General features: G+C 48.3%; 48 protein-coding genes, 1 tRNA gene, 2 rRNA genes and 1 CRISPR repeat array (1 of these 52 only partly in view). Of the genes, 12 read left to right on the forward strand and 39 right to left on the reverse strand.

The genetic code is table 11. The features are described 5' to 3' along the window. Positions 1-32 precede the first annotated feature (32 nt). Positions 33-422 carry a hypothetical protein gene (locus BN8_RS26945; protein WP_040006565.1) on the forward strand — a complete coding sequence of 130 codons (390 nt, stop codon included), beginning with the start codon at positions 33-35 and terminating at the stop codon, positions 420-422. 48 nt (positions 423-470) lie between these two features. On the opposite strand, the gene BN8_RS26950 is transcribed toward BN8_RS26945, so the two are convergent. From BN8_RS26950 to BN8_RS26985, 7 genes are all read right to left on the reverse strand, one after another. Then, positions 471-1,640, reverse strand: coding sequence for a tyrosine-type recombinase/integrase (locus BN8_RS26950; protein ID WP_202806402.1), 1,170 nt, complete (start codon positions 1,638-1,640; stop codon positions 471-473). An 881-nt stretch (positions 1,641-2,521) separates the two neighbouring features. Next, positions 2,522-2,764, reverse strand: a complete 243-nt coding sequence (locus tag BN8_RS26960) for a hypothetical protein (protein ID WP_040006569.1) — start codon at positions 2,762-2,764, stop codon at positions 2,522-2,524. 101 nt (positions 2,765-2,865) lie between these two features. Continuing rightward, positions 2,866-3,348: a hypothetical protein gene (locus BN8_RS26965; protein WP_009285114.1), complete on the reverse strand. Its 483-nt coding sequence runs from the start codon at positions 3,346-3,348 to the stop codon at positions 2,866-2,868. A gap of 111 nt (positions 3,349-3,459) precedes the next feature. Next, the gene (locus BN8_RS26970) at positions 3,460-4,437 is read right to left on the reverse strand and encodes a nucleotidyl transferase AbiEii/AbiGii toxin family protein (RefSeq protein WP_009285115.1); all 978 of its coding nucleotides are present in this window, start codon (positions 4,435-4,437) and stop codon (positions 3,460-3,462) included. Next, the gene (locus BN8_RS26975; protein WP_009285116.1) at positions 4,434-5,162 is read right to left on the reverse strand and encodes a DUF6088 family protein; all 729 of its coding nucleotides are present in this window, start codon (positions 5,160-5,162) and stop codon (positions 4,434-4,436) included. Before BN8_RS26975 ends, BN8_RS26970 begins: the two co-directional genes overlap by 4 nt. Positions 5,163-5,305: 143 nt before the next feature. Further along, positions 5,306-5,773 (reverse strand): hypothetical protein, encoded by a 468-nt coding sequence (locus BN8_RS26980; RefSeq protein ID WP_229368338.1) that lies wholly within the window; start codon positions 5,771-5,773, stop codon positions 5,306-5,308. Between the two features lie 77 nt (positions 5,774-5,850). Then, positions 5,851-7,191: a radical SAM/SPASM domain-containing protein gene (locus tag BN8_RS26985; protein ID WP_009285118.1), complete on the reverse strand. Its 1,341-nt coding sequence runs from the start codon at positions 7,189-7,191 to the stop codon at positions 5,851-5,853. Between the two features lie 277 nt (positions 7,192-7,468). Here BN8_RS26985 and BN8_RS26990 point away from each other — a divergent pair, with 277 nt between their 5' ends. Then, positions 7,469-7,852, forward strand: a complete 384-nt coding sequence (locus BN8_RS26990) for a helix-turn-helix domain-containing protein (protein ID WP_229368340.1) — start codon at positions 7,469-7,471, stop codon at positions 7,850-7,852. 210 nt (positions 7,853-8,062) lie between these two features. Here the strand turns inward: BN8_RS26990 and BN8_RS26995 are convergent, their stop codons facing one another. The 5 genes from BN8_RS26995 to BN8_RS27015 all read right to left on the reverse strand — a co-directional run bounded on the left by BN8_RS26995 (position 8,063) and on the right by BN8_RS27015 (position 11,969). After that, complete coding sequence (locus BN8_RS26995) at positions 8,063-8,473, reverse strand: response regulator (protein ID WP_009285120.1); 411 nt, start codon at positions 8,471-8,473, stop codon at positions 8,063-8,065. 93 nt (positions 8,474-8,566) lie between these two features. After that, positions 8,567-8,998 carry a response regulator gene (locus BN8_RS27000; RefSeq protein ID WP_009285121.1) on the reverse strand — a complete coding sequence of 144 codons (432 nt, stop codon included), beginning with the start codon at positions 8,996-8,998 and terminating at the stop codon, positions 8,567-8,569. Positions 8,999-9,234: 236 nt separating this feature from the next. Beyond that, positions 9,235-10,146 carry a carboxypeptidase-like regulatory domain-containing protein gene (locus BN8_RS27005; protein ID WP_009285122.1) on the reverse strand — a complete coding sequence of 304 codons (912 nt, stop codon included), beginning with the start codon at positions 10,144-10,146 and terminating at the stop codon, positions 9,235-9,237. Positions 10,147-10,206: 60 nt separating this feature from the next. Next, complete coding sequence (locus tag BN8_RS27010) at positions 10,207-11,274, reverse strand: endonuclease/exonuclease/phosphatase family protein (protein ID WP_009285123.1); 1,068 nt, start codon at positions 11,272-11,274, stop codon at positions 10,207-10,209. A 392-nt stretch (positions 11,275-11,666) separates the two neighbouring features. Continuing rightward, on the reverse strand, positions 11,667-11,969 hold the full coding sequence (locus BN8_RS27015) for an ArsR/SmtB family transcription factor (RefSeq protein WP_040006571.1): 303 nt from the start codon (positions 11,967-11,969) through the stop codon (positions 11,667-11,669). A gap of 323 nt (positions 11,970-12,292) precedes the next feature. Here BN8_RS27015 and BN8_RS27020 point away from each other — a divergent pair, with 323 nt between their 5' ends. From BN8_RS27020 to BN8_RS27035, 4 genes are all read left to right on the forward strand, one after another. Beyond that, on the forward strand, positions 12,293-12,691 hold the full coding sequence (locus tag BN8_RS27020) for a response regulator (RefSeq protein WP_040006573.1): 399 nt from the start codon (positions 12,293-12,295) through the stop codon (positions 12,689-12,691). A gap of 229 nt (positions 12,692-12,920) precedes the next feature. Next, positions 12,921-13,349 carry a response regulator gene (locus BN8_RS27025; protein ID WP_009285127.1) on the forward strand — a complete coding sequence of 143 codons (429 nt, stop codon included), beginning with the start codon at positions 12,921-12,923 and terminating at the stop codon, positions 13,347-13,349. A 473-nt stretch (positions 13,350-13,822) separates the two neighbouring features. Beyond that, the gene (locus tag BN8_RS27030; protein ID WP_009285129.1) at positions 13,823-14,389 is read left to right on the forward strand and encodes a hypothetical protein; all 567 of its coding nucleotides are present in this window, start codon (positions 13,823-13,825) and stop codon (positions 14,387-14,389) included. An 83-nt stretch (positions 14,390-14,472) separates the two neighbouring features. Further along, positions 14,473-14,955 (forward strand): hypothetical protein, encoded by a 483-nt coding sequence (locus BN8_RS27035; RefSeq protein ID WP_040006575.1) that lies wholly within the window; start codon positions 14,473-14,475, stop codon positions 14,953-14,955. A 13-nt stretch (positions 14,956-14,968) separates the two neighbouring features. Further along, a CRISPR array of direct repeats spans positions 14,969-24,699; the repeat unit is 29 nt; unit sequence ATTTCAATACCCGAAGGTGCGATTGATAC. Positions 24,700-24,926: 227 nt separating this feature from the next. On the opposite strand, the gene cas2 is transcribed toward BN8_RS27035, so the two are convergent. The 13 genes from cas2 to BN8_RS27100 all read right to left on the reverse strand — a co-directional run bounded on the left by cas2 (position 24,927) and on the right by BN8_RS27100 (position 36,328). Continuing rightward, positions 24,927-25,190 (reverse strand): CRISPR-associated endonuclease Cas2, encoded by a 264-nt coding sequence (cas2, locus tag BN8_RS27040; RefSeq protein WP_040006576.1) that lies wholly within the window; start codon positions 25,188-25,190, stop codon positions 24,927-24,929. Between the two features lie 27 nt (positions 25,191-25,217). Next, positions 25,218-26,303, reverse strand: a complete 1,086-nt coding sequence (gene cas1b / locus BN8_RS27045; protein ID WP_009285139.1) for a type I-B CRISPR-associated endonuclease Cas1b — start codon at positions 26,301-26,303, stop codon at positions 25,218-25,220. Positions 26,304-26,352: 49 nt separating this feature from the next. Then, on the reverse strand, positions 26,353-26,901 hold the full coding sequence (locus tag BN8_RS27050; protein ID WP_009285140.1) for a CRISPR-associated protein Cas4: 549 nt from the start codon (positions 26,899-26,901) through the stop codon (positions 26,353-26,355). Then, positions 26,901-27,953, reverse strand: coding sequence for a hypothetical protein (locus BN8_RS27055; protein ID WP_009285141.1), 1,053 nt, complete (start codon positions 27,951-27,953; stop codon positions 26,901-26,903). The genes BN8_RS27050 and BN8_RS27055 overlap by 1 nt, the downstream gene beginning before the upstream one ends. 7 nt (positions 27,954-27,960) lie before the next feature. After that, positions 27,961-29,301 (reverse strand): hypothetical protein, encoded by a 1,341-nt coding sequence (locus tag BN8_RS27060; protein WP_009285142.1) that lies wholly within the window; start codon positions 29,299-29,301, stop codon positions 27,961-27,963. A gap of 1 nt (position 29,302) precedes the next feature. Continuing rightward, complete coding sequence (locus BN8_RS27065) at positions 29,303-31,543, reverse strand: CRISPR-associated helicase/endonuclease Cas3 (RefSeq protein WP_009285143.1); 2,241 nt, start codon at positions 31,541-31,543, stop codon at positions 29,303-29,305. Further along, complete coding sequence (locus BN8_RS27070; protein WP_009285144.1) at positions 31,543-32,109, reverse strand: hypothetical protein; 567 nt, start codon at positions 32,107-32,109, stop codon at positions 31,543-31,545. Before BN8_RS27070 ends, BN8_RS27065 begins: the two co-directional genes overlap by 1 nt. 14 nt (positions 32,110-32,123) lie before the next feature. Continuing rightward, a complete protein-coding gene (cas6, locus tag BN8_RS27075; protein ID WP_009285145.1) occupies positions 32,124-32,792 on the reverse strand; it encodes a CRISPR-associated endoribonuclease Cas6 in 669 nt (222 codons plus the stop codon). Positions 32,793-32,969: 177 nt separating this feature from the next. Then, positions 32,970-33,305 (reverse strand): hypothetical protein, encoded by a 336-nt coding sequence (locus BN8_RS27080; RefSeq protein ID WP_040006580.1) that lies wholly within the window; start codon positions 33,303-33,305, stop codon positions 32,970-32,972. A gap of 137 nt (positions 33,306-33,442) precedes the next feature. Further along, positions 33,443-34,366 carry a helix-turn-helix transcriptional regulator gene (locus BN8_RS27085; RefSeq protein ID WP_009285146.1) on the reverse strand — a complete coding sequence of 308 codons (924 nt, stop codon included), beginning with the start codon at positions 34,364-34,366 and terminating at the stop codon, positions 33,443-33,445. 163 nt (positions 34,367-34,529) lie between these two features. Next, positions 34,530-34,769, reverse strand: a complete 240-nt coding sequence (locus BN8_RS27090; protein WP_040006582.1) for a hypothetical protein — start codon at positions 34,767-34,769, stop codon at positions 34,530-34,532. Positions 34,770-34,771: 2 nt separating this feature from the next. Continuing rightward, on the reverse strand, positions 34,772-35,041 hold the full coding sequence (locus tag BN8_RS27095) for a helix-turn-helix domain-containing protein (RefSeq protein ID WP_009285147.1): 270 nt from the start codon (positions 35,039-35,041) through the stop codon (positions 34,772-34,774). 63 nt (positions 35,042-35,104) lie between these two features. After that, the gene (locus BN8_RS27100; protein WP_009285148.1) at positions 35,105-36,328 is read right to left on the reverse strand and encodes a site-specific integrase; all 1,224 of its coding nucleotides are present in this window, start codon (positions 36,326-36,328) and stop codon (positions 35,105-35,107) included. 51 nt (positions 36,329-36,379) lie between these two features. Here BN8_RS27100 and BN8_RS33075 point away from each other — a divergent pair. Further along, positions 36,380-36,510: transfer RNA gene (locus tag BN8_RS33075), tRNA-Ser, on the forward strand. 231 nt (positions 36,511-36,741) lie between these two features. Here the strand turns inward: BN8_RS33075 and BN8_RS27105 are convergent. The 4 genes from BN8_RS27105 to gldB form a co-directional block, all read right to left on the reverse strand. Beyond that, the gene (locus BN8_RS27105) at positions 36,742-38,637 is read right to left on the reverse strand and encodes a MutS-related protein (protein WP_040006585.1); all 1,896 of its coding nucleotides are present in this window, start codon (positions 38,635-38,637) and stop codon (positions 36,742-36,744) included. 98 nt (positions 38,638-38,735) lie between these two features. Next, a complete protein-coding gene (locus BN8_RS27110) occupies positions 38,736-39,152 on the reverse strand; it encodes a Fur family transcriptional regulator (RefSeq protein ID WP_009285150.1) in 417 nt (138 codons plus the stop codon). A 71-nt stretch (positions 39,153-39,223) separates the two neighbouring features. Beyond that, entirely contained in the window at positions 39,224-41,032 is a 1,809-nt protein-coding gene (locus tag BN8_RS27115; RefSeq protein ID WP_009285151.1) for an ABC transporter ATP-binding protein, read from the reverse strand. A gap of 76 nt (positions 41,033-41,108) precedes the next feature. Continuing rightward, on the reverse strand, positions 41,109-42,101 hold the full coding sequence (gldB, locus tag BN8_RS27120) for a gliding motility lipoprotein GldB (protein WP_009285152.1): 993 nt from the start codon (positions 42,099-42,101) through the stop codon (positions 41,109-41,111). Between the two features lie 39 nt (positions 42,102-42,140). On the opposite strand from gldB, the gene BN8_RS27125 reads away from it, so the two are divergent. Continuing rightward, entirely contained in the window at positions 42,141-43,046 is a 906-nt protein-coding gene (locus tag BN8_RS27125) for an outer membrane beta-barrel protein (RefSeq protein ID WP_009285153.1), read from the forward strand. Positions 43,047-43,087: 41 nt separating this feature from the next. Here the strand turns inward: BN8_RS27125 and hisF are convergent, their stop codons facing one another. From hisF to BN8_RS27155, 6 genes are all read right to left on the reverse strand, one after another. Then, positions 43,088-43,849, reverse strand: a complete 762-nt coding sequence (gene hisF / locus BN8_RS27130) for an imidazole glycerol phosphate synthase subunit HisF (RefSeq protein ID WP_009285154.1) — start codon at positions 43,847-43,849, stop codon at positions 43,088-43,090. Between the two features lies 1 nt (position 43,850). After that, positions 43,851-44,273, reverse strand: a complete 423-nt coding sequence (locus BN8_RS27135; RefSeq protein ID WP_009285155.1) for a GNAT family N-acetyltransferase — start codon at positions 44,271-44,273, stop codon at positions 43,851-43,853. A gap of 141 nt (positions 44,274-44,414) precedes the next feature. After that, on the reverse strand, positions 44,415-45,137 hold the full coding sequence (gene hisA / locus BN8_RS27140; RefSeq protein WP_009285156.1) for a 1-(5-phosphoribosyl)-5-[(5-phosphoribosylamino)methylideneamino]imidazole-4-carboxamide isomerase: 723 nt from the start codon (positions 45,135-45,137) through the stop codon (positions 44,415-44,417). Positions 45,138-45,225: 88 nt separating this feature from the next. Beyond that, complete coding sequence (hisH, locus tag BN8_RS27145) at positions 45,226-45,816, reverse strand: imidazole glycerol phosphate synthase subunit HisH (RefSeq protein ID WP_009285157.1); 591 nt, start codon at positions 45,814-45,816, stop codon at positions 45,226-45,228. Between the two features lie 545 nt (positions 45,817-46,361). Further along, entirely contained in the window at positions 46,362-46,595 is a 234-nt protein-coding gene (locus BN8_RS27150; RefSeq protein WP_040006586.1) for a DUF433 domain-containing protein, read from the reverse strand. A 13-nt stretch (positions 46,596-46,608) separates the two neighbouring features. Next, the gene (locus tag BN8_RS27155; RefSeq protein ID WP_009285158.1) at positions 46,609-47,535 is read right to left on the reverse strand and encodes a DUF72 domain-containing protein; all 927 of its coding nucleotides are present in this window, start codon (positions 47,533-47,535) and stop codon (positions 46,609-46,611) included. Positions 47,536-47,737: 202 nt separating this feature from the next. On the opposite strand from BN8_RS27155, the gene BN8_RS27160 reads away from it, so the two are divergent. Together BN8_RS27160 and BN8_RS27165 are read left to right on the forward strand one after the other, a co-directional pair. Further along, positions 47,738-50,443: a valine--tRNA ligase gene (locus BN8_RS27160; protein WP_009285159.1), complete on the forward strand. Its 2,706-nt coding sequence runs from the start codon at positions 47,738-47,740 to the stop codon at positions 50,441-50,443. Positions 50,444-50,591: 148 nt separating this feature from the next. Further along, complete coding sequence (locus BN8_RS27165; protein WP_009285160.1) at positions 50,592-51,146, forward strand: D-glycero-alpha-D-manno-heptose-1,7-bisphosphate 7-phosphatase; 555 nt, start codon at positions 50,592-50,594, stop codon at positions 51,144-51,146. 36 nt (positions 51,147-51,182) lie between these two features. Here the strand turns inward: BN8_RS27165 and BN8_RS33785 are convergent, their stop codons facing one another. Continuing rightward, a complete protein-coding gene (locus BN8_RS33785; RefSeq protein WP_009285161.1) occupies positions 51,183-51,308 on the reverse strand; it encodes a hypothetical protein in 126 nt (41 codons plus the stop codon). Between the two features lie 77 nt (positions 51,309-51,385). Further along, positions 51,386-52,864, reverse strand: a complete 1,479-nt coding sequence (locus BN8_RS27170) for a type III PLP-dependent enzyme domain-containing protein (protein WP_009285162.1) — start codon at positions 52,862-52,864, stop codon at positions 51,386-51,388. Positions 52,865-53,141: 277 nt separating this feature from the next. On the opposite strand from BN8_RS27170, the gene BN8_RS27175 reads away from it, so the two are divergent. After that, complete coding sequence (locus BN8_RS27175; protein WP_009285163.1) at positions 53,142-54,527, forward strand: UDP-N-acetylmuramate--L-alanine ligase; 1,386 nt, start codon at positions 53,142-53,144, stop codon at positions 54,525-54,527. Positions 54,528-54,561: 34 nt separating this feature from the next. Continuing rightward, positions 54,562-55,113, forward strand: a complete 552-nt coding sequence (locus BN8_RS27180) for an LOG family protein (RefSeq protein WP_040006587.1) — start codon at positions 54,562-54,564, stop codon at positions 55,111-55,113. 47 nt (positions 55,114-55,160) lie between these two features. Here BN8_RS27180 and rrf read toward each other — a convergent pair. Then, positions 55,161-55,272 (reverse strand): 5S ribosomal RNA (gene rrf / locus BN8_RS27185). Positions 55,273-55,417: 145 nt separating this feature from the next. Continuing rightward, positions 55,418-57,671: ribosomal RNA gene (locus tag BN8_RS27190) — 23S ribosomal RNA — on the reverse strand (it continues 577 nt past the right edge of the window).

The raw sequence follows: 57,671 nt of genomic DNA on the forward strand, positions 1-57,671 counted from the left end.
AAACCGCTCTCTTTGCCGTCAGATTAGCTTTCATGACATCCCTATTTAAGTTGTTTTCTCAAAGTTGCGGTTTACCATTAAAAGAAGCCCAACTGTTCTTAGGCACGAGCGTTGACACGACCAAATCATGGTGGTCAGGTCGCCGGAATCCGCCGGAAGCGATCTTAGAAAAACTGGTTGACCTGTCGATCAATCAGGATATCGCAGCTCAAGAGCTGTTGCTGCAATTGGAAGCATTAGGCAAGAAGAATAAAAAGCAGCATATTACCTTGAAGGCATATACGTTGGATTCTCAGGCACAGGCTATTGGATGGCCATCGGCCAATGCTTATATGGCCGTTATTCGAAAAGCTGTTGAGAAAATGCCGATAGAACTTGCTATGCGCTTGGTATTAATGACTGATAAGAACAAGGTATCCTAAATAATGCATAATAACAGCAACACTGCGTTTGCGTTGGTTGTGATAGCATCACCTTGCTAGCACATTATCAATATAATCAGCATACTCCTGCATCATTTTTGTACGTTGGGGCAAAAACTGGGCGCGGTCATATGCACGGTCGACACCACTTTTAGGAACGTGTGCCAGTTGCCGATCCGCAATGTCATGCGGGTAGCCCAACTTTTCCTTTAAAATCCCCAAGGCCAACGATCGGAATCCATGACCGGTCATTTTACCGTTATAGCCCATCCGCTTGATGGCAACCAGCATCGTGTTTTTGTTCATGGGCTTTTTGGGGTTGTAATATCCGGGAAAGATAAATTCCCGGTGCGCATTCAATGCGGACAGCTCTCGAAAAATCGCCAGCGATTGTTGCGATAATGGGACGATATGAGGAAGATTCATCTTCATTCGCTCGGCCGGAATAACCCACATCGCCTTGTCAAAATTGATTTCGTTCCATCTAGCTTCTACGAGCTCACCTGTACGCACGAACGTCAGAAGTAATAATCTTAGTGCCAGAAAAGTCTGTCGATGAACGTGAGCCTGATAATCCGTCAGGCGAGCGAGAAATTCAGGAAACTCATCGACAGAAATAGATGCGTAATGCCCTCGCTTAAATTTCTTCATCGCAGCCTCTAACCCATACGTGGGATCACGTTCTGCCCGACCGGTCGCGATGGCGTATTTAAAAACATGGCTACACACAGCCTTCATACGACGCGAAAGATCGGGAGCTGTCTTTTCAATCTTTTGCAGGCAATTCAACATCATCATGGGCTGGATATCCGCTAGCGAAAAACTGCCCAAGCACGGAAATATGTATTTCTCAAAGCGGTGTTTAATGATATCGGCGTGTTTGGGCTTCCATAAAGGCTTCTGCTTTTCATGCCATTCTATCGCCATCGCTCTAAAATCGAGCTTTTGGTTTAGAGCCTGGATCTGAGCCGCCTGTAAACGTTTCAAGACGGGATCAATGCCAGCCTTTATGTCTCGCTTAATCTCGTCTTTGGCCTTACGGGCATCCGCTACTGAAACCGCTGGATAAGCGCCAATTGAAATCCGCTTTTCCTTGCCCTGAAGTCGATACTTCAACCGCCAGAATTTGGTCCCGTACGGAGTGACTTCTAGATATAGCCCTTCACCGTCTGCAAGCTTATAAGGTTTCGGTTTGGGTTTCGCAGTCTGACACGTCATGTTTGACAAAGCCATGATCACACCTCCTCTCCATTGACCAGACGGTTCACGTCGAGCGGCAACTTCATGCCCCCATGCATGCCCCCACTTTTGATTAGTGTGAGTGTATGATAGGAATATATTGATAAAGGGAGGATAGCCTTAAGGTGCTGCGAAAATTGAATTTTTCGCATTTGGATAAGGACAGATAATGTCAGTAAAAAAGAGATTGGTGCCCGTAGCCGCATTGCCATTTTCGCTCCAAGTACTTGAATTCATTTACATTACAACGGATCATTCTACTAGATGCCCCCAACTATGCCCCCAGTTACGATGAATGTCCATATAGCCTATGGTATCATCTGGCGATTCTGTAGGCAACGAAAATTTTTAAAAGGCTCTAAAGAAGTGCCACCAATCATATAGGCAGATGGATGGAAATCAGCCATCATTTACATATTCATGTCAAGCCTCATCGCTCATGACGATTTGTCGCCAGTTCAAGCCTAGGCGGGCTCACCATTTAAATCAGATATTTAATTGCAGGCTTATGGTCACAAAATATACCTCGGAGTTACACTGGGGCTATTGGCGTCAACAGGCCACTACGTTGCTAAATCAAATCACGCGGTCAATACATCAAGTTATGTTGTTCTTAAAGGAAGTTTTAGATAACAGCAGATGTGTTTACCTGAACCTGAAACAGGTCCTGGAAAATGGCCAGGTTGTTTCGATTTCTCGGCTGCCGGTCAGGGGCACTGTTTTCGACGCCAAACATCAACTCGGCGATGGTGATATCGGATAAAAAACAGGCTAGTGGACCAATTTGGGCAATCGTTCTTTAAGTGCAAAATCATTCTTGTTGAGGTGTACACAAATATTGATATCCAGCAAATAATGGCTCATAATTCCATGTCACGGGTCCCAAAGTGGCGGGCGTTTTGAAGTGTAGCGTTTAGCTCGTCACCGGTTTCATCCCCTGCCCAGCTTCCGGCAAGGCGATTTAACAGCGTTAAGGCTTCGGCTTCAGTCAACTCAGTATCAACATGGGCTTCTTGGGTAGATAGCCCTAACCGATCCGCCAAGCCTTTGAACAAAGCAAAATCCGTTTCGTTTCGGGTTTCGATGGTGATAATATGGGTCATATGCAAAAAGCCGTTTTATGAAAGGTAGTGTCCCAAAGGGGCACATTTATTTTAACACATAACACTGCAAACTACCAGAAAATCGTGCTCTTACTAGTTTTTCATGATTCCTTTGTCCGTAGGTATCTAGAAAACCATTGGAGATCCCGCTCCAACGTAATTTTATTATCGTAAATATCTCGTCCTTCTACTTTCAGGGTAATCAATGCCAGTTGCCGCCGAGCGTGGTTGATTTCGCTTTCGCCCTCATGCTCATCAAAGCGGGTTTCAAAAACGACCAAATGCGCATTAGGCAGCACAACGCGCTTTACGGCATTAGTGATCGCTACCCGCATGTACGATTTGGGATCAAGATCAAGGCAATCATCAATAGCCGTGTAGGGCTGGCCATCTTTTATAAAGAGCAAACGATCAATAATGAGGGGACCTAAGCCATTATTGCGGATATGAACGGCAAGTTGCTTGTTATAATCAGGTAAATCAATCTGGCCTAACGGTTTGAGTGATTTTTCATTATGCGTTCGTTGCAGGTATAATTGATAGAACGTCGCCAGCAACGCTAATATCGAAATAATGATGGCCAAGATGCCCTCCCTAGCCGAATCAGGATACCGCAATTAGCTTACAATCCTTTTGGCGGATTAAAATTCGTTTTTTGTGTTGCATGTGAATTCGTGTTTCGTGTCAAGAACCGCTCATGGTTCCAGCGTCCAGACCACCAAAGCCAGCCTGGCTTTAATGCGCTGCAAGGTTTGAAGGACTGCTTCTTCAGCCGGTAACTCCCCGAACACCAGATTTTTGAACGAGCCGTAGTACGTACTGCGCAGTTCCGGCCAAACACGGTCTAAATCACCGAACAACAAGGCTTGTGCAGGATGCGGATACAACCAGTCCTTGTTGTTTCGAAAACTGACTTCATCGTCTTTAGCCACGTTGTCTAGCATGTCAACAAACGCACCGGAATCAAAAAACGTCGACAGATCGGCTTGTTGTAGCAATTGGTGGAGGTCATACACGTGGCGAATTTTATTCCGTAAATCCATGAGTGGTTTTTCTGTGTAGGAAAACCGAACCAGGCTCATGATTTTCTCGCAAAGCGTCCGTGTAGGGGCTAATAAGGGCACGTCAAACGGCAACAGATCATATTGAATGGCGAAGTCGCCTTGTCCTCTGCTCTGCATCATCTGATAGATAAACGAACTGACCTGTCCTGTCGTCATCGGTTCCGACGAGCCCAGCCAACTCGATTCCAGGATGATCAGGTCACGCACCTGCCCAAACTCACCGGTAAACAGCCGTGAATACGAATGAGCTGTTTTGCGGATCATCCCCTTTTTATTAGTAATTCCTGGAATGTCTTGTTCGGGTAGCCATTCCGATACGGCAGTGCTAATTCGTTTGAGCCGCTCTTTGAGTTGGTTAGCTGATAAAGACGGGTCCTTTAAAAGCACTAAGTCTATGTCTTCTGAAAAGCGATGGATAAACGAGAAACACTTCGATAAAGCGGTTCCCCCTTTAAACACGGTGAATTCAGCCAATGGCCCCGTAAAAATGCGTTGCAAAGCCAGCGTCACCCAATAGTCTTTCTCGACGTAAATTTCGGGCAAGTTCATTTGTTGCGCGGTGATACTGACCGCATCGGCAAAGAGGTCGCGGTTTTCGTGCAGCTTCATCGAATATGCCAGTCGGATGCGGTTGGTAACAGGCTATCGTTAATACCCAGCTCAAACGTCGTGAGCGGATTGAGGCTACTGCTTAGTTTGTCAATGCCTTTCTTTACGTTCAAGTCCATCAGGATCGCCCCCAACAAGGCCCTCACCCGTGGCGGGTAAGCCAGCGCATAGTCAATCACCATCTGCCGCTGTGCGGGTGTAAGCACGCTCAGGCGGCTTTTAAAAATAGCCAGGGCATTCTCTATATCGACATCAGGAATTTGTTTGAGGTCTTTTATCGCATCCAGAAAGCCTAGCATCTGATAATTGGCATCCGTGACATCGACATAGCTCTTGACCGGCGTTGCTTTGACCGCTCCGTTGTTAACAAAAATACGCCGGTTGCGGCTGGCTATTTGCATCACGGCGGGCACTTGAGTGGTCAGCCCTAATTGATTATAGAGATAGTCGCCGGTGATATAAGCCGTTCGTTTGCCGTTTTGATAAAGATAGGGTTTGAGAAGCTGCTGCTCGTCCGGTTTTTTCTCGCCAAAAACGGTTTTCTTAGGCTTATAAAAAATGCCCTTGGCAAGTTTTTTAATGACACCTTTCTTTTGCAGCCGTTCGAGCGCTTTAGCCGCTGTTAAATACTCCTGTTTGGGTATGGCCAGTTGGCCATATCCAAAGCTGGTGTCTTCGGGTAGCTCCTTAACCTGTTGGCTTACTTTATCGGAAACGCGGGTCATGGAACAAGTATACCCTAAAGCTTTACAATTGTCAAGTTTTTTGATCAAAAGACTTGACAACAAGAAACTACCCCCCAATAGATGGGAGATAAATGAAACATATCGATGGCTATCGGTACAGTTTAATGGGCTAAGTTGCTCGCTTAGCAGGCTCCCATGTACCGGGCGAACCAGTTGAAATTACGCTGGAGCGTAATTTTATTATCGTAAATATCCCGCCCTTCTACCTTCAGGGTGATCGATGCCAGTTGCCGCCGAGCGTGGTTGATTTCGCTCTCGCCTTCATGCTCACCAAATTGGGTTTCAAAAACGACCAGATGCGCATGGGGAAGCACCACGCGTTTTACAGCATCATTGATGGCCATCCGCATGTACGACCTCGGATGAAGATCAAGGCAATCGTCAATGTTCGTATAGGACTGGCCGTCTTTGACGAATGTCAGTCGGTCTATGATCAAGGGGCCGAGACCATTATTGCGGACATGAACGGCAAGCTGCTTGTTGAAGTCGGGCAGATCAATCTGACCCAGTGGCTTGAGTGACTTTTCGTTATGCGTTCGTTGCAGGTATAACTGATAGAACGTGGCCAGCAACGCTACTACTGAAATCAAAATCGCCAAGTTGGCCTCCTATAACACAAACGCTTAGAATGCAGGAAAGCACCCTCTTAGCAAAAGGTGCTTTCCAGCTAGACTATCATTCTATACTCCTGCAACAATTTCAATCGCTCCCGCGCCTGCAATTCATAGATTAGGGGAATAAAGCGGTGATAGAGGCTGCATTGCGGGTCTTTACCGTTGACCCGGTACACGGGACAGCCGCTGGTGCAAACCGATCGGTAACGGCAGGATTGGCAATCCTGCGACTTCATGTCTTCGTAATGGCTGCCCTGCTCGATCATATCGACCAAATCCATATCCGTATCGAAGAGGCTATAGGATAGCTGCGTATGATCGCCAAAATGGACATGGCAATAATTGACCGTGCCATCGACATAGATCGCTCCGCCGGAAAATCCGGATGCGCAGGTCTGAAAGCCTAACTCGCTGGGTTTAAGATCGCAGAACTGATGACGCTGGGAAAAGCGCCAGCCCTGCCCGATAGCCTCTTTCATCAACGCGTAGGATACCGATAAGTAGTTGTCCAGCAATTCCGCATTAATGGCTTCGCCTTTGACAATCGAATAGCGAAACGGAACGTCCAGATCAATCAGGTAACGCGTTAGACGCGGCAACCCTGCCAGGTTGCTGTTGGTCACGACCGTATTGGTTGATACCGGAATGTTATGCGCTAGCAAGGTCCGCAAATTCCGGTCAATGAGGGCAAAGCTTCCGGCACCGGATTTAAAGGTGCGCGTGTTGTCGTGATCCACATCCAACCCATCTAGCGAAATCCCGTAGCTGATACCGTGCTCCTTCGAGAATTCCACTATCTCATCGGTTAAAATGGTCAGATTGGTGATAAACGAGCATTCTAACTGACAACCCATATCCTGCAAGGTTCTTTTGGCCTGGGGAATAAAAGCCTTCCAAGCTTTGAACTGGCTGAGGGGTTCTCCTCCGGCCAAGCGCAGTTTGATGGATTTGAGACCTCGTTTCTGAACCGTCTCGACCATCTTGTTTAGCAATTGCTGACGGGTTGTCTCTGCCATGCCCGACGTGGTGTTGAGCGTCGAGATGTAGCAATAGCTACAGGTCAGATTGCAGCGATTGGTGGTGTGAATCCAGAAGTTGAGCGATTTCGGGTTAGCTGGTTTGCGCGGTGCACTAAACTGCTGGTCAAACCGGATGATTTCAGTTCGAGCCAGCAGGTTTAGAAACTCCTCAAGCACCTCAGCCTCAATACCGAGATTTTCGCTAAGGGCTGATATGGAAGTTTGATTGTCAATGGCCGCTAAAATCTCATATTGCGCCCGATTGAGAATCCGTAACGAGTTTGGATAAGCACAATTGACGACAAAGACATGCTGGTCGTCAATGGGCCTGACTAGGAGCTGTGGCGATTTGATCGGTACAAATGTCTTCATCATCGTCTGAAGTGGAGTAACCTATGCAATCGCAATTGGCATTGGCCGAGCTTGCCATCAGCCTTTGGCGTCCGAGTTGCTGTTCGAGCAAGGTAAAATCATCGAAGAGAATGTTCTGGGGCGAAGTCGAGGTCATGGCGCATGAATGTTAGCGTTGGTTTGCTAAGATACACGCTCTTCCAGGCTCGCTTATAGCTGGCTGGCTTGTATCGCACAAGGCTAAGCTTGTTTCGTACCAGGGTGATTTTGTTTAGCTTTGTGGATGGACACAACGCCATCAATGATACATCACGGTCGCAACGTGAAACGGATACGGGAGATCCTGGGCGTCAAGCAGGATTTTCTGGCAACTTCGTTAGGGCTGAGTCAGCAGGCCATTTCTCAACTTGAGCAGAAGGAGGTGTTGGATGCCCCATCTTTACAGAGGGTATCCAAAGCCTTGGGCGTGTCAGAAGACGCTATTAAAAACTTCAGCGAAGAGTCGGCTATCCAGATTTTTTCTAACACTTATCACGATCATGCCGCCTCGGTCCAGTATAATTTCAATCCGGTTGATAAGTGGCTCGAAGCGATTGAGGAAAACAAAAAACTCTACGAACGGCTGTTGCAAGCGGAGCGTGAAAAGAACGAGCTGTTACAGAAACTATTAGCGTCAAAACAATAAGCTGACGTGCAGCCAGCAATGAACTTAGATACGCAGGCACAAAAAAGCCTACTCTTAATCAAGAGCAGGCTTTCCGCTTCTATCCACACCATAAATTCTTGTTTGACACAAGAACATGATACAGCAAATTTAGGGAATTCTATCAGGTAAATCGCAACCCAAGGGTTATGTGTCTGATAGACAGCGCGTCATCGCCGTTTTGACCTACCGCTATTCATGTTTGACAAGGTCATGCAACCGCAGCCAAAACAGCTGCATACCCCTGACCATCTCTTGCAAATCAGCAAACCCGTTGGGCTTAATCAGATAAGCCTTCGCACCGGCCACGTATGCTTTACTGATGTACGGGCCGTAACTGGCCGTGCTCAGCATCAGGGTTGGAATCCGTCGGTAGCGCTCGGATTGCTGTAATTCGGCCAATGTCTCAAACCCATCCAGTCGGGGCATGTTCACATCCAGGATAATCAAGGCGGGTAGGACGGGCATAGCTCTTAGCTGCTGCAATAAGCTTTCTCCGTTGTCGGCTACGCGAAGTTGTACGCCGGGTACGACCTGCTCAAAGGCATCACGGATTAACGCTTGATCGTCTTCGTCATCTTCGGCAATCAGTACAAAAATCATTTTGCTTTGGGCTTCAGGTAGCTAAGATAACAAATGCGACCTAATTTGTTTGTAAAGCTGACTTAATCAAGGTAAACCCCACGCCTAACTAATTTACAAATTGTTGTTTTGCCGGTGCGGTTGGACCGCTACATCAAGCCAGAAAGAACGCACCTGGCTTAAGAGATACTTATACTCCTGAAACGAAACCGGCTTGACCATGTAAGCATTGGCACCAACAGCGTAATAATCGTCCACCTGATCAAGCATGGATGAGCCTGTTAGGACCAGAATCTGAATGGAGCGAAAGCGTTTTTCCGCCCGTAGCTCCTGAATGAACTCATAGCCAGAATAAGGGGGGATATTGGCATCCATTAAGATTAGTACCGGCCGGGGGCCTGGACCGTTCAGATACGTGTACATCTCTTCACGGCTGCGGGCACAGATTAATTGACAGTTGGCCCAGCTTTCTTGAACGACCCGCTCAATGATCAAACATTCATCTTCGTCATCATCGACCAGCAGCACGGTAAAGCTCGCGTTCATAGCTACTTACAAATTGGTTTGTACCAATAAATCTAGCTTTGTACTAGATTGTTTTGAAAGTTGCCTTAATCGATGGCTATAGCAATTTATGTCCGGGCGAGTGCGGACTAAAAGTGTGTGTTCCTGTCATTATGCCGTCTTTCGGCAAACAGCAGTAACACCGCGCTGTAATGGTAAAGGTTACCATTGAGCCTTACTTGGGTGAGACACAGCGTACACAAGCGCTGAGGATTTGCTTATTGGTTTACAACAAAGGGCTTGCTTTGCCAGGTGAAGGAGGCGTTGTTGCCATCCCGGCCCTTTAATACAAAGGTTACGGAGCGACCCTTGGTGGTGTCCAACACACTGAGCGTGTCACGCACCCGGCCATTTGCCGAAAATTTATCAGTGATGCTGGTCACAATCCCTTTCGGCGTTGCGGTGATGGCATACACATATGGGCGGCTTCCTCCGCTAACCTGCCCGCTCACCAAGACCTGCCGACCCGTGGCGGAGAACGCTACCGTATCCACCCGAAGCGAATCGGTGGTACCGCTTGCTTGCGATTTATCCGATGAGCCATAGTAGAAGCCGATGATCGTTCCCAGTATTCCGATCAATAGCGTCAAGATCTCTTTACCCAGCGTGAAGCGCTTGTCGAGATCCTTGCCGCCGGTCATGATGGCTGCCAGCATGAGTATGGCCGCCATCGAAATGGTGGTGACAGCCACCAGGTAGGTAATCGCCCCCCTTGCCGTTTCAATGTTGTTGAGCTTGGCCAGGGAAAGCTCAGGCAGGCTGCCAACGATGAGACAGTAGAAGAATATCCAGCCGATGACGGCCAGAAACAGATACTGGCCGTATTTGAGCAGCACAAAGCGGTTAAACAGATCGATCAATCGAAGCCGGGTTGGGGTGGTGATCATCTTGAAATCCACTACCGTATCCGTCGTCTGCCCGCTGGCGATTTGGGCAAGCTGCTCGATGACGTTACGTCCCCGAATGGCGGACACTTTGTAATTACCGACGGCAGGGCCAACAAAGCTGTAACTGCCGTTGATCCCCGACAGGGTGACTTGGGGAGCCCCCCCACCGCCCACTAACAGCAAGGAGACATTGGGTAATGGGATATCGTTGGCATCAACGACCGTACCGGTGATATTGGCCATGGCATCGACTGATTAGGGAAGGGTAGAACACGCTTAAAAGCTAGGTAGAGGAAAAATGTCTCAAGGATTGATAGGCAGGCTGACGGGCACGATGGCTTTTTTTCCCGCTTTGATGGCCTCCAGATACTCCCGGCTGAAATCCACCCGCAGCTCGATCCACATCGGCAAATGATTCGACATCTGATAGGTTCGCCAGTCGCTATACTTGGCTAGTTTTCCATTCTTTTGTTTAAGATCATCCGCGTAAATCGTATCCTCATCTTTGCGGTAGACATGCTGGTAGTAATCGAACACCCCTGCGTTACAATCAACCAGCTTATCTTTCAGATCGGGAGCGATAAAGGCGATTTGATCGAAGTGCTTAGATTGGTTGATGTTGGTGCCAATTCCTAAAAGCTTGGGATGCACCTCAAAACCCGGCTTGGTCAGTACATCAAATGTTTCGTCATCAGTATCGAAGATGTTAAAGTCGCCCAGCACGATCATGTTCTTGGCCCAGGCGGATGACTTTTTGACCGCATTGGCCAGGTGTTGGGCCAGATGCTCGATTTCTTTGATCCGCTGGGGATCGTTCTTGATGCTTCGGCCGTAATAGATGTGCGCCGTACAAATAGTGAACTTGAACCACGCCGTTCGAAACCCGACCAGATACGGCGTGCGGGCAAACTGAAAAGACGGGGTTTGTTTGTCAAGCGGTGGCAGCACCACCTCCCCCGCCAACCCGCCAAAGCGCACCTTTCTGGTGTCATAGACAAAGGCCATGCGTTCGAGATTGCCCTGCCGGCCTTCAGTGACATCGGTCAAAAGATATTGCCAGGAACTGCCCAGAATATCCATGACCTTCTCTAAGGAGGAGAGATTGTCCCGCACCTCCTGCACGGCGACGATGTCGAAGTGATCGATGATTTCGGCGATGTAATAAAGGGCTTCGCGTTGGCGGGTACCGCCGTATTTAGGCCCCTGAAACTCGCGGAGGTTCCAGGTCGCCAGCAGCAGGCGGCTGGAGCGGACCCGCTCAGGCACGCCATTGATCTTATCCTTCATGGCCTCCTTTAACCGCAGGATGCCATCAGCGGTGCGTTGGGAGCGCGGTTGCCCCAACTTATGGAGTTCGTAATAGAACGGCATGGATCAACGAGTATAAAGTGAGTGTACAAACTGATAGCGTTGCCGCAACGGGCATTACGACCAGAGCGTTCGGCGTACGGATGATAGTCATCTACAATCACCCGTGAGTACGCTATTGACCGACTAAACTAGGTTGTATGAATTGAGGAGGCAATGGGAGATTTCCCGTATTTTGGTGGGTGATTGGCCGGAGCCACGCTGATCGGTTTCAAGCCGTATTGTGAGCAGATAACCTACGGTCTGCTAAAAGGCTTCAGTCTCAAACTGACTGACGGCACGGCGTACCGGTTTGCACTGGCCAGACCAGGCGCTGCTCTGAAGCAACAGCAGGTAAAACGTGGCAATACCCCGTAAGGAAAATAGGGTACGAGCCTGAACGACCAGGCGATGATTTATGCATGTTTGTTGGTGACGAGGGGGCTGGCCAGCAGCTTAGAAATGCATTCGGCATAGATAGGATCGCCCACGGAATAAAATCTGTTACTTCCATGACGACGACTATCTAGTAGGCCTCTATCCCGCATTTTGTTCAAATGATGCGAAACCAGGGATTGGTCCAGCTGCATCTGCTCCTGAAGTTGAGTAACGGTTAGTTCGTTTGTTTCAAGCAGCCGCAAAGTGATCTGGAACCTGATCGGATGGGCCATGGCTCTCAAGAGATAAGTCGCCTTGTCCAGGCGTTGCTGTTCGGTCATAAAGAGAGAGTTTACAACAGGTTCGCTTTGTTGAAAGCAATTCGATGCATTTTGCCAATTTACAAGCCATTACACTGACAAACCAAATGACTCTATTTTGAGAAAGCCCAGCCTGCCATGACCGAGTGAGCAACAACGCCCTCACGTAAAGATATACCAATCTGTTTATCAACCGTTTCGTGCGACAGGACACAGCTGTCGATCTTCATAGCGCTTGTTTATTCACCGGGTCTCGCTTTGCCATTGAACCCGTTATATTTGTCTGTTACCGACCCTGCATCACTCGGATGCTCTTGGCTAGGTGTAACCATTCACTTCATTACATGCAGTCTTCAACGCTCATTTGGATTGTCGATGATGACATGGATGATCAGTATTTGCTGACAATCGCTTTGGAGCAGGTTCTTTCACCCCTTCGCATTGAATCGCTTGCTGACGGTGATGAGGTGCTGCCCCGCCTTCGGCAAGCTTCAACATTGCCGGATCTGATTTTGTTGGACTTGAACATGACGCGCCAAGACGGGTTTCAAACTTTGGCGGAGTTACGGAGCACGCCCGCGTATCGGCATCTGCCGGTGATTATCCTCACCACCTCAAGCGCTCCCACAGATCGGGAAAAATCGCTGAGCCTGGGGGCGAACGGGTATTTGATCAAACCAGCCCGGCAAGACGAGATGATGCGGATGGCGCGGCAACTCGTGATCGATTGGCAGTTGCAGTAAATAAGGTTAAATCCTTCCAGATACCGATTGAGCAAGCCAACGGCTCAAGCGCGTATCCGGAAGGATGCCAAAGAGAAACGCTCGAAAAGCCGCAGGACAAAGATACAACCATTCAGTATAATCGCAGCGTAGAATAGATCTCCTCAACCATCTAATAAGTTTAGACTTGTAAGGTATTCTGTGGGTTGCGAGAAAGCTTATTTTCACAGCCATAAAACCGCCATGGGTTATGGCTCTGCAACCTGGAAAGCTTTACGAAGTTGTTGTCGTGGATGATGACGAGGATGAGCACATCTTGTTTAGAGAAGCGGCTCGGCAATACTCAACCCAAATCAACATCCTTTTTTTCACCAATGGCGCTACGTTTATCAGCCATCTGCAAGCCAACAATGACAGGCCAAACTTGGTTATCTTGGATGTTCATATCCCCATCCTGAATGGGTATGAGCTTCTTATGGCCCTGAAACAGGAGGAAACTACCAAAGACATTCCAGTTGTCGTCTGGTCAGGGGTATTGCTGCCGCAGGAAATAAGCCGTTGCTACAAGCTTGGCGCGAACTCGGTCGTCGTCAAGCCGGACACCTACCCGTTATTGGTACAAAGCGTCGGCAATCTGTGTCGGTACTGGTTCGATACGGTGGCCCTCCCGTCAATCTAAGGGCAGTAAACAATTGTGATCACCATGATCCTGCTCATAAGCTCCACTAAGCTGCTGCTGGCCTTGTTTGTCATGTGCGTGGTGGCAAGCCTCGTCATACGATTGATCCGGTATTGGCTGGATAACGATTGAGTGCTCACCTGACCTAGCTTATTCCAGGAGCGATTACGGGCCACAACCTAACTATCTGATCAAAGACGAGCATAAAATGCAACCCAGAATAATAGGCGTATTTAAACGACCCAGATACACCAATTTAACCAGATTGAAAAAATTCTGATTTTTTTGAAATTTAGCATATAGTTATTCATCATGGTGAAGGGCTATTGGCAAGGCCGGACTGACCATGGAGCGATGACAAGGATAGTGATTAGCAAAGGTGTCGCCAATTCCGAGCAGCATCCAAGCTTGATAAAGTACAGGTTTAGAAGCTGGCACAATGTCTTATTTGACAGGCATAACGGATCAATCCTATGGATTTTAAATTTGATAAGTCTTATCCACCGGAGTACGCCCATCTGGAAGATTTTATCGCTAGAGCGAATCTCCAGCTCAAAAAGATGGATAGAGTCATTTACCGCGTAGCGGATATCATGAAAGAAGTACCCTTTTCATGGCAACGGTCGGCGGAAGACATTAAAAAAAATTATAGACGAGCACGTGCACTTTCTTATCTGGAGGATAAGCGATCAGCTTATCGGCGGGAAATCTTAGAGATGGTCTCAAAAGAGATGGCCGGTGCTGACCCGAAGGTTGCTCTTTGGGTTCGTCAAAGCTGCTCATTTCAACTAGACGGATTTGATGAACGAACCAGACGGCATCACAGCCAGCATGTCGACTTCCCTACCGAAAAGCTGTATAAGCTTTTCACAGAACTCCCGTCTATTCGAGAAGAAGAAACCATTGAGAAAGTGCCTGAGCGGCTTAAGGACGGTATAACTGAGAGCTTAGCGAAGGCGGACGAACTCATGAAAATGATGAAATATTTTAAAAAACGCCGACAAAATAATCAGCATCGGCGCGGTGGTCATCGACACTAATGGCTGTGAGACGCTTGGCGTCTTCTTGTACGGTTAAAACCCAGTAAGTTAGGTATTGAATTCATCATTAATTCACATTCATTATGTCATACAGTGATCTTCTCGCTCGTCAGGAAAAAGAGCTTGAACAGCTGAATCAGGAGTATTACGCGGATCAGGCAAATCTCAAAGATCTACAAAACAAACATTACGATAAAAGCCAGTATGACGGTCAATTAGACCGGCTCAAAGTATTGCATGAGAAGAAGGTCAAAGAGTTCCAAACCCGCTTCGCCCAAGAACAAAGAGATTATTTGGGGGAGCCCATACCACCTACCCCGATACCCGATATCTCCCAGAGCCAGGACAAGGCGGCTGATATGATCAAGGCCTATCGACAGCAACAAACATCTACCAAAACCAGCGGTCAACAAGATACGGACGGAGGCCAAGAGATCGAACATTCGCAACCTGTAAAAAGTCAGCCTATTGATGAGGCTGAAGTCAAAAAGTTAGCGCAACAAGCACGCATGAAGCGAGAGCAAAAGCATCAACAACAGCATCGGCGTGGATTCAGAAGACAGTAGGTCATAATTAGAGATTTCAATACCCGAAGGTGCGATTAATAAGTGTCGGATTTCCTGAAGGCCATCAAAGGTCGATACTTTCAATACCCGAAGGTGCGATTGATACTTTGACTAGATGCGTCCCTAACTGCTTGACGAAGACATTTCAATACCTGAAGGTGCGATTGATACGTTGACCGCTTTGTCAAAAGCCGCCAGGCAGTCGGTCATTTCAATACCCGAAGGTGCGATTGATACCAAAGCCGATAGCGCCGGGCGTCGGCGCTACGTATTCCTTTTCAATACCCGTAGGTGCGATTGATACCTGCGAGATCGGTAAGCGAGATCATCTCGGCTTTTGTCTTTCAATACCCGAAGGTGCGATTGATACGCCGAATAGTATTGCAGCCACCCACCCGAATTGCTCGTATTTCAATACCCGAAGGTGCGATTGATACGGGCTGGCTGGTAGCCCACGAATCGCCCGGTAATTCCTCTTTCAATACCCGAAGGTGCGATTGATACCATCGTATGAAGTACCATAAAATCGAGGCAACCGAAATTTCAATACCCGAAGGTGCGATTGATACTAAGGCTGATTCTTGATCAGCTTGATATTGTTCAGCTCAATTTCAATACCCGAAGGTGCGATTGATACTTACCTCAACGCGACGGCCTTCGGTCCAGATGCCAAATTTCAATACCCGAAGGTGCGATTGATACACGCGTCGATAAAGGGAGTAATGACGTGTTTAGCGTATTTCAAAACCCGAAGGTGCGATTGATACGTCAAAACCTACATGAGCGTATATACGTCTACGCATAATTTCAATACCCGAAGGTGCGATTGATACAAAAAGCCGGAGGCAACAGAGGACTAAACAGTCCCTAATTTCAATACCCGAAGGTGCGATTGATACTACGATGCATTGCGAGAGCAGTTTAATGAGATTCGCATTTCAATACCCGAAGGTGCGATTGATACGGACTTGTGGATGAAGGCCGGTTTTATTATTTCATCATTTCAATACCCGAAGGTGCGATTGATACCGGGCGGTTCGCTGGATCGCTTTGCTTCAGGATGCGAAATTTCAATACCCGAAGGTGCGATTGATACTAGGCCATGCGAGGGTTGATGTGCAGGCGTTTGTCACATTTCAATACCCGAAGGTGCGATTGATACCTTCAGCGCCCACGCTGGCGGCTCTTGTCGTCTCCGTCATTTCAATACCCGAAGGTGCGATTGATACTCAACATAACAGTAATCTTCTGCTTCTAGATCATAACATTTCAATACCCGAAGGTGCGATTGATACTCTGGGAATGGGAGAAAATCCCTCGCCTTTTAGGCGAATTTCAATACCCGAAGGTGCGATTGATACTCCATCGAAATCGGGGTTAATGGTTGGCGTAGGCCAGATTTCAATACCCGAAGGTGCGATTGATACTTTGTTTGGCTGATTCCTTGATTTTCTTCTCGCTTTCTTATTTCAATACCCGAAGGTGCGATTGATACTGGCGGTTAGTTACCCGAGTTCAGTTGCAGCGAGTCTGATTTCAATACCCGAAGGTGCGATTGATACACCAACGCCCGGGGGGATGCCCGCTACACGTCACTCACATTTCAATACCCGAAGGTGCGATTGATACCAGGCCCTTACGCGGTTTTTCAAACGCGACTCGACGAATTTCAATACCCGAAGGTGCGATTGATACTCCAGGGCCGCATCAGCCGCGTATAGTTCAATCTTATTTCAATACCCGAAGGTGCGATTGATACACAGATGCGCCTTTCGGATCAACTTCAGAATCTTCATTTCAATACCCGAAGGTGCGATTGATACAATCCTACCAACTCGAAAGTCTGGCTACTAAGCAAATTTCAATACCCGAAGGTGCGATTGATACCTCAGGCGGGCTATGAACAAGTAGAAAACGATATTATTTCAATACCCGAAGGTGCGATTGATACAAAACGGTTTACCTCCGCGCCAAACAGATTACAACATTTCAATACCCGAAGGTGCGATTGATACCCGCGTAGAACCGTCTGATCACCACCAATGCCGCCTGAATTTCAATACCCGAAGGTGCGATTGATACAAGCGTTTCAGAAGTGGCAAGAGTTGATTGACGTGTAATTTCAATACCCGAAGGTGCGATTGATACCGCTACGTTGATAGCCGATAGCTCAGACAAATAACGCATTTCAATACCCGAAGGTGCGATTGATACCTGGTGTCTCGTCCTCGCTCGTTTCGTAGCTGTATTATTTCAATACCCGAAGGTGCGATTGATACGTCCGCGAGCCGCGTTCGCAAGCGGGCCAAATTCGATTTCAATACCCGAAGGTGCGATTGATACGCTGTTGCTGATCGTGAGGTAGCCCGCACTGGATAATTTCAATACCCGAAGGTGCGATTGATACAAGCGAGGATCAGAGCATGACTCAAGAATATACCCCATTTCAATACCCGAAGGTGCGATTGATACAGGCGGCCACGGGTATCGGCGCGACCGAATTGATTTGGAATTTCAATACCCGAAGGTGCGATTGATACCTTCGGCTGATCCAGCTGAAAACCGAATCGTTAAAAATTTCAATACCCGAAGGTGCGATTGATACCCGATCCCCCCGCCGGAAGTACCCACGAACGTAAATTTCAATACCCGAAGGTGCGATTGATACGATTGGCCGATAAACCACAACTCAGGAAGCGGGCAAAATTTCAATACCCGAAGGTGCGATTGATACGGTTCCTGTAAGGCCCGGTTGTTAATGACAAATTCGATTTCAATACCCGAAGGTGCGATTGATACGGCCCAATAGCTACTACTGGAACGGGGGCGTGTCCAATTTCAATACCCGAAGGTGCGATTGATACGCTGGCTGACGGTACGCTGATTGTGCTCTATAACGTCCATTTCAATACCCGAAGGTGCGATTGATACATGTCGGTAGACGACTCCTGACCATCCAGAACGCAGATAATTTCAATACCCGAAGGTGCGATTGATACGACAAATCTTCCGCCCCTTCGCGGCTCAGCAGATCAAATTTCAATACCCGAAGGTGCGATTGATACCCAAAGCTCACCAAATACGACTAAACCAACAGCCCCATTTCAATACCCGAAGGTGCGATTGATACTGCCGACGTGGTCCAGCTCACACCAGTCCGGATTCAGGATTTCAATACCCGAAGGTGCGATTGATACAGGCTCATGTACGGATGCGAGGCCGTGTAAAAGACATTTCAATACCCGAAGGTGCGATTGATACGAGGTGATGGCCATCAACCGTGGTGGCCAGGAATACTAATTTCAATACCCGAAGGTGCGATTGATACCTCCCTCCTTCGATTTACGCAGCCAGATACCCAGATTTCAATACCCGAAGGTGCGATTGATACATGGTGTTCGCCGTAGAAGAAATCAGCAAAAAACTGCATTTCAATACCCGAAGGTGCGATTGATACATAGGTTCCGGCATTTTATCGGATAGGTAAATATTAATTTCAATACCCGAAGGTGCGATTGATACCAATCGGCTGGTAAGAATGCCGGAGGCATTGCCCCATTTCAATACCCGAAGGTGCGATTGATACTTGTCTTTTCAATCGCCAGCAAGGCCGTAGACGCTGATTTCAATACCCGAAGGTGCGATTGATACTGAGATTCAGCAGGACGGATTCGGCATCAGATTCGACTATTTCAATACCCGAAGGTGCGATTGATACACTTTCCAATTGACTTCGAACTACACGTCAGTACCGAATTTCAATACCCGAAGGTGCGATTGATACGGTCACCTACACCACGGGCGTGTATTCCGTCTATCATTTCAATACCCGAAGGTGCGATTGATACGTTACGCCCGGCCAGCCCTACAGCTTCAAACTGCCATATTTCAATACCCGAAGGTGCGATTGATACCTTTTTCTTCTTATCGATATTGTCAGCGTGTCGTAGATTTCAATACCCGAAGGTGCGATTGATACTTCTGCTGAATCGTGAGTCCGGATTGTTCTTCGCAATTTCAATACCCGAAGGTGCGATTGATACGGGGTGTTCCCCGTAAACGTGGTGCTTAGCAGCTGATATTTCAATACCCGAAGGTGCGATTGATACGAACGCCACCGATTACCATACCATTGGCGCCGACGAAATTTCAATACCCGAAGGTGCGATTGATACACCAAAAGGTTGACGCGGTGGCGCTGGTCAAGGAAAATTTCAATACCCGAAGGTGCGATTGATACCCGGCTTCAACAAAGAGTGGTTCTGCTACAAATACATTTCAATACCCGAAGGTGCGATTGATACCTCTTGCCGGTATCGCATTAGAAAAGGAGGTAGACATTTCAATACCCGAAGGTGCGATTGATACCTTGTGTGTGGAGTGCCTGAAGCGAGATATACTAAATTTCAATACCCGAAGGTGCGATTGATACGCCCGGGGTTTTTACCGGGCCTATACTGACCTGCGCATTTCAATACCCGAAGGTGCGATTGATACAAAGAGGGTTTTACTAGCTCCCAATTTCAAGCCATATTTCAATACCCGAAGGTGCGATTGATACCCGGGTCACCGGTTCTGCTGAAGCGCGTAACTGGGTGATTTCAATACCCGAAGGTGCGATTGATACATAAAGGGCGTGATGTACCTGGTCTGCAAGAAAACATTTCAATACCCGAAGGTGCGATTGATACGGTTTACGTAGCAGCCGCCTTTCGTGCCTTTCCCTCATTTCAATACCCGAAGGTGCGATTGATACATGTTGACTCGGATTTTTTGGAGCTCGACTCGGATTTATTTCAATACCCGAAGGTGCGATTGATACGCCGCTCGAGCGACGTTTATCCGGGCGTTTTCCTACTCATTTCAATACCCGAAGGTGCGATTGATACAATCAGAATCGCGCATCACCAATTCGGCCGTATCTCCATTTCAATACCCGAAGGTGCGATTGATACTGCTGACTGTAAATTTCACCGTCGGTCGACCAGAAATTTCAATACCCGAAGGTGCGATTGATACATTCATGCCACCGCAAAGATGCCAGACTGGTGTAAGATTTCAATACCCGAAGGTGCGATTGATACGTACCGGTAGACGGTACGGTAGAGGTCCGGTTGATTCCATTTCAATACCCGAAGGTGCGATTGATACCTGGCGGGCGGACGATAAATCCCGGGGCGGCTGGAATGATTTCAATACCCGAAGGTGCGATTGATACTAATGCCTGTTAGCGGGAATTAGCCCACACCTCTACAGATTTCAATACCCGAAGGTGCGATTGATACCCCCCCGTGCTCAGCTTACCGGGCTTCTGCCGGTTCACATTTCAATACCCGAAGGTGCGATTGATACGTTGGCCTGCAACCGCTCCACCTTGCGCCGTTTAAATTTCAATACCCGAAGGTGCGATTGATACTCCGTCAGCGTCGCCGTCGCCTGCATGAGCCGCTTGATTTCAATACCCGAAGGTGCGATTGATACCCCTTCACCGCAGGATCTTCCATCAGGATTCGAAAATTTCAATACCCGAAGGTGCGATTGATACCCGGACCCGGGGGCAGACCCGCCAGGTGCTCGAACTGATTTCAATACCCGAAGGTGCGATTGATACATCAGCCTAAACCAGTATAAAGCCGCGCCGGGTTTGCATTTCAATACCCGAAGGTGCGATTGATACTCATGCTTCACCGTGGCGCTGGTAGGCTTTCCCCCATTTCAATACCCGAAGGTGCGATTGATACTCCAAAGCGGAAGGGGGCACGGTGGGCGCAGCTGTTTCATTTCAATACCCGAAGGTGCGATTGATACTTTGTCTGCGATGAGGATGTAGCCGTGCGTGAACCGTATTTCAATACCCGAAGGTGCGATTGATACCAGCTTGTGTTCCGAGTTCTCGCTGAACTGGTGGTTGATTTCAATACCCGAAGGTGCGATTGATACTATGGTACTTAGCCCGGGCGGAATCGCCTAGCTCATATTTCAATACCCGAAGGTGCGATTGATACAAGCAAGGGCTGAAATCGGGTAAGAAAGGATCCGATAAGATTTCAATACCCGAAGGTGCGATTGATACAATTTGTTTTTGGCTACACCTTTCAAATGATTAATTACATTTCAATACCCGAAGGTGCGATTGATACCCGAGCGTATGAACAACATCAACCAGCGCGGCCCACCAGATTTCAATACCCGAAGGTGCGATTGATACTCAATGCTCATGCTGCCGTGAATCTGCGTGGCCGAATTTCAATACCCGAAGGTGCGATTGATACCTACGCTGGTGGGAACGCAAGCTGGCCACGGCTAAAATTTCAATACCCGAAGGTGCGATTGATACCCGCTGCCGGGTGGTCAGTTTATCGAGTGGGTTTACGGTATTTCAATACCCGAAGGTGCGATTGATACTATGAATTAGGCATTTCCCGGCAGACACTGGATAACATATTTCAATACCCGAAGGTGCGATTGATACGTCGTACCCTGGTCGACGTGGGCTTCTACTCCCAGATTTCAATACCCGAAGGTGCGATTGATACGGTAGCCGCGATTGAGGAGCTAAACCGAATTTCGCATTTCAATACCCGAAGGTGCGATTGATACTTTCCGTCTCTGGGTGCCTACATCTTCTGTGGCGATATTTCAATACCCGAAGGTGCGATTGATACTCTCTCCGTGCAGGCGGGTCTGCTCAGATAGTTTCCATTTCAATACCCGAAGGTGCGATTGATACGCCGAGCAGATCAGGTTGCGCGAGGAGGAAGAAGCCATTTCAATACCCGAAGGTGCGATTGATACTGCCGCAATCAAAACAACCACGCCTAGTATAACCACATTTCAATACCCGAAGGTGCGATTGATACGGGAGTAGAAGCCCACGTCCAACAGCGTACGACCAGATTTCAATACCCGAAGGTGCGATTGATACATACCGGCGAAGAATACAAGGCGTACCCGCCCCTGATTTCAATACCCGAAGGTGCGATTGATACGCTCTGATCCCGGCTTTGCGCCTGGTCATCGACAAAATTTCAATACCCGAAGGTGCGATTGATACAAACCCGCGCATGGTTACGTCCTGGCGGCTGTTTCGTATTTCAATACCCGAAGGTGCGATTGATACATTAAAGCCTATCTGGAGCAGGCCCACCCCCTTCATTTCAATACCCGAAGGTGCGATTGATACCCGACCCACCCCCGGCCACGGTGAGCTACAACTACCTAATTTCAATACCCGAAGGTGCGATTGATACGGCAGGTGAATACGATGCTTCAAGGCTATTACCTGATTTCAATACCCGAAGGTGCGATTGATACGCGGATCGTTTGCGGGGAACCCGCGCCGACGGCATATTTCAATACCCGAAGGTGCGATTGATACTCCGAATAGTTCGACGGCGACGTTTTCCCGCTCAAACATTTCAATACCCGAAGGTGCGATTGATACTTGCCGACTTAGACGACGTCAACGGCGTTACGAAGATTTCAATACCCGAAGGTGCGATTGATACGCCCGGTAAGCCCGATTGGTGGTAGTAGACCACCGCCATTTCAATACCCGAAGGTGCGATTGATACCCGAATCCGTTTAGCTGTCTGAATGTGAGAATGAATTTCAATACCCGAAGGTGCGATTGATACTAATGACCGGCTCAAGCCCCATACCCCGACCTAAATATTTCAATACCCGAAGGTGCGATTGATACCTAGTGCAATTTGATCTAAAGCAGCTTAACTACCAATTTCAATACCCGAAGGTGCGATTGATACAGATCCGGTTCGATGGAAAAGCGAGTTTGTTAACCTATTTCAATACCCGAAGGTGCGATTGATACCCGGAGCTCATTAACGACATCTACACCAATCATAACGAATTTCAATACCCGAAGGTGCGATTGATACGGATGCCCGGCGAACCGTCGAACGTGACCCGTTCCAAATTTCAATACCCGAAGGTGCGATTGATACACAACGCCCTGTTGGCGGCAAGGCAAGTAATTGAATAATTTCAATACCCGAAGGTGCGATTGATACAGGTGCAACCCATCACAACATTACTCCACGGTGCTAATTTCAATACCCGAAGGTGCGATTGATACTAGCGGCCGGCCTGGGTAACACTTGGGAATTGCGCCTGAATTTCAATACCCGAAGGTGCGATTGATACCGCGCAACGCTTCATAGCGTCTGAAATGCCGCCTTTTAATTTCAATACCCGAAGGTGCGATTGATACAGCCCGCGAAAAGATCGAACGCGACTTTGCCAAGCGCATTTCAATACCCGAAGGTGCGATTGATACATTGGTGGGGCGTCCCATCAATTAGGGGTTAGCTCATTTCAATACCCGAAGGTGCGATTGATACTCAGTCAGATTCTGGCGATTGACTGGGGTACGATTGATAATTTCAATACCCGAAGGTGCGATTGATACCCCTTTACGCTTATAGTTTGGTGCCGGTATGTATTATTTCAATACCCGAAGGTGCGATTGATACCGCTTACCGACATCGCCAATATTAAGACCTCGTAATTTCAATACCCGAAGGTGCGATTGATACTCAGTCAGCTTGGCGTTCACCCGGTCGATTAAGTCATTTCAATACCCGAAGGTGCGATTGATACCGGCTGACGAGGATAAACCAGCAGAAAATTAATTCAACATTTCAATACCCGAAGGTGCGATTGATACACGAACGGTGCCGGAGCCAACGACCTGATAGCCCCCACATTTCAATACCCGAAGGTGCGATTGATACAAGTTTCTGGGCCGGGTTACGAAGCCCGAATCATTCACATTTCAATACCCGAAGGTGCGATTGATACAGTTTCTCGGGGACACCAAAGCTGTTTCTGGACACCTAATTTCAATACCCGAAGGTGCGATTGATACTACCTGACAGGATGGTTAGGGCCGATAGGTCGCTGCTGTATTTCAATACCCGAAGGTGCGATTGATACAACCCCGAACCGGCCGCGTATAACCTCACCATTGGGGAATTTCAATACCCGAAGGTGCGATTGATACATCATGTGCCTGTATCTGGACGAGAGTACCAACATCTATTTCAATACCCGAAGGTGCGATTGATACTGGGGCTGAATCTAACCGACCGTAACCTGGACGCCATTATTTCAATACCCGAAGGTGCGATTGATACGCTTCCTGTCGACCAACACCTCAGCGACGCAGACCAAATTTCAATACCCGAAGGTGCGATTGATACGAGATACTATGACCCGTAAACTTCGTTTTGATACCCAATTTCAATACCCGAAGGTGCGATTGATACGGCTGGATAGGCGGCTAAGGCTTCGACAGAGGGCAACATTTCAATACCCGAAGGTGCGATTGATACGACTACGTATGCCCATCACCGTTCGGTTTCGTCTAATTTCAATACCCGAAGGTGCGATTGATACCCGAACTATCAATTCGTTACGAACGCAACGCCAAAATTTCAATACCCGAAGGTGCGATTGATACCAGCCGTACGCGTTACTTTGCTCAGTTCGTCAAACATTTCAATACCCGAAGGTGCGATTGATACTCATACGGTGCGCTGTCTGCCAACGGCCAGCCGCTACATTTCAATACCCGAAGGTGCGATTGATACTCTAAAACCCCGATGATGTGAATAACCTGGGGCTCTTTATTTCAATACCCGAAGGTGCGATTGATACAGCCCCAGGAGAGATCCAGCGTCTCGCACTTTAACCCATTTCAATACCCGAAGGTGCGATTGATACCAAGCTCAAAATAACACTTTATAGAGCTTAAAGTAAAGATTTTTAGACTATAAAACGAACGCAAAAGTCGTCGGCCTGAAATACTGTAAAAACAGTAGTAGGCCGACGACTTTTTGAAAATAGCTTTTTAAGGCGCTACAAGCAATTTTAGAGCTAAAATCTGAGTGTTATTAGCAATTAGGCTCTCCGTCGTCTGGCTGCTCTATAAAGGATGACGACTGAATCAGCTACAAAAATCGTGTCCGATTCACATCGTCTTTGCCTAATGCAATACGTTCGACATAGCGTTCGTCACGGAACTGATAAAACACTACCCCGTCATCCTCTTGCAAAAGTGCATCCGCCTCCAGTTGTAACTGCTTTAACTGGCTAACAGTCAGGTCACCCTCAAAAACTGAATTCTGCACCCAGGTTAAGTATCGCCGAAATAACTTCAGCATTTTACCCACTCGCTTCTGGTTCACATCATAAACGGCAATACAAAACGGCATAGCCATAACGGTTTAATATAAACGTCGTCACCACCACATGTGAAAACCTTGATAAGGATCGCCGACTGGGTCGCATAGGTGACGTACGAGTTTATAGCACTCATGGCGAATCAGTCGTTCGTAAGATACCTTCTTATTCATCGTTCGGTGTTGGACAGTCTGGCTCAGACGCTCGTCCCAGTTACCGACTACGATTTTACGTCCAGCTTCGGTTAGATAACAGCCACCCAGATATTTTTCAAAATGCCGTGGATTCAGCTCACCCGTTTTTAGAAGGCGAAAAATCATCCGGTCTACCAGCAAGGGTTTGAAAACTTCGGCTAGGTCTAGGGCCAGTGAAAATCTACGGTCGCCGGGTTCGTGCAGGTAGGCAATGGTTGGGTCGAGAGCAGTCCGGTAAATTTGTCTCAACACAGTTGAATAGCAAAGCGAGTTACCGAACGAAATTAGAGCGTTCAACTCATTGGAAGGCGGTCGTCGTTCGCGCTTATTAAACGGAAATCGGATAGCGACCTCCGGTCCCAGAAAGTGGGGCCAAAGTCGATAATACCGATCCCGAATACGCCCTTCAACTGCCATCAATGTGGGAATGTCGATCGCCATCGGTAGTGCTTCACGGTCTTTTTTAAGTTCAAGTAGGGTATCCTGCACAGCCGTCTGCTCCTGCCCTGCCAACCGGGGCTGGTAATATTTGATGACCCGTTCGATGTTAAACAAAGCTGCTTCGACAAAGGCACGAGCTAATACCAGTCGCCTTTTTGCACTCAGATAGTGCCGGGCCTGATCGACGCGTAACCGACCCGACAACTGACCTTCACGCGGGAATAGAGTGGCCGTGTAATTGCCGTAATAGTCGTAAAAAAATGTTGGAATGCCCTGCTGTCCCAGAAACGTAACGAGTTTGCTGTTAATATCAATTTCACCGAACAGGTACAGACTGTCGACGGCTTCGACAGGAAAAGGAGTTCGGGCACCGTCAGCCTCGGCGGAAGGTAATCCCTGATCATCAGGGTCATCATCGGGTAAGCGCTCACCAGTGGTTCGTTCCAGGCAGAGTGTATTGTGTTGGCGACGCAACCGGCCGCTGGAAAACAGGTAATGGGGTCGTTTCATATTAGTTAATGAGCGAAATGGTGAGATAACACATTACTTCATTCGCCTTTTATCCATAACAGAGTTCTTCGAAAGCGCATGTGGTACAAAATTTTCGCTTCGTAAGTCTGGGAGGGGGTGTTTCCTGAGCCGCTATGGACCGGAGTGCCGATACAGTAGTGGCAAGTTCAATGATATGTTCAGCATCCAGCGTAACAGGTTCCGCTCGGCGCAGTAACGGGTAATCCAGTTGACCGGTGAACGGCTGTCCGTTAGAACGGGTTACGCCGTTGAGATAAAGCAACCAGAGGTAGAACTGGACCTGCCAGCGGTGCGAATCCTCGCAGGCCCGACCTTTCTTTGTTTCGTGCAGAACGCCGTTCTTGAGGTTCGTCCGGTCGATCTTACCAATCAATTCCGTGCCATCAGGGGCTTCAGCGTTGATGGTGAGGTGTTTCTCGGCACGGTGGTAGCTATGGTCATCGAGCAATCGTCCGAGCGCCACCGCATCCGACTCCTGCTCCATCCACAGCCCCCGCATCGATAGCCATGCCTTTCGGGGGCACAGCTGGTAGTAGCCCACCAGCATCCCACCGATGCGGGGGTTAAGGGTGGTCATCAGTTTTCGTACTTGTAAGCCGACAACAATTCAACCAGCCGTTGTTCCGCCTGTTCCATCGCATCGGCCGAACCGCTAACACCCGGCACATACCCTTTGCAAGCCAGAGAAGTAAATAAATCAACTCCCTTAATAGGCTCCACAATTGGAATGGCCCGGTAGCTATTATCCCTATTTTGATCAGCATCCAGGTCGGCTCGAATCGCTCCGGCAATTCGGCTGGCATTATCGCTAATAGTAATAGCCAGCATCGTTTGTGGACTGTAGGTGCGCGCTTGATTGCTGGTGACATGCCAGTTAACTAATGCTGATGCTAAAGCTGGAATAATTTCCGTTCGACGTTCAGCGGGAGCAATAAGTCGTTCGCCATCAGCGGAGGCTACCCAGCCAGCATTCCGTAGATTCTGTAGAGAATCCGCGGTTAATTCCGGTTCATGTTGATTGACGGAAACACTGAATAGCCGGTTTAAATCGATGGCAACATCGAAAACGAACAAACCGGTTGTTCGGGAATTATCTGGAATCCAGTGCCGACGCGGTAACGTGCGTTGTTTTCTAGTTAGATAATCATTAATCTGCTCCTCGGAAAGCGCTTCTCCGGCAGCGTTAATAACTCGTATTGGATTATTGTCTGGTCGGTCACTCCGGTCGAATGTCAGATTTTCGTTTGTCATGCTTACCAACAATGGGTGCAATGGCCGCATAGCCGAAATAGACAATGGGCTGCGTCGTTTTAAGGTCACTACACCCGGCCGCGCCCGCATCCAGCCCCCAATCAATTGGTCGGCATACGTTGGATCACAGGGCGACCAGGGTTCTTTATTTCCCAACTCGTCTTTGTTATTGATCTCGTAATTGAACGTCACAGGTGCCCGGTCTTCTGCCAGCGTTTCAGAAAGCATATCCAGTAATGAGCGTTTTACCTGCTGGCCGCTTGAATAAGACACTCGTTTATTGAACGTCGGGTCATAATAGTTCTTCTGACCATCTTGAACGGCAAAAACAGTATGCTCGGCCACTTTTAGGCCACGTAAATAAAGGTAAGGTTTCATGGTTCGATTAGTTAGCTTTTAATGCACTGGTGGTTAATTTGGCCTCTTCAACTGCGTATTTTAGTTTCATAAGAGCAATAAAGAGGGGGATATCGGTTAGAGGCATGATCGCAATCGTACTGGCTATTTCATTTAGCATTGGGTGCTGATCCGGCACCTTGTCGATCAGTTTGGCGAAGCGCTCAATCAATTGATTGCGGTTAGTAGAGTTCATTAGCTCATTAACTAGGTTGCTTCCCCCTTTTTTGCCTCTAGGATCTGACATTTGGATGAGTATGGCCGCTACGTTTTCGCTGAGTTCCAATAATTTTCTGTTGTTTAGCATGGCAGTGATCCAGATTTCATAAATTTTGTAAGTGATCCATAAAGAGTCTTCTCTGTTCTTTGGCGTTTTAAACGGCTTGCCACTCCCACGCGCTCCGAGCATGTATTCGCGCAGACTTTCTGGCTCAATTGCCTGGACACCGATAGCGCCTAGTTCGCAGGCTTTTTGAAAGCCCACTTCGGTTTCATACAAACTCGCTACTTTTTCATAAGACAAGCCTTCTCGCAAGGGGAAAAGCTGCCGATGAAGTTCACGCAAAACCTCAACTATGTCGCGCAATTGAATCTGAATGAATCCAACTGTAGTGTTCATCTGGCTGAGCGAATACACGTAAGCTGTTAGCGGGCGTGGAATTTTGTGAGCCAGCGCAAAAATGACACCTACCCACTTCTGTGTTTCCAGACTCGCAATTCCCGAAGCTTTATCTACTTTCAGATCAGGTTGATGATCAAATGGATTTGTCGGATCAAAATCATCCCGAAATGCATTGGTAAGCCACCAGCCATTCCAAGTATTAATCTGATGCGGTTTCAGGTTATGCGTCTGTTTCATGAACGCCCGATAATATTGCCAGCCATCATACAGAGTCAGTAGAACAAGATCATCGTCAACCAGTACGTTTAGTCCTCCACTTACCCCAATTCCTAAAGCTGCTCCAATCCACGAAGCATACACTTCTTCGGGTGAGATGGGTAACAGAATGTCGGTTACCTGCCCCGACGTTCCAGCTGTCGCTTCGGCTGCGGCACCGCCCAAAAAGAAGGAACCGTCGGGGGTGTCGTGTTGGATTCGCTGATGCTGAGCCGCCAAAACATTCGTTCGTACCACTTCCGTGAGTGGTGTTTTCCCCTTCTGCTTGTAGGCTTGATCAAACTTCGAATTATTGACGTGTTGCAGGAATCGTTCGTCGTTGAAGAACAACGTAAAATACTCATTCGAGAAAAAATCCTGCACCGTTCGTTGGGTCTGATCGCGAGCGTTGAGTAATTCAACAAGCCGACGCCCTAAGTAAGCTGTGTACATATCAGATCATTCGTTTAGCTGTAGTTGAGGAAGCTCCCGTGCGCACCGATTCTGGTTTATCGGGCAATACAAGTCCTAGTGTGATACCTTCTGGGTCATATTGATACAAATTATCCGGAATAACGTATGGATAATTACCTGCTTCGAGTGGAGGAAAGGTTTTGGCAGCAACGAAAGCGGCAATACTCTTCCAAGGAACGGGTATCTCTAATTCCTGGCGGTTTATACCCTTCGGTTTTAAGTACGTTTCCCGATCCTTTGCCAGAATGCAAACAGCTCCATCTATTTCAAGAGCATCAATCAGGTATGACTTCGGACGATGACACAGTTCCCAAATAGGAGCAGTATGAATATCAATCGGCGGAACAGTGATTTTATCGTATACCTGATTAATGAGTTGCTGCAACTCTGTCTCACGTAGTAATCCATCGGGCAGCAAATCAAAACTGCGTCGAACTACTTCCGCATCATAGGGCAAGATGTCCTTGTCAGTAATAGCTGGTGCGATTACCTGAACCGGCTTGTAAGTACCAATCGTATCGGAAGTGCGTCGACGGTGAATACGCCCGAAACGCTGAATCAAGCTATCCAATGGGGCGGCATCCGTTACTAGTCGGTCAAACGAAATATCTAAACTTACTTCGACAACCTGTGTAGCAATAACCACGCATGGCCCCTCTGATTTGTCAAATACATCAATCAGACATTCCAAATCAGCTCTGTCGCACCGTCGGAAACGACTATGAACTAACAATACGGGCACGTTAGGCAATTCTTTTTTCGCCCATTGGTACCGTTCCTGAGCAAGTTTAACCCGATTAGCGACAAACAAGACACGCTCCTTATTCTCACCAGTGACTACTTTTTTTACCAGCGCACGAGCAGCTGCTTCATCCAGTAGCTTGCTCACTTCATGACGGTTAAATTTAGTAAGCGCTCGTTTTTTTAGGTGAACTTGATAAACACGTCGGCTACCGCCCAGTGCATTAATGAGATGCTGTTTTAGATCATCAGGAATAGTAGCTGTGCCAATATGCACCCGGCATCCTAACCGTACCAGTTCCTTAACCAACTCAAGCGTCATTGCCCGAGCCAGATTGTCGTATACATGCACCTCATCTAAAATCACGTCACAGTCAGCAACGTCGAGTGCTGCCGCTTCATGACCACTAGTCTTAAATACAATACTAGCCAACTGGTGCGGAGTTGTTACTTTAATACTAGCTCCTGGATTTCGCTGCCGGAATTGTTCTTCTTCGATCTGCTTACCTTTTTCGTCTCGAAGCCTGATCTGTGACGATGCGTGCGCCCGCCGAACATCCGTTTGCTCGTTGCGAGGCAGCCATTTACCATCTTTCTTGTTTATATTTTCGTTTACTCGAAGGTACATGGCATTGATTGAAGCTTGAAACGGCAACGTATATACGACTCGCCCCAGACAACGGCGCAGTAAGAAGTCTGTCTTTCCAGCCCCTGTTGGCGCAATAACCAGCGTATGCCGGTTTCGGCGATTAGTTGGCAGTAATGAAAGTGGGTGTAAATCAGACTGTCGATTGTAATAAGTTAGATTAGGCCGCTTATAGTAGCTGCCAAGAAGTGATTTAGCCTCGTGCATATGCTCAGAGGCAAAATGGTCAGCACTCATCAGCAAGCCTCGCCATCGCGACCGACCAGTAGGTCGATTTTTACAGTACTCAATGGCGTAATCAAACGCTTCTCGGGCCTCTTCGCGGCTGATTGAACGGTAGTTTACCTTGAATGCTTTTACTACAGGTTCTACCCGCGCCGACCAGATTTCCCACACTTCCTGGCAAGCGCTGTATGTATAATCGGCATGACGGAGGAACACATCATTGGGTCCAAATTCACGTTTCAAATCATTGAGTCCACGTCTGGATGCGTTATTATTCTGTAATGACTTTAATGATTTATGGTGAGCAACAACCGTATCAATTAGAATAGGCCAATCCCTTCGGTCGAATAAGGGTAGAAAAAGCAGCGACGAAATCTCGTGCCGGTGCGGATCAGATTCATTATTCTCTACTGTACCAATCTTTCCCTGTAACACACGCTGAAAATAGGGATGAGCTTTGCCTAGGTCATGCAGTACAGCACCCAATCGAGCTAATCTCGTGTTAAAGCCGTATTCCCGTGCCATTTTCAAAATACAGTCGACCACGTGCTGCGTGTGCTGCAACAGCGTCAATCCTCCCTGTTCGGGACTTTTTGCTAAGAGTTCCATTATTCGAGGGGATCAGCGCCAACAGGTCTACCAATAATCTTCACGGTGCCATACATTGGCTGATTTGCCTGAAAGCGGTCATACCCGACCATAACCGCCGATGAGCCTTCACCAAACAAAAGTTCAAAGCCGGGGATTTGGTCAAACTTGTCAGCGGATATAGTCAGTACCAAACCATCTGGTAGCAATACGTCCTCATTTCGACATAAACAGACATGTTGCTCAGCTGCTAGTTCGGCATCTTCAGGGGTCGAGAAAGCCAGATGTAAGACGGGATTCAGCATAACACCCCGTATCAGAATTGATTGCTCCCGCGTTGCCCATTTCCGTTTGGTTTCGATAACAAACGCCCTTGATTGCGTTCGTTCCTGTTGCTGATCAATTTTGGCATACGACAATCGATGCCGCAGGATTACTTCTACTCCCAGTTTTTGCCGAATACCTTCAGCGATACTTGGCGTCAAAAACTGCTGGCTGAAAGTTCGTTCATCGCGCACAGCGGTCCACGGCTTTATATAGCCGAACGGGCCTGTGTAGCGGACGACGTAATAAAGTTCTTGACTCATATTGGGTTATCGGATTAACGTAATGCGCCAAAACCGCTGCCTGTTAATTCACCGAGTCCCACCGTCCAGGCAAAATGTAGTGCATCGGGAGTTCCCTCAACAATCACCGGGCATTCACTTCCCCGATGATTAGTACCTTTAATAGCGATCTTACGGGTACGAGCATTTTGGTATGTACGATCGAACGAAGCCGTCACACCGAGGTCAGCTCCGGAAAAACCAGCCGCCGTGAGTTTGCGCTGAAACGACTCCGTTAATGCCTGGTCAGTAGCTGGATTATCCCAGAGTAGATAGGCTCGCGAGCCATCGGGCCGTTTTTGGCGAATGACGATCGAGGAGCCATCTGTCAGGAAATAATGATGGGACTGAAACGATGGCGGGGCTATCTCACGAATCTCATGAATCTGCATACCAAAGCCCAACTCGGGTTGGTCCAGCATACCTTTTAGTAGTTGCCGGGCTTTCTCGTCATCAAAAAAAGAGATATTCCAGGTGGCTCCTTTGGGGAAACGTAAGGAACCGTTACGGCTTTCTCCCCCTCGTAACCAGCCGAAGCTATATAAACTCAGGCCATCATGAATGTCATTTCGACCCAGCCATTTGTGCAGGGCTCCGGTAAGTTGGTGCAGGTGGTCGTAGGGAACCGGTTGGGTATTGGGCGTTAGTTGTAGTTGAAGGCGCATGGATGTTTAGAAGGTTGTTATTTTCAGTTAATCGGTGATGTGGGTCAAAGGTGAATGGCGTTTCCGCCAGAAATTGACGGTTTGCAGAAAAAATACCCGAAGGTGCGATTGATAATTGGGATGGATTAATGTCCGCCATACACTACTAATTTCAATACCCGCAATGGGTGCGATTAATTACATTGTGAATAGTTTGGCGCTAGAAGTCATAAAAGCACTGATGTCTAGAGCATTTGACAAAAAGGTACGATCGCAGCTTGGCTGACAATCCCTCAATAATATGACTTTAGGACATCCAAGCAGGTTAATGCAAATACTAGCTAGATCTTTGTCTTGAGTAATGACCAATGATGGTGAAAATTCAATAATTTGCCGAATCACTTGTTCAGTGTCATATTTCCTGCTCTGGTTTTCGGAAATTATTATCAACTCACTCTGATCAAAGAATGTGAGCGTACGTAACGTACGTCTAAAAATGGGTTGGATTTCTGGAGTAACTACTACTTTCTTCATAGAATTTAGAGTTTACTGTCGCAATCCACAACTATAACAAAAGCAATTTTGTTTGGCTTTATACAATAAATAAATCTAGAGCAGCCCTTAATCTCTACTTTACAGTACTACGGGATCTTATAACTATAATAATATAATCAATAATATTTTTTGCTCAGTACTCGTATCCGATCCGTCATCTTCTCCCGCAGTTCAGCTGGTTCCAGCACTTCGACCAGTTCGCCGAAGGCCAGGATTTCTCGCTCAAGTTCGTGGTTGAGAATAACGGTCAATTCCAGATCAACAAAGTCGGGGGTTTCCTGAAGCAGCCGCTGACTACTGTGCAACGGTAATGAACGGACGTAGTTAGCTTCGCTGGCCTGAAAGCGCAGGACCACCCGTTGAGGTTCGAGGTCAGGCGGACAGGTTACGCCGATGGCGTGTCGGCGGTCGGTTCGGCGCTGGCCCGTACGGGTAGCTGAAATAGGCTGATGGGTCAAGGAAAGCCCGTGCAACCGATCCAGGCCGAAGGTGCGTGGTTGATTGGCTTCCAGATCAAAGCAATCCAGATAAAATCGGTTACGGTACTCCAGCAATAAATCCGGTTCTACCCGCCGGAGCTTTCCTTCGTCAGCCTCTTTCTCAAACTTTCGGTAGACAAACTCCACACAACGACCTGTTTGTAGCGCCTGCCATAACAGCGGTAAATGTTCGGAGCCTGTAAACTGCGTGTTATGCTCAAGTTGCAAATAGCGCCCAATGCCCCGAATACTCGCTACCGACGACGTCAGAAATTCCAACCGTTCACGTCGTTCGAGCAGTTGCACAAACTGCTCAAAGTCAGCTATATCTTCGTCGGTGGGCAGATCTAGGTAATAGCCCCCTTTGCGCCGGTCATTCCGAATATAAATTTGATAGGTCGTTCCGATTGCCCGGATGTCTCGCTCAACGGTTCGTTCTGAAACGGCGTCGAAATCTTCGCTGAGTTGGTCAACCAACTTCCTGAGGGAAGGATATAGAAAAGGCCGGTCGACCATCCGGATGATGTGCAAGCGCCGGCGTAGAGTTTGAATTTGATTCATTAAAGGAAGGAAAACTGAAATGTAAGCTGTAAAACCAATAAACATCCAGTTAGCTTACAGGCAGAGTAGACAAGAATACTGAATAGCTAATTTGTATTTCTCTGAATGAGCGCCTCAATTTTTAAAAGGTCTCTTTTCGGCATTCATGAGAACTTAACCCCATTTATCGTTTTCTTCTAATTGTCTGTTGCTGCCGTTCACGAATAGCTTTCATCTCGGCAACGAGCTTTTCATGTTCATACTGACTTTTACCTTGGGCGATTGCCCTGCTGTAATCATTCTGAGCATGGTTACTTTGCGACTTTAGAATTTTGTCCAATAGCTCTGGTTCATGTTTGGCCAGTTGGTAGCCATGATTATAGCCTTTTAGAAATTCTATGGACGGCTCTTCCTCATCTTTCATGGTTAGAAAGTGGATTTAGAATGGCGGGATAAATAGTCATTGATGGAATCGCTGTCGTACAGGATGATTTTCTTTTCGGGTTGTGAAAACCGAATGCTGCCTTCATCGCGAAGCTTTTGCAAAGTCGTTTTGCTCTGAATTCGCAACTTTTTCATGGCTTCACTGCCTGAGATCCATTTGTCTTCTCGGACCGCCTGTTGTTGTTGAACCCGTTCAAGAACCTTGTCGATTAAGGCATAAAAGGCTTCGTCATGCAGGCAGATAACTTCCATTGTATTTTTTAATCCAAACTAGAAAATCTGCCTTAAAAAGAAAAGAAGTTATATTGTTTCCCATTACGACTTTAGCTTTCGGTCTATATTCAGCACGGCGTCGAGCGCATCATCGGTCTGCTGAGTGGTAAAGTTTGATTGGTAGCCCATCGTTGTAATGATGCTGCTATGCCGGTAGAGCTTTTGCAGGATTTGCACCGGTATCTTATCGCTGGCGACCTGCGCGAAAGAATGGCGGGCCAGGTGCATCGTCAGTTTCTTGTCGATCTTGGCGGCTGGTGCGACCTGCGTTTTCAGGGTCTTGTCGATGGCGCTTGTCTTAAAGGCAATCGTGCGTTGCAGGACAAACTTATTGTTAAAGTCCACGCCTTTTAGTTCTGGGAACACTAGATCGTCCTTGTTCTCTTGAAACTGCTTGTACCGGTCGATGATGGTAGCGGCCTTGTCGGGGATTTTGAGCGAACCGCTCTTGCTGTTCTTACCCATCTCGTAATGGAGCCGCTCGTTTTGAAAGTCGCTCCACCGCAAGCGTAACAGATCACTGACACGCATCCCTGCGAAATAGTAAGACACCAGCCATAGATTACGAGCATGGTCGGCATTGCCGTCCAACGTGACTGTTTCCAGGTTCTTAATCTCGTCCGGGTTTAAGCCGATTTTGCTGGATTCGGGAAACTTGATCTTCATCTTACCCTTGCCGAACGGGTAATGCTTGCTATCGACTGCGCCCTCCTTGATGGCGTGGCTGAAGACTGAGCGCATCATCACGATATGGTTGACGGCGGAGCGCTCTGAGAGCTTAAGCGTGTTTTGTACATAGGCTTTGAACCGCTCCAGCATGGCAACGGTGATGTCGGGAAAGCCGATGTCGTGCTTGATGAATTCTTTGAAGTGTTTGACGCGCGGCTTGTCAGCAGTGTACTGGTTATATTTTCCGGCTTCCTTTAGGCGTTGCAGGTATAAATCCGCCTGGGCAAAGAAGGTGCTGCCTGCGGATGGCCTGATCCTTTGCTTGACGGCCTGAGCGGAGACATACGATTTTTGGGTCTCAAGCTCTAAGGATTGATCGTTTGCTTCAGCTAACTTCTTTATGATGAGGTTATTGAGCCTGGCGCTGTTGGGGTGCGATTTCTTGACGCGCTGTTTGGATTCATCCCAATCGGCGGGGTCGATGTGGTGGCCTAGATAGATAAAATTGGATTTGCGGTCCTGGGTAATGCGTAATGTGAGCGGACATTTGCCCTCTTTGTTGGGCTTCTTGCGCAGAACGAGCTTAACGACAGCCATTTAACCCCCTTTTTTGGTACAACAATGGTACAACAAATCGTGGTTTTACTTGGTTTAAGCTGGTTCGACCTATTTCATAATCTGTTGATAATCAGCAATATAAGTCCATATTAAACCATATTAAACCAGCCAAAAGAGGACTGAAAATCCTTGTGTCGGCGGTTCGATTCCGTCCATCACCACGTTTACAAAAGCCTTTCCAGTGGAAAGGCTTTTTTCATGTTTATTGCCCAACACATAACTCTTTCTAAGCCACATAGTTTGCGATTCTGAACGCGGAAATAGTATGCGTGCATACTATTTCCGCGTTAGCAAATATACTACATTCAGCTCATTCAGCAAATGGATAAACGGCGTTTTTGTACTGTTTACAGATAAAAAAGAATAATTCAACTACTAAAATTACTTACTAGTCATTGAGGCTGAACGGCATCCATTTGAATACCTATAGCTCGCATTAACTGACTGGCGTTAAAACTTTCACAGATGCCTTGACGAAGCTTGTAGTCAAACAAGAGTTCGCCGTTGCGCAGATCAGATTGAAAATGATAATTACGAACAAAATTGGAAGCGTCGGAAAGCTGTCCTAATTCCAGATCGTGGGTTGACACAAAGCCAGAAGCGCTGGTACGATGTAGCTGCCGAATCAACGCTTCTGCACCCCGGTGCCGATCGGCGGAATTGGTACCTTTTAAAATTTCATCCAGAAAGTAGAGAACCGGGATTGGTAGTGGCTTCATTTGGTCAGACGTTCCATCTGACCTATTTACAGCGGCTTCAGTTGCTCCAGTCAGACGTTCCGTCAGACCTGTTTGTGGCTGCGGCTGTGCTAATCCAATCAACGTTTGAAGCCGCTTCAGTTCTGCGTAAAATGATGAGGTACTTTCTTCGAGCGAATCATGCGTTCGCATGCTGGTAAACACCTGTACAGGCGAACAGATAAACTTCTCGGCACTCACTACAGCCCCCATTAACGCTAATACAGCGTTGGCCCCCAACGTACGCAGAAACGTACTCTTTCCTGACATGTTGGAGCCGGTAATTAAAACTGTCTGCCCCGAACCGGTCAATGACAACGAATTGGGAACGCTTTTGTCAGGGCTCAATAATGGATGGGCTGCCGCCGTTGCCTCCAGCGTTAGTTCGCTTTCTGCAATGTCCGGGATAGCGTAGCCTGGATGGGCAAACGCAAAACCAGCCAGGCTATTGAGGGTCTCCAGTTCGCCCAGGGCTTCGAACCAGCGCGACAAATCAGGTCCATGCTGCTGCCGCCACCGTTCGAGTCGATGCAGGTAATGAACGTCCCACAGGGTTAGAACAGCAACAAATACATAGAAATAAGGATTTCGACGGTAATTAAGCCCTTCAGTCAGCGACGACAGCCGTCCGATTGTTTTGGAAGCCGGAATGCCATTTGATAGTAACGCCTGTTTGATTGCCCGGATTCGGGTGGCTTCACTTTTTTGCTGTTCAGCGTGCTCAAACAAACTCCTGAAGGTGTTCAGGGCTTTGGTAATATCAAATGTCTGCTCACTAACACCTTGTGCCAGTTTACTTGTCTGGCTTAACACAAGCCCGTGTACAGCCAGGGCGATCAACACCGCCAGTCCCGGCAGATAGCCCACCATCCACGCAATGATGAGCCCGGTCGTAACCGCCGGCAGCAAAAACCGAACAATGTTTAGGTACGCAGGCAACGGTGCTGCCTCGGCGGTTGCCCATTGACGTAATGATTCGGGTGAGTTACCGATGGTGTCGTCCAGGTAAGCGAGCGCTTCGAACTGCTGGCGCCAGTCGAGTTGAGATGTAAGCGCGCCAACCGCCTGTTGACGAAGTCGTATGGCATCGGGTGATGCGGGCGCCTTCAACCACTTCGCCAGCCGTTGCTTGCCTTCGTAGGTATGCGTGCGGTTAAGCAGCCGATATAATGAGTGTTTGCCAAATACATCCAGATCGCCCGAGTAATAATGCGTCGGATCCGCAAACTCCTCTCCCGTTTCCGGACGCAGGTATTGCCGCTTCAACCGGGCAGCTTCGTCTTCGTTAATCAAAGCCAGATGATGGTTCAGATCCCGTTCGCGACGGATGGTCTGATGCCGCTTCAGCATGAACATGAACCCCGCAACCCCAAGAAAACCCACGCTAATTGCCCCTGCCTGGTAATCATGCCGGATCAATAACCAAACGACCAGAATGCTGCTGATGAACCAAACAAGCCGCCAGAACGCCAATTGATTGTATTGACGCTGTACGGCTTGTTCAGCTTGACGATATTGTTGCTGTCGCTGCTGGAATGTTTCGATAGGCATTTTTAAACAAAGGCCTATACCGGAGAGAAATCGTACGTTCGGGTTTAGCCTGATAGATTATACCATAAACATACAGGCTTTATCCCTTGCAACAAGCGTTATTTATTACAATCCGAGCAAACGCCCTGAATTAACAGGTTCATTTCTTTACGGTTATATCCCTGGGGTAACGATACGGCCGGTATATGAACCTCGTCCAGACAAGTTGTCTGTCCGCAGGTCTCGCACTTGAAATGTACGTGCTCATGCTGATGATGGCCGTCGGTACAGGTTTCCCGGCAGAGCGCATACTTTGTTCCTCCCTCATCGTCGAGTACTTTATGAATAATACCCTTGTCCAGAAACGTGCGTAACGTCCGGTAGATCGTCACCCGGTCGTGATCCGGGCCAAGGCCATGTTCAATATCACTGTGGGCCAGCGCGTGGTCGGCGCTCAGAAACAAATCCAATACCTCCTCCCGGCTGCCTGTGTGCCGGAGACCGGAGTTCTTCAAGGTTTGCACGGCTGAAGACATATGGTTTGTGATTTACAGTTTTGTGTTTACGGTTTTTTCATTCCGGCGTTTCAACCTAAAACCGTAGACTGTTACTCAATCGTTTCAAATTGCAATTTAACCAGATTCGCATAAATACCATCTTCCAGATTGGCCAGCTCGTCGTGCGTACCAGACTCAGCGATCTGCCCCTCACGAATGACGTAGATCGTATCAACCTTGCGGATTGTAGCCAGCCGGTGCGCAATGATGATGGTAGTCCGGTTCTGCATCAGTTCATCCAGTGCTTCCTGCACCAGGCGTTCTGATTCTGCATCGAGCGAACTGGTAGCTTCGTCCAGGATGAGGATAGCCGGGTCTTTCAAAATGGCCCGGGCAATGGCAATCCGTTGCCGCTGCCCCCCCGAAAGCTTAACGCCCCGTTCGCCAACAACCGTTTGAAAACCCTCCGGAAACGACTTGATGAAATCCAGTGCGTTTGCTTTGCGGGCTGCTTCTCGTATTTCGGCTTCGCTGGCATTGGGCTTACCATATGAAATGTTCTCGAGGATGGTCCCGCCAAACAACATAACCTCCTGGGGTACTACGGCGATATTTTTTCGTAGCTCACTAATGTTAAACGACACCAGGTCCCGGTTATCCACGGTAATCTGTCCGTTACTGACCGGGTAATACCGCATCAGCAACTGAACGATTGTAGATTTACCCGCGCCACTCTGACCAACCAGCGCAATTTTACGTCCGGAGGCCACGTCGAGTGAAATGCCTTTCAATACCGGTACATCAGGGCGTGAAGGGTAAGCAAACTGAACGTTACGGAATGATACGTCACCGCGAACGGGCACGAACAGGGGCGCTTCTTCCTGAGTGGCATCAACCTCCGACGGCTCAGCCAGAATTTCAAGAATTCGCTCCGACGCACCAACAGTACGTTGCAGTTGTGCATAGAGGTCGCCCATTCCGGCTACTGAGCCGCCTATGAATGTCGTATAAACAATAAACGTGAGCAGATCGGCAAACGGCATCTCACCGCCGAGCACCAGCGTACCGCCGTACCACACTACGCCGATGATACCACCGAACAAGGCAAAAATCACGAATGAGACGAATACCCCCCGGAATTTAGCCGCTTTCAGGGCCGTGTTAACCACCTTTTGCAGGCCCGCAGCGTACCGATTTATTTCCAGTTTTTCGTTGGTAAACGCCTTGACGACGTTAATCGACTGAAGTGTTTCCTCAACGATAACGTTGGCAGCCGCCAACTGATCCTGTGCCTGCTTCGACAGCTTACGAATGAACCGTCCGAAGACCATAGCGGCCACAATAATGACCGGAAAGGTAGCCAGCATGAACAGCGTCAACTTCCACGAAACGTAAAAAATAATCCCCGTACCGATGGTCAGCGTAGCTACTTGCCGGAACAGTTCCGCCAGGGTTAAGGTAAGTACGTCCTGAAGCTGCGATACGTCGGCCGAGATGCGGCTGGTCAGTTCGCCCACGCGTCGCTGCTCAAAAAACGGGATGGGCAGCGTAATGATTTTGCTGTAGGTTGCCCGGCGCACATCAGCCATGGCTCGCTCACTAACCTGGGAGAAGAAGTAGATGCGGAAAAATGAGAAGATAGCCTGCGCTACCAGCACGCCCACGAAAAACAGCGTCACCTGATTGAGCGAAAAGTCAGAGTTACCCTGAATCACACTGGTAATCTGGCCAATTAACAAACCAAAACTAAGCGTTGTCCCCGTCGACAACACCAGAAAAATGAATCCCAGTCCATATTGGAGCCGGTACGGTTTTACAAAGCGGAAAATACTCAGCGCCTTGCGCAGACTTTCGCCGGTAATTTTCTTTTTATCTTCAGGAGTAGCGTCGTCGCCTAAATTCCTTCCTCGTTTTGCCATAATGTTGGTTAAATCTGAACAACGATACTGCGTTTATACCAATCAGTTACAGTGTCGCTGTTCCGGCAAGTTTATTTTATTCTTCTTCTATTTGTCCTTTGTAACCTGACTGCTGAAAAATCTGCCGGGCATCGGCGTTCGCCATTAACTCCTGGATAGACACGTTAGAATTTTCATCGTAGTAGCGGCTGACGATTCGCCACCCCACCCAACGGGCAATAGCTCCCGGAGCCCTGGGGCCGATCTCGGCCGTAAACGGACGCTCGTTCAAATATCGCTGTTTTACGGCAGGATTAGTCTGATACAGTAACTGATTATCAATAAAATGCGCCCAAACCAGATCCTGCGCGTTATACGTTTCCGTCAATTGCTGATCCGTATACCCGATGATGAAGCTATTATCTACTTCGGGCAGCATAGTCTTGGTGAAAACGTACCCTTTCCCGTAGTAAATCATATCGGCCAGTAAGGTCTGATCGGCGGGATTAGTGGCGTTGTATTTGTCGGATAAAGCAAACACAACTGCCGGTACGATATAGTTCTTTTGATAACGACGCAGGATATACTGTGGGAAATTTGGTCCCTGTGGACGATATTTAGCTTTAGGTCCAGCGAAATAGTCGAGTGCAATGACGACCAGACTATCCGACACTAATAAATCCGTGCCGAGAAACCCCGACATAACCGTAACAACCCTGGGTGACCGAAAATCCGGAAAATCTTTCCTGATGTTGGTGAAGGCTTCGGACAACTGCTCTTTCAGGTCTGCCAAGTCGTCAAACTCGGATTGCACCTGCTGGTACAATACGTTCAGCTCCGGGTCGTTAACACGGGTGTATAATTCATTCACCAGGGCGGTATCACTACCTGCTCCGTTCGCGTTAAAATACAATTGGGCTATGCTCGGATTCTGGTTAAGAAAATTTCGAATACTATCTCTTGACTTGCCGGAAAATAGCCGCTGATCCAACCGCTGAATAGCAACTTCTTCGCGTTTTGTACACGAAACCACGGAGATTAAACCTATAAGCAGAAAGATAGTCCAAGCGAGGACCGTTCGGATTTGCATGAAATCGACCAGTTTTCTTTATTGAAAACGTACAAAATTATGAAAAAAGTTGCAGGGATTCTCCTGATTCTGGCCCTATTAACCGGTTCGGCTGGCTGGGCTCAAAGCATTGCTTCCCAACCTAAAACGTATAAACCTAAGTTTCGTACATCGAAAGAAGCTGACCGGCGTTTCAAGGCAATCCTGGGCGATGACTACAACGAACGGAGACGAAACGATGACGACGATAACAGCCGGGCGTACAATGATGAAATAAAACGCAGAAAACGTCGGCGCACAACCGAGCAGTCGAACGATGAAACCTATCCTGATTACGAACGGCCCAGCCACCTGATCGAAATGGGTATCCGGTTTGCACCATCACTCAATATCAACACGGCCCAGGGAACCGGTACCTACGCCGGCTTCAAGGACAATGGTATGGGCGTTCGATTGAGCGTTGGGCCGACGCTGGATTATTTTTTCTTTAAAGACCGCTACGCTTTCAGCTCGGGTTTATGGTACACCATCAAACGCTCGGGCTTTCAGATGCCCGGTTCGTATGGACTTCCCCGTTGGACACCCGGCGCTCCAGGCAAACAATCTATTTACAACTTGCAGTATGTACAGGTACCGGCTACTGTAAAGATGTTTGCTAACAACATTGCTCCGAACGTCCGCCTGTATGTCCAGACTGGTGGACTTCTCAGTTTCAAACTGGCCGAAAAAGCCCTTGACCAGGAACGCAACGGGTTGTACCAGGCCGAAAGCGGTGGCGACCGCCGACAATACAGCTATGGCGATGTTGAGTTACTGCTTGGTACTGGCGTTCAGTATAAAATCAATACTGTTAATGCCTTCAACTTTGGTGTCAGTTATCAACGGGGGTTGTTAGACGTAGCGCGTGGCAGTCAGTTAACCTCGAAAAGCCGGGTCGTTTCGGTCGATCTGGGATTTAAGTTTTAACATAAACAGCCCGCTACGGTTAGTGGGCTGTTTACGCCGGGTTATAATGTCATTCGCACTTCTATTCCCTTGCTTTGCAAGTACCCCTTCAGCGCCGGAATATCAATCTCTTTGAAGTGAAAGATACTGGCGGCCAATCCTGCGTCTGCTTTTCCGGTAGTAAACACATCTACGAAGTGTTCCATCGATCCGGCCCCGCCCGACGCAATAACGGGAATATTAGCCGCACCTGATACCTGGGCGGTCAGTTCGAGAGCAAAGCCCGCTTTCGTGCCATCGGTGTCCATCGATGTCAACAGGATTTCGCCGGCTCCCCGGTTTTCTACTTCCTTGGCCCAGGTCAGTGTGCGTAATTCGGTGGGCTTCCGGCCCCCGTGGGTGTGGACAATATGCTCGCCATCAACGTAGCGGGTATCTATCGCCACCACAACGCACTGACTTCCAAACTCCAATGCCAGCTCGTCAATTAAGGCGGGATTCCGTACAGCCGAGGAATTGATCGATACTTTATCGGCCCCGGCGTTTAAGAGAGCAGATACGTCTGCCTTGGACGAAATGCCGCCCCCAACCGTAAACGGTATATTGACCGCATGCGCTACGTTACGAACCAGCTCAATGAGTGTCTTACGTTCGTCGACGGTTGCCGTAATGTCGAGAAAAACCAGTTCGTCGGCTCCCTGCTGCGCGTATATGGCTCCCAGTTCGACGGGATCACCAGCGTCGCGGAGATTAACAAAATTTGTCCCTTTCACTGTCCGCCCGTCTTTAATATCGAGGCAGGGTATGATTCGTTTAGTTAGCATATCAATACGTCTCGATCAACTTCTTGTGCATAAAAATTTCGGGTGTATCAAGGACTTTAAATCCGAACTGCTCATACAACGTATGTGCATCCCGCGTAGCCAGTATCCATCGACGTAGCCCCTGGAGCGTTGGCCAGGCCGAAATTGTTTCCATCAACTGCTTCGACAGCCCCTTCCCCCGGTGTTCGGACAGGATGAATACATCAGCCAGGTAAGCGAACGTTGCTTCATCAGTTATAACCCGGGCAAATCCCACTTGCTGACCGTCCAGATAAACCCCAAAACACAACGACCCCTTGATGGAGCGCTCAACAATTTCGCGAGGGATGTTCGCAGCCCAGTACGACTCCTGGCTTAAAAACTGGTGGATGAGTGTTACGTCTAATTTCGTTTTATCCGTACTAATGGTGTAGCCGCCTGTCATTGTTATCGCTTCTCCAGGTTCTCAGTTATAAAAATGGAGTTTAGTTCATCTAAAATCCCAACTATGTTTTCCTGTTCTTTGCTCTGTGGATAATGGTCAAGGAAAGAGCTAGTAAGAGCAGCCTCCACTCCATAATCTTACTCAGCCATTATTAATAACGGACAGGTCTTTTAAGGCAATTCGACCTTCGTAAATCGCCTTACCGACAATAACGCCGTATAATTTCATATCGGCTAGGGTTTCGATATCGCTCATTCCGCTTACTCCCCCGCTGGCGATAATATTAAGATCCGGGAAACGGTCCTGCAAATTGCGATAGAGTTCAAACGATGGACCCTGTAGCAAACCGTCCTTCGCTACGTCGGTGCTAATCACATACTTAACACCTTTATCCACATAGTTTTCCACAAAGTCGTATATCCACACAGCGGTTGATTCTTCCCAACCGCTGACAGCAATCTTCTCGTTTTTAGCGTCGGCCCCCAGTATAATCGCTTCCGAGCCGTATCGCGACAGCCACCGCTCAAATACATCCGGCTGCTTTACGGAAATACTGCCGCCCGTTACCTGCCTGGCACCACATTCGAACACGACACGCAAATCATCGTCGGACTGAACACCTCCACCAAAATCGATGTGCAGGCGAGTTTTGGAAGCAATTAACTCCAGAACTTTCCAATTGACCACGCGCTTCTCTTTTGCGCCGTCGAGGTCGACCAGGTGCAGGCGGGTCAGACCGGCGTCTTCAAACTGCTGGGCCACCTCAAGCGGACGGGCGTTATATTCTTTCTTCTGGCTGTAGTCGCCCTGTGTCAGACGAACGGCCTTGCCTTCGATAAGGTCAATAGCTGGGATGATATGCATGTTTTTTTGAACCGCAACGGCGCAAAGAATACGCAAAGAGCACAAAGAAATACTTAGCGATCTTGGCGAATCCTTTGCGCCGTTGCGGTTAAGAAAGTTTCAAAAAATTCTCCAGAATTCGCTGCCCTACATTTCCGCTGATTTCGGCGTGGAACTGAGCCGCATAGAAATTATCCTTCTGCAACATGGCGCTGAACGGCCGGACGTATTCACAGACAGCCGTTGTCTCAGCGCAAACATCCGCACCATAACTATGAACGAAGTAAACGTACGCATTTTCGGGTAAGCCTTCCGTTAGCGGCCCACTCAGGCTATGGATGCTGTTCCAGCCCGTGTGCGGCACTTTAAACCCAGGCTGGCTGGGAAACCTCCGAACGTCGATGTCAAAGATTCCCATGCAGGTGGTATCATTTTCCTCCGAATGGCGGCACATCAGTTGCATACCGACGCACGTACCCAGTACCGGTTGTTTGAGCGTTGGAATAAGTTTATCCAGGCCTTTCTGACGCAGGTATGCCATTGCCGTACTAGCCTCGCCCACACCGGGAAAGATAACTTTATCGGCTGAACGGATTTCGGCTTCGTCGTCGGTGAGCAGGTAGCTCGCACCTAACCGATCCAGGGCGTACATAACGGATTGTACGTTGCCCGCGTTGTACTTGATAATGACAGTTTTCATGACGGTCCGACGTATCGGTAAATAAAAAGCCCGGCTCGTCAGCAGAACCGGGCTTGGTGTATCGTGAGTAACGTATTGCTCGTCTATATCCACAAAAACAGGCCACCGCTCTGCCGTTAGCTAACGACTGAATGATGATGCCGGTGCGTGTTGTTTGTGGAATTCATGGGGCAAAGGTAACTGACTAGTCAGAAAGCAACAAATTAGATGGTCTTCATCTATGAATCAATTCGCCTAATTCTAATTTTTTGAACTGTAACCGTAGTAAAATACCCAACCAGATCCATAAGTCGTTCAGACAATAACTTCACCAGCACTGCCTTTATGAGTACTGTCCCTTTGAAATGGTAGCGCAGAAATATAATACTGATGTCATTGATATGATGCGCAAATACCCATTCGCCAAAATCTTTGTCTCTTTTAAAATAATGCGGTATGGATTTCGGGATGATTCTATCACTTCTTCATCTCTGATACCTCGGTTGCCCTCATAAACCGAGTACACTTCAATGCATAGCTCTCGAATCGCAGTAATAAGGCGATGATCATGCTGCATTCAACATGATCACTTCTTCATTTGCCAAGATATCAGAAGCATACATCAAGGCAGCCATTATGTCTGCTTCCTCCAAATGTGGATACATCGCTAACAAATCGGCCGATGTAGCGCCTTCGGACATTTTTCGCAAAAGTAATTCGACCGTTATCCGGGTACCTTTAACTACGGGTTTGCCCAGCATTATCTGATAGTCAGCAACGATCCGATCTCTGTAGTTCATATTGCAATATAGCTCAAAACAAACTTCCCTGCACCACCTTTGGCTGCAACACAGGTTCCTTGAGACTCAGACCACAATGCTTATTCAACTCGCGAACCCAGTACAGAATCAGCTCGGGGGCCGTATCATTTTCCGCCCCGCCGTGGATAAACAGATAAGCCGTTTGCAAGCCCTTCTCGAACCACGATTTTAACCGCTGCACCCAGGCATCCGCGCGAGAATAGTCGGTTGGATGGCCTTCGTTGGCGATAAACCGTAATGTTAATGTAGGACTGCTCAAGCCCATGTGCAACACATCCCGCCGACCGGCTACGTCGGTATTTACTACGTGTCGGTGCAAGGCATGTAATCCTTCGAGCGTCCGCTGCCAGGTCTCAGCTTTACGGAACCAATCCGGATGACGGAACTCAACGGCCACATCCAGATCATCCGGCAAGCTCTTGAGATACGTTTCCAACACAGACCACTTATCCGGTCCGAACGAAGGCGGCAGCTGCAGAAACGCCATACCCAGAAACTCTTCCAGCGACAACACCGCGTTAATGAACTCTTCGGTCAACGACTCAGCACCTTGCAGCATCCGCTCGTGACTGATAGCCTGCGGAAACTTGGGGCAGTACGTAAAACCCGGCTTGGCTGACGATCCGGCGGCTTCCTGCTTCCATTTCTCAATCATAGCAGGCGTCGGAATCTGATAATGCGTCAGGTTCAGTTCAATCGTATTAAACTGGCGCGTATAGTAGTGCAGATAATCCTTCTCCCTGGCGTTAGACGGATAAATCTTACCGACGTAGTCTTTATTCGCCCAGATCGGCCCACCGATGTATACCTCCGGATGCGCCGTTTGGTCTAAACCAGCCCACACCCGAGCGTTAAAAGCCGGACCGGGCGGTAAGGCAAAATTGACCGTATCTAAATGGGTAGTTTTTCCAAAGTCCATGACCGTATTTGATGAAGTATAGCAATAAGACTAAAACTGTGCAAAACAGCCATTCGTTTTCGCACCGACTCCGAATTAACTAATTTTGCAGGACAATAAAAACTGAGCGTCCTCTGCGTAGCCTTTGTGTTCTTTGCGTTTACATTTTCCTTATTGCAAAGAGCGTACTGTCTTATCGCAAAGAGCGAAAAGAAACGAGCGCATGATTTCAAAGACGTACAACCCGAAAGATATTGAAGAGAAATGGTATCAATATTGGCTTGATAACCATTTCTTTAAGTCGATGCCCCCAACGGACGTTGCCGATAAACGCGAGCCGTACACAATCGTCATTCCACCACCGAACGTAACGGGTGTGCTGCACATGGGCCACATGCTGAACAACACGATCCAGGACGTACTGATTCGTAAGGCCCGGATGGAAGGCAAGAACGCCTGCTGGGTGCCTGGAACCGACCACGCGTCTATCGCAACGGAAGCTAAGGTGGTGGCCATGCTAAAGGAACAAGGGATAGACAAGCGCGAGATCGGCCGGGAGAAATTTTTGGAGTATGCCTGGGAGTGGACGCATAAATACGGTGGCATCATCCTGCAACAACTTCGCAAACTCGGCGCATCCTGCGACTGGGACCGTACGCGCTTTACGATGGAGCCGGCCTTGTACGAGTCGGTAATTGACGTTTTTGTCGACTTGTACGAAAAAGGTCAAATCTACCGTGGCATCCGCATGGTGAACTGGGACCCGCAGGGCCGTACCGCCGTATCCGACGAAGAAGTAATAACGAAAGAAGTCCAGCAGAAGCTGTGCTATATCCGGTATGAAGTAAAAGGAGGAGAGGAGGAAAGGGAGAAAGGACCGGTTAATTCCCCTTCGTCCCCCTCCTCCCTTTCCTCCTCTTCTCCCTCCTATATCACCATCGCCACGGTTCGGCCGGAAACAATTATGGCTGATACGGCCATTGCGGTAAACCCCAACGACGAGCGATATAAGCACCTGCACGGTAAGAAAGCGCTGATTCCGCTCATTAATCGTGAGATTCCAATTATTACGGACGACTACGTAACGATGGATTTTGGAACGGGATGTCTGAAGGTTACCCCTGCCCACGACCCAAATGACTACGCTCTTGGCCTGAAGCATAATCTGCCCGTTATCGATATTCTCAACGAAGACGGTAGCCTTAACGAGAAGGCACAGATATTCGTCGGTATGGATCGCTTTGCCGCGCGGAAAGCCATTATAAAAGAACTGGAAGAAACGGGGGATTTGGTCAAAGCAGAAGACTACAAGTCAAACGTTGGTTTTTCAGAGCGGACAAACGCGGTCATCGAGCCGAGGGTTTCGTTGCAGTGGTTCCTGAAAATGGACCAATTGGCGAAGCCCGCGTTCGAGAACGTTATGAACGACACTGTTCAACTGCATCCGGCTAAGTTTAAAAATATGTACCGGTCGTGGATGGAAAACCCTCACGATTGGAACATCAGCCGACAGCTTTGGTGGGGGCACCAGATTCCAGCTTTCTACATGAAAGACGGTACCGTCATTGTTGCTAAAAACAAGCGGGAAGCTCTCCGCAAGGCGCAGCGTGAGTATCAGCTATTTGCCCTGACTGAAGCCGATCTGACGCAAGACGAGGATGTACTGGATACATGGTTCTCGTCGTGGTTGTGGCCAATTTCCGTGTTTGACGGCATCCGAAATCCCGACAACCCGGAAATCAAGTATTACTATCCAACGAACACACTCGTAACAGGCTTTGACATTATCTTCTTCTGGGTTGCCCGGATGATTATTGCTGGTTACGAGTTCCGGGGTCAGAAGCCGTTTCATGACGTTTATTTCACTGGAATGGTACGCGACAAGTTGGGGCGTAAGATGTCGAAACAGCTTGGCAATTCACCTGATCCACTTGATCTTATCGAGAAGTACGGAGCCGATGGCGTTCGGACGGGCATGTTGTTTAGTTCAGCCGCTGGTAATGACCTTCTGTTCGACGAGAAGCTGTGTGAACAAGGTCGAAACTTTAATAATAAGGTTTGGAATGCATTCCGGCTGGTAAAAGGCTGGCAGGTGCATAATAAGCCGTCTGAGCACTCTGGAAACGCCCTGGCCGTTAACTGGTTCGAATCAAAACTAAATCAGACGCTGGCCGAGGTTAACGACCATTTCAGCAAGTATCGCATCTCTGACGCTTTGCAGAGTCTCTACAAGCTGATCTGGGATGATTTCTGCTCGCAGTATCTGGAAATGATCAAGCCGGGCTTTGAGCAGCCGATTGACCAGTCCACATACGACGCCACGATTAATTTCTTCGAACGTTTGATGTGTTTGGCACATCCGTTTATGCCATTCATTACGGAGGAAATATGGCAGGATATCCGCGAACGCCAGGCAGGTGCGAGCATTTGCGTTACCGCCTTCCCAAAAGTTGGCTCAATTGATTCAAACCTGTTAGCTGACTTCGAGCTGCTGTTTGAGGTAGTCACCAGCGTACGAAACATCCGGAACAGCAAGCAAATTGCCCCGAAGGTTGAGCTACCTTTATCGATCAAAACAAGTACGCCAGAGCGGTTTAGAACGCTTGAACCGTTGTTGTATAAAATGGCGACGTTGTCGTCAGTCGGTTATGTTGAGGACAAAACTGACGGGATAGCTTTCGTTATCAAGGGCGACGAGTTCTTCGTGAACATTGCGGGTGAGATTGATCAGGAGCAGGAGTTAGCCAATGCTCAGAAAGAACTGGAATACACCACTGGCTTCCGCGATTCTGTGTTGAAGAAGCTATCAAACGAAAAATTTGTTGCCAACGCGAAGCCTGATGTAGTCGAACGCGAGCGTCAAAAGCTGGCTGACGCAGAAGCAAAGATTAAGGCGCTTGAGCAGCAGTTACTTGACGCATCGAATTAAATCCGCTAAAGAATAGGAAACAAAAGCCGGTTGTCATACCGGCTTTTGTTTCCTATTCTTTACTTTACAAAAACATAATTCTGTTTTTACTTCAAAATATTAACAGAAAAATATTATTTTTACAGCTCATACCATACACTTCCTTCAAATGAACAAGTGTGTCTTCTTAGATCGCGATGGCGTACTGAATGAAGACCGGGTAGATTATGTCTACCGGATCGAAGACTTTATTATACCCAAAGGCGTGCCGGAAGGCTTGCGTATGTTAAAAGACGCCGGTTACTTATTGATTGTTATCACTAATCAGGCGGGGATCGCCAAAGGTCTGTATACACGCGAGGACGTACTGAAATGCTACCAATACCTACAGGAAAAATGTAATAACGTCCTGGACGATATCTACTTCAGCCCACATCACCCTGACTACGATACCCGTTCGTTAACCAGAAAGCCCGAATCATTGCTGCTGGAGAAAGCCATTGCTAAATACAACATCAATCCCTTTGACTCCTGGATGGTCGGAGATGCCTCGCGTGATATTCTGGCTGGCAAACGAGTTGGTGTCAGAACGGTTCAGATTACACATTCCAGAACGCCGGCAACAAACAGTGATGGTTACGCGTCCAATCTCCTCGAAGCATCGCAACTGCTGCTGAATTTTCAGCCTAACTACAAAAGCCAACAACCGTTAGTCGAAAACTAACCATTGTCAGCTTAAGCAACTTAGAGTGGTGAAATTTTAGGCGCGAACCTGTGCCGGAGCAGGTTTCTGAACACTACCATACGCCGGACAAGTCGCCTTTCGATTGCAGGCACCCATGAACAACGTAGCACACAACGATCCGATAATGAATAGCTTTTTCATAGAAACAAATATAGGCCTGGCCTTTATTATAAACGAATGGCGAGCCGTTTACTGATACATAGCCAGGCCTTTAGTTATTAATTTTCTTCTTTTATTAACTCTTCCTCACGCTCCTCGGCTGCTTCGGTCGCTGCATCCAGTTCAGTTGGCCCCGGTTCGGCACCACCATAGCCGAGAATCTTTAACATCACTTCACTATTCTGCTCCGGAGCAAACAGGCGCGTCCGCAAATTACCATCTTCATCCTTATCCACAATAACGTGCTGAGGTGCCGGGATCAGGCAGTGTTGAATCCCGCCATAACCACCCAGCGACTCCTGATAAGCACCCGTATGGAATAAACCTACGTATTGCTCTTCGGCATCCTGATCAAAGATCGGCAGGTACAAATCGGCGCTGTGAGCTTCGGTATTATAGAAGTCATGGGAGTCGCAGGTTAACCCACCCAGGTTAACTTTTTGGTACGGATTATCCCAATTATTTACCGACAGCATGATGTACTTCTGGCCCAGCCCCCAGGCATCCGGAAGCTGCGTAATAAACGACCCGTCGATCATGTACCATAGCTCTTTGTCGTTTTGCAGTTTCTGATCAATCACCCGGTAGATCACTGCTCCACTTTCACCAACCGTATAACTACCAAATTCTGTAAAGATATGCGGAACCGGTACGTTGTTCTTATTACAGATCCACTGGATACTTTCCACAATCTGGTCAATCATGGCCTGGTAGTCATAATTGAACTGGAACGACGTCTGAATTGGCAGCCCACCTCCGATATCGATAGAATCCAGATCCGGGCACATCTTGCGCAATTCGCAGTACTTATACATGAACCGACTCAACTCGCTCCAGTAGTAAGCGCTGTCTTTAATACCCGTATTGATGAAGAAGTGCAGCATCTTCAGCTTAAACCGATCGCTATTCTGGATTTTAGTACGATACAGTTCATTGACATCGCTGTACCGAATACCCAGACGGGACGTATAGAACGCAAAGTTCGGTTCTTCATCGGTTGCAATCCGTATACCCAGATTTACGGTTTCGGCCGTTACGTTCCCCTCATAAGCCTCAATCTCCTTGAGATGATCGAGGACCGGTACTACGTTATAACCCTCATTAATCAGTTCACTGATGTACTGAGTGTACAACGGGCGCTTATACCCGTTGCAGATGATATACGTACTTTTTGAAATTTTCCCCAGCTTGTACAACTCCCGAATTATCGGGATATCATATGCCGACGATGTTTCTAAGTGAATGTTGTTCTTCAGTGCCTCTTCGAGCACAAACCGAAAGTGGGATGACTTCGTACAATAGCAATACGTGTACGTGCCTTTATAGTTATACCGCTTCATGGCATTCTTGAACAGCAGCTTTGCATGCTCAATATGCTCAGTAATCTTCGGTAAATACGTCAGTTTAAGCGGTGTACCGTACTGCTTGACAATGTCCATCAGAGGGACATTGTTGAACAACAATTGATTGTTCTCTACATTGAACTCCCGGGTCGGAAATTCAAACGTTTGATCAATAAGGTCATAATAAGTCTTCATCCCTTCGTTCGGCGCATAAAATTAGGCGGTCCGCCGTAGCGGTTGTGGTCCAGAGAAAAACACGCGAAAATGGGGCAAAAAATGGGGTTTCCCAAGTTTCTTTATCTCGCAGAATAGAAAACGTAATAGCAAAGGGTTTGATTCTTTTTTACGCAAAAATTTACCCACATTTAACATACCTGTTCAGGGGTTCTTCCCTTATGCTGGCCATAGGATACCAATCTTCGGCAAACTCGTAAGAACCGCTAATTTTGTTTTTTCACTGACCATTGCGTTAATGATATCCAAAGCCATTCATTTTATATCGATAGGCGGAAGCGCCATGCACAACTTAGCCCTTGCCCTTCATCAACAAGGCTACTTTGTTACCGGATCTGACGACGAAATCTACGAGCCTTCGCGCACTCGTTTAGAGCAAGCCGGTTTATTACCAGCGCAGATTGGCTGGTTTCCTGACAAGATTCATGCTGCCTTAGATGCTGTCATTGTTGGTATGCACGCTCGTCGGGATAATCCTGAACTGATAAAGGCGCTTGAATTGGGGCTTCCTATCTTTTCGTACCCGGAATACATTTATCAACAAAGCCAGCATAAGCAACGAATTGTTATCGCTGGTAGTCATGGCAAGACAACCATTACGTCGATTATCCTCCACGTACTTAAATACCATAACAGGGAATTTGATTATTTAGTAGGTGCCCAGCTCGAAGGATTTCAGACAATGGCCCGACTTTCGACCGATGCGCCGATCATCATTATTGAGGGTGACGAATACGCGTCATCGCCTATTGATGCGAGTCCGAAATTTCTTCATTATAAACCGCACATTGCTCTGATTAGCGGCATCGCCTGGGATCATGTCAACATATATCCAACGTGGGACGAGTACGTTGATCAATTTGAATTTCTTGCTGAAGCTATGCCTAAAGCCGGTATCCTCGTATTCGATGAATCTGACGATATGCTGGATGTTATTGGGCAAAAGGAAAGAACGGATATTATAAAGATTCCTTATGATGCTCATCCCAGTGAGATAATTGACGGCAAAACGTACTTGCTGACAAAAAATGGGGGTAAGGTACCCGTTCTTCTGTTTGGAGAGCACAATATGAAAAACATTGCAGGTGCCATGGCCATATGTGACCGATTGGCCATAACTGAAGATCTTTTCTATGAGGCCATCAGCTCGTTTAAAGGTGCCGCCAAACGGCTGGAAAAGATTGTTGAAGAAGGTGATCGGATTCTCTTCAGAGATTATGCCCATGCCCCCTCAAAAGTCGAAGCATCCACTAAAGCAGTAAGACAGCAGTTCCCCGGCCGTAAATTATTAGCAGCCGTTGAGCTACATACATACAGTAGTCTCAACAAAACATTTCTCAGTCAATACGAAGGTTGTCTTGATGATGCTGATATTGCTGTCATTTACTTTGATTCACACACCCTAGCTGTTAAACAGTTGCCTCCTATTACAGTAGACGATGTAAAGCTGGCCTTTAAGCGACCTGACCTCCATGTATTCACCGATTCAGTCCAATTGCTTGAATTTTTAATATCGCAAACTTCAATCGCGGAAATCTTTCTGTTAATGAGCTCAGGAAATTTTGGTGGCTTGAGTCTGGAATCGATTGAAGAAAAACTGCTAGTACTCTCAGCGTCCAAATAACTCGGATCATTAATCACCTTTAAAACTAATTAAAGTGCACAGTATTGTTGTTTATTGCGGATCTAGTACTGGATCTAATCCTTTATATAAAGAACTTGCCGCCGAACTGGGAAAAGAACTTGCAGTCCGAAATATCAGATTAATCTATGGGGGCGGTGGCTTTGGCCTTATGGGCACAGTGGCCGACTCTGTTCTTAGTCATGGTGGTCAGGTAACGGGTGTAATTCCTAATTTTTTGGCCGAACTGGAAGTAGCTCATCAAACACTTTCAGAATTACATTTTGTTGAAACCATGCACGAACGGAAGTTTAAGATGGTCCAGTTAGCTAAAGGTGTCATTGCGCTCCCTGGTGGCTACGGAACTCTTGATGAACTGTTTGAAATTTTAGCCTGGCGGCAACTTAAAATATACGATGGTCCTATTGCTTTGATTAATAGCAACGGTTATTACGACTTATTACTTCAGCAGCTTGATCGTATGGTTGATGACGGTTTTTTGAAATCAGAGAATCGTGCGCTTTTGGTTGTTTCTGAGACCGTACCCGAAGCGTTGGAAGCAATCGGCAAGTTTTGGGAAGATCTATAAATGAGTAAAGCCGTCCTTTTGGGGACGGCTTCGACTCGCTTGACAAGAGGTGGCAGCTACCTACTCTCCCGGAAACGACTCCAGTACCATCGGCAGTGCGGGGCTTAACGGCTCTGTTCGGGATGGAAAGAGGTGCTCACCCGCCTTATGACCACCAGCCTCCTTGTGACTGGCGCCAGCCCCTAACCAGGACCAGCTTAGATCGTTGCAGCCTTCGACTCCAAAACACACCTTCGTGTCTTGGACAGCACAGAGAAAGACTTACCTAACGCAAGTAACGTAACAACGTATTGACTCGAATTTGACAGCTACACGTCCGGGCTCATTAGTACGGCTCAGCTCTAGGACTCTCACCCCCTGCACCTGCCGCCTATCAACGTGCTCGTCTCGCACAACCCTTTATACCGGAAGTCTCATCTTGGGGCCAGTTTCGCACTTAGATGCCTTCAGCGCTTATCTGATCCGCACGTAGCTACTCGGCCGTGCCACCGGCATGACAACCGATCCGCCAGCGGTGCGTCCATCCCGGTCCTCTCGTACTAAGGACAGATCCCCGCAAACTTCCTGCGCCCACCACAGATAGGGACCGAACTGTCTCACGACGTTCTGAACCCAGCTCGCGTGCCACTTTAATCGGCGAACAGCCGAACCCTTGGAACCTTCTCCAGCCCCAGGATGTGACGAGCCGACATCGAGGTGCCAAACCTCCCCGTCGATGTGAGCTCTTGGGGGAGATCAGCCTGTTATCCCCGGCGTACCTTTTATCCTTTGAGCGATGGCCCACCCATGCAGTACCACCGGATCACTATACCCTGCTTTCGCACCAGATCGGTCCGTCGACCTCACTGTCAAGCCCGCTTCTGCTATTGCACTCCCCAGCCGATTACCGTCCGGCCTGAGCGGACCTTGGGAAACCTCCGTTACCCTTTCGGAGGTGACCACCCCAGTCAAACTACCCACCAACCACTGTCCCCTCGCAGGTTAGACCACCAGTCAGCCAAGGGCGGTATTTCAAGGTCGGCTCCACGATGCCTGGCGACACCGCTTCACTGCCTCCCGCCTATCCTACACATGCCTGACCAGCGATCCATGATAAGCTGTAGTAAAGGTGCACGGGGTCTTTCCGTCCCGTGGCGGGTAAGCGGCATCTTCACCGCTACTACAATTTCACCGAACTCATGGTTGAGACAGTGCCCAGATCGTTACACCATTCGTGCAGGTCGGAACTTACCCGACAAGGAATTTCGCTACCTTAGGACCGTTATAGTTACGGCCGCCGTTTACTGGGGCTTCAGTTCAATGCCTCGGGTTGCCCCTAACATCCCCCCTTAACCTTCCAGCACCGGGCAGGTGTCAGACCCTATGCGTCATCTTGCGATTTGGCAGAGTCCTGTGTTTTTGGTAAACAGTCGCCTGGGCGTCTTCTCTGCAGCCTCCCACTCGCGTGGGTAGGCCCCCCTTCTCCCGAAGTTACAGGGTTATCTTGCCGAGTTCCTTAACCATGATTCTTTCGTCCACCTTAGATTATTCATCCCGGCTACCTGTGTCGGTGTACGGTACGGGTACCCATGCGCTTAACGCAGCCTCACTTTTCTTGGAAGCCCCTTCGCCACTTCGGTTCAGCCGTAGCCTCCCCTCAACGCCCCCTTCCGGCCGGACGTAGCAGCCCCGGCGCTCCGTCATGAGACGACCTGCATGGACAGTGCGGGACTATTAACCCGCTTGCCATCAGAGCCCGCCCTTCGGCTGCCCCTTAGGTCCCGACTAACCCTCCGATGACTACCATCGCGGAGGAAACCTTAGCCTTACGGTGTGGAGAGTTCTCGTCTCCATCTCGTTACTTATGCCTACATTTGCTTTTCCCTTCAGTCCAGCTCAGCTCGCGCCTGACCTTCACCCCAAAGGGAATGCTCTCCTACCACATCATGCTCATGCATGAGTCCACGGCTTCGGTGGTGTGCTTGATGCCCGTTTATTATCGACGCCCGCCCCGCTCGACCAGTGAGCTGTTACGCACTCTTTAAAGGAATAGCTGCTTCCAAGCTAACCTCCTGGCTGTTTCAGCAGCCGGACCGCCTTTGTTCAACTTAGCACACACTTGGGGACCTTAGCCGATGGTCTGGGTTGTTCCCCTCTCGGAACAGGACCTTAGCACCCTGCCCCTCACTGCCCGACACCCCCTGGCGCATTCGGAGTTCATCAGAAGTTGGTAGGATGTGACTCCCCCGCATCCTGTTGGTCGCTCTACCTCACCAGTGGTAACATCGAACGCTGTTCCTAAAAACATTTCGGAGAGTACGAGCTATTTCTCAGTTTGATTGGCCTTTCACCCCTACCCGCAGCTCATCCGGAAGCTTTTCAACGCTTATCGGTTCGGCCCTCCACGGGGTGTTACCCCCCCTTCAGCCTGGCCACGGGTAGATCACCAAGTTTCGCGTCTACCCCCACTGACTATGCGCCCTGTTCAGACTCGCTTTCGCTTCGACTTCGCGACTCCAGTCGCTTAATCTGGCCAGTGACGGTAACTCGTAGGCTCATTATGCAAAAGGCACGCCGTC

Origin of the sequence: Fibrisoma limi BUZ 3, from assembly GCF_000296815.2 — a bacterium.
Lineage (GTDB): Bacteria > Bacteroidota > Bacteroidia > Cytophagales > Spirosomataceae > Fibrisoma > Fibrisoma limi.

What these genes read in the sequence shown, in the direction of transcription:
- hisA (WP_009285156.1), bottom strand. Translation starts at nt 45,137, where the DNA reads ATGCATATCATCCCAGCTATTGACCTTATCGAAGGCAAGGCCGTTCGT.
- BN8_RS26960 (WP_040006569.1), bottom strand. Translation starts at nt 2,764, where the DNA reads ATGACCCATATTATCACCATCGAAACCCGAAACGAAACGGATTTTGCT.
- BN8_RS27005 (WP_009285122.1), bottom strand. Translation starts at nt 10,146, where the DNA reads ATGGCCAATATCACCGGTACGGTCGTTGATGCCAACGATATCCCATTA.
- BN8_RS27135 (WP_009285155.1), bottom strand. Translation starts at nt 44,273, where the DNA reads ATGACAGGCGGCTACACCATTAGTACGGATAAAACGAAATTAGACGTA.
- BN8_RS27060 (WP_009285142.1), bottom strand. Translation starts at nt 29,301, where the DNA reads ATGTACACAGCTTACTTAGGGCGTCGGCTTGTTGAATTACTCAACGCT.
- BN8_RS27105 (WP_040006585.1), bottom strand. Translation starts at nt 38,637, where the DNA reads ATGCCTATCGAAACATTCCAGCAGCGACAGCAACAATATCGTCAAGCT.
- BN8_RS27110 (WP_009285150.1), bottom strand. Translation starts at nt 39,152, where the DNA reads ATGTCTTCAGCCGTGCAAACCTTGAAGAACTCCGGTCTCCGGCACACA.
- BN8_RS27000 (WP_009285121.1), bottom strand. Translation starts at nt 8,998, where the DNA reads ATGAACGCGAGCTTTACCGTGCTGCTGGTCGATGATGACGAAGATGAA.
- BN8_RS27175 (WP_009285163.1), top strand. Translation starts at nt 53,142, where the DNA reads ATGATATCCAAAGCCATTCATTTTATATCGATAGGCGGAAGCGCCATG.
- BN8_RS27015 (WP_040006571.1), bottom strand. Translation starts at nt 11,969, where the DNA reads ATGACCGAACAGCAACGCCTGGACAAGGCGACTTATCTCTTGAGAGCC.
- BN8_RS27025 (WP_009285127.1), top strand. Translation starts at nt 12,921, where the DNA reads ATGGCTCTGCAACCTGGAAAGCTTTACGAAGTTGTTGTCGTGGATGAT.
- BN8_RS27070 (WP_009285144.1), bottom strand. Translation starts at nt 32,109, where the DNA reads ATGAGTCAAGAACTTTATTACGTCGTCCGCTACACAGGCCCGTTCGGC.
- BN8_RS27170 (WP_009285162.1), bottom strand. Translation starts at nt 52,864, where the DNA reads ATGAAGACTTATTATGACCTTATTGATCAAACGTTTGAATTTCCGACC.
- BN8_RS33785 (WP_009285161.1), bottom strand. Translation starts at nt 51,308, where the DNA reads ATGAAAAAGCTATTCATTATCGGATCGTTGTGTGCTACGTTGTTCATG.
- BN8_RS27050 (WP_009285140.1), bottom strand. Translation starts at nt 26,901, where the DNA reads ATGACCACCCTTAACCCCCGCATCGGTGGGATGCTGGTGGGCTACTAC.
- BN8_RS27125 (WP_009285153.1), top strand. Translation starts at nt 42,141, where the DNA reads ATGAAAAAAGTTGCAGGGATTCTCCTGATTCTGGCCCTATTAACCGGT.
- BN8_RS26975 (WP_009285116.1), bottom strand. Translation starts at nt 5,162, where the DNA reads ATGACCCGCGTTTCCGATAAAGTAAGCCAACAGGTTAAGGAGCTACCC.
- BN8_RS26950 (WP_202806402.1), bottom strand. Translation starts at nt 1,640, where the DNA reads ATGACGTGTCAGACTGCGAAACCCAAACCGAAACCTTATAAGCTTGCA.
- BN8_RS27055 (WP_009285141.1), bottom strand. Translation starts at nt 27,953, where the DNA reads ATGAAACCTTACCTTTATTTACGTGGCCTAAAAGTGGCCGAGCATACT.
- BN8_RS27095 (WP_009285147.1), bottom strand. Translation starts at nt 35,041, where the DNA reads ATGGAAGTTATCTGCCTGCATGACGAAGCCTTTTATGCCTTAATCGAC.
- hisH (WP_009285157.1), bottom strand. Translation starts at nt 45,816, where the DNA reads ATGAAAACTGTCATTATCAAGTACAACGCGGGCAACGTACAATCCGTT.
- BN8_RS27010 (WP_009285123.1), bottom strand. Translation starts at nt 11,274, where the DNA reads ATGCCGTTCTATTACGAACTCCATAAGTTGGGGCAACCGCGCTCCCAA.
- BN8_RS27090 (WP_040006582.1), bottom strand. Translation starts at nt 34,769, where the DNA reads ATGAAAGATGAGGAAGAGCCGTCCATAGAATTTCTAAAAGGCTATAAT.
- BN8_RS27165 (WP_009285160.1), top strand. Translation starts at nt 50,592, where the DNA reads ATGAACAAGTGTGTCTTCTTAGATCGCGATGGCGTACTGAATGAAGAC.
- BN8_RS27155 (WP_009285158.1), bottom strand. Translation starts at nt 47,535, where the DNA reads ATGGACTTTGGAAAAACTACCCATTTAGATACGGTCAATTTTGCCTTA.
- BN8_RS27035 (WP_040006575.1), top strand. Translation starts at nt 14,473, where the DNA reads ATGTCATACAGTGATCTTCTCGCTCGTCAGGAAAAAGAGCTTGAACAG.
- gldB (WP_009285152.1), bottom strand. Translation starts at nt 42,101, where the DNA reads ATGCAAATCCGAACGGTCCTCGCTTGGACTATCTTTCTGCTTATAGGT.
- BN8_RS27020 (WP_040006573.1), top strand. Translation starts at nt 12,293, where the DNA reads ATGCAGTCTTCAACGCTCATTTGGATTGTCGATGATGACATGGATGAT.
- BN8_RS26985 (WP_009285118.1), bottom strand. Translation starts at nt 7,191, where the DNA reads ATGATGAAGACATTTGTACCGATCAAATCGCCACAGCTCCTAGTCAGG.
- cas6 (WP_009285145.1), bottom strand. Translation starts at nt 32,792, where the DNA reads ATGCGCCTTCAACTACAACTAACGCCCAATACCCAACCGGTTCCCTAC.
- BN8_RS26995 (WP_009285120.1), bottom strand. Translation starts at nt 8,473, where the DNA reads ATGATTTTTGTACTGATTGCCGAAGATGACGAAGACGATCAAGCGTTA.
- BN8_RS27030 (WP_009285129.1), top strand. Translation starts at nt 13,823, where the DNA reads ATGGATTTTAAATTTGATAAGTCTTATCCACCGGAGTACGCCCATCTG.
- BN8_RS27150 (WP_040006586.1), bottom strand. Translation starts at nt 46,595, where the DNA reads ATGAACTACAGAGATCGGATCGTTGCTGACTATCAGATAATGCTGGGC.
- BN8_RS27100 (WP_009285148.1), bottom strand. Translation starts at nt 36,328, where the DNA reads ATGGCTGTCGTTAAGCTCGTTCTGCGCAAGAAGCCCAACAAAGAGGGC.
- BN8_RS27115 (WP_009285151.1), bottom strand. Translation starts at nt 41,032, where the DNA reads ATGGCAAAACGAGGAAGGAATTTAGGCGACGACGCTACTCCTGAAGAT.
- BN8_RS27160 (WP_009285159.1), top strand. Translation starts at nt 47,738, where the DNA reads ATGATTTCAAAGACGTACAACCCGAAAGATATTGAAGAGAAATGGTAT.
- hisF (WP_009285154.1), bottom strand. Translation starts at nt 43,849, where the DNA reads ATGCTAACTAAACGAATCATACCCTGCCTCGATATTAAAGACGGGCGG.
- BN8_RS27085 (WP_009285146.1), bottom strand. Translation starts at nt 34,366, where the DNA reads ATGAATCAAATTCAAACTCTACGCCGGCGCTTGCACATCATCCGGATG.
- cas1b (WP_009285139.1), bottom strand. Translation starts at nt 26,303, where the DNA reads ATGAAACGACCCCATTACCTGTTTTCCAGCGGCCGGTTGCGTCGCCAA.
- BN8_RS26990 (WP_229368340.1), top strand. Translation starts at nt 7,469, where the DNA reads ATGATACATCACGGTCGCAACGTGAAACGGATACGGGAGATCCTGGGC.
- BN8_RS27080 (WP_040006580.1), bottom strand. Translation starts at nt 33,305, where the DNA reads ATGAAGAAAGTAGTAGTTACTCCAGAAATCCAACCCATTTTTAGACGT.
- BN8_RS26970 (WP_009285115.1), bottom strand. Translation starts at nt 4,437, where the DNA reads ATGAAGCTGCACGAAAACCGCGACCTCTTTGCCGATGCGGTCAGTATC.
- BN8_RS27065 (WP_009285143.1), bottom strand. Translation starts at nt 31,543, where the DNA reads ATGGAACTCTTAGCAAAAAGTCCCGAACAGGGAGGATTGACGCTGTTG.
- cas2 (WP_040006576.1), bottom strand. Translation starts at nt 25,190, where the DNA reads ATGCCGTTTTGTATTGCCGTTTATGATGTGAACCAGAAGCGAGTGGGT.
- BN8_RS26945 (WP_040006565.1), top strand. Translation starts at nt 33, where the DNA reads ATGACATCCCTATTTAAGTTGTTTTCTCAAAGTTGCGGTTTACCATTA.